A 57,553-nucleotide genomic window follows, 5' to 3' on the forward strand; every position below is an offset into this window, starting at 1 on the left:
GATCGAGGCGCAGGCGCTGCTCGCCACCTACGGGCAGAACCGGGACGCGGAACGGCCGCTGTGGCTGGGGTCCGTCAAATCGAACATGGGCCACACGCAGGCGGCCGCGGGGCTGGCCGGGGTGATCAAGATGGTGGAGGCGATGCGCCGCGGTGTACTGCCGGCGACCCTGCACGCCGAGGAGCCCAGCCCCGAAATCGATTGGGACGCCGGGGGTGTGCGGTTGCTGTCGTCTCGTCGTGACTGGCCGGCGGTGGGCCGCGCGCGGCGCGCGGCGCTGTCGTCGTTCGGGATCAGCGGCACCAACGCGCACGTCATCCTGGAACAGGCGCCGGAGCCGGCGGCCGTGCAGGATCGGCCGGTCGACGGTGGGGCGCTGCCGTGGGTGCTGTCGGCGCGCAGTGCCACGGCGTTGACCGCCCAGGCGATTCGCCTGCGAGAGTTCCTCGATCGGCATCCGGACGTGGACGCGCGGTCGGTGGCGGCGACGCTGGCACGGCGCACGGTGTTCGAGCATCGCGCGGTGGTCATCGGCGCCGATCGTGCCGAGCTTCGGACCCGGTTGCAGGCGTTGATCGCCGGTGAGCCGACACCCGGCGTGGTGGTCGGGCGTGCGGCCGGTGAAGGCAAGACGGCGTTCGTCTTCCCCGGTCAGGGCTCGCAGTGGCTCGGTATGGGCCGCGAACTCTACGACCGGTACCCGGTTTTCGCCGCCGCGTTCGACACCGCGGCCGGCGCACTCGCGGAATTCGTCGACTGGAGTCCCCATGACGTGCTGCGAACGGCTCCGACGGCGCCGAGCCTGGACGCGGTCGACGTCGTGCAACCGATGCTGTTCGCCGTATCGGTCGCGCTGGCCGAGGTCTGGCGCGCGGCCGGAGTACATCCCGACGCGGTGATGGGTCACTCCCAGGGGGAGATCACCGCCGCGGCCGTCGCCGGCGCGCTGCCGCTGGCCGAAGCCGCGCGCATCATCGTGCTGCGCAGCCGCTGCGTGGCAAAGCTTTCCGGGCGCGGCGGCATGGCCTCGGTGCAGTTGCCGGCCGAAGAACTGCTGCCCCGGCTGGGCACATGGACCGGCCGGCTCGACATCGCCGTCGTCAACAGCCCGCGGAAAACCGTTGTGTCCGGTGAGCATTCCGCGCTCGACGAACTGGTCGCCGAGTTGGACGCCCAAGGCATCGACGTCAAGCGGTTGCCGGTCGACTACGCCTCGCACTCGCGACAGATCGACGACATCGAAGACGACGTTCGCTCCGATCTCGGCGATGTCAGCCCGATCGACGGCGCCACGGCCGACTTCATCTCCGCCGTCCACGGCGGCAAGATCGACCCGGCGACCCTCGACGGTGACTACTGGTACTCGAACCTGCGCGAACCGGTGCGATTCGACAGGGCCGTGCGCGCGGCGATCCACGACGGCTGCCGGACCTTCATCGAAGTCAGCCCGCACCCCATCCTCACGGTGCCGGTCGAAGAGAACTACGACGACGCCGGCGTCGATGACACCGCGGTAGCCGTCGTCGAGACGTTGCGCCGCGACGATGGCGCCCTCGACCGGTTCACCCACTCCATGGCCCTGGTGTTCGTGTCGGGTGTCGGTGTGCGGTGGTCCGCGGTGGTCGGCGGGGGTGAGTTGGTGGATGTGCCACCGTACGCGTTCGAGCGAAAGCGGTACTGGCTCGACGCCGTATCCGGTGGTGACGTACGCGGTCTCGGCGTAAGTGGTTGTGACCACGCGGTTCTGGGTGCGGTGGTGGAGTCGCCGTCCTCGGGTGAGGTGGTGTTCACCGGCCGGGTCGGTGTGGGGACCCATGGCTGGGTGAAGGACCACGGGGTGGGCTCGGTGGTCCTCGTGCCCGGGGCGGCGTTGGCCGAATGGGCGTTGTTCGCCGGTGACCGCTTCGGGTGCGGAGTCGTGCGCGAGTTGATTCTGCAGGCGCCGCTGGTGGTTCCCGAACGAGGCGGGGTCGACATCCGGGTGGTCGTCGGAGCCTCGGGCGAGGAGGACGGTAGTCGCGGGGTGGAGGTGTTCTCCCGGCTCGAACATGGGCAGGGCGCGTGGACCTCGCACGCGGTGGGCGTGGTCGAACCGGATTCGGGTCCGGTCGGTGCGGGTGTGGGGATGTGGCCGCCGGCGGCTGCCGAGCGGGTTCCGGTCGACGACTTCTACGAGGTATGTGCCGAGCGGGGTTACCGGTACGGTCCGGTGTTCCGGGGGCTGCGGTCGGTATGGCGCAGTGCCGGTGCGGTTTTCGCCGAGGTGGCGTTGCCGGAGGCGGCGTCGGCGAGTGCCGACGAGTTCGTCGTGCATCCGGCGCTGCTCGATGCGGTGATGCAGGCGCTCGGTTTCCTCGATATCCCGGTGCCCGAGGGGCAGATCCTGTTGCCGTTCGCGTGGGAGCGGGTGCGGGTGCACGCGGTCGGTGCGCGCGGTGTGCGGGCGCGGTTGCGCGCGGCCGCTGATCACCGGGTGCAGATCGTGGTGGACGACAGTGCGGGGCGGCCGGTTCTCGAGGCCGTATTGAGCGTGCGCGGTGTGCGTCCGAGCGATCTGCACGGCGCCGGGACGGGCGACCCGCTCTACACCGTCGACTGGAAACCCCTGGACGTCGGCGCGATCGATCCGACGGTGCGTGCGGACGTGACCGTCCTGCGGGGCTCGGGCACCGGTGTGTGGGGCGTGGCGGAGCAATTGCAGGGATGGCTGGCCGAGGAGAACCAGGCGGGTGGCCGCTGCGTCGTGGTGACCTCGAATGCGGTGGCCGTCGACGGCTGCGATCCGCTGTCGGGCCTGGTCGATGCCGGCGTGTGGGGCCTGTTGCGGTCGGTGCAGAACGAATACCCCGACCGCGTCGTGCTCGTGGACACCGACGACCCGGACAACATCGAGTGGGCGGTAGCGGCGGTGCTCGCCGGTGCGGAGCCGCAGGCGGCGGTGCGCAGGGATGTGGTGCTGGTGCCGCGGCTCGTGAGCATGGAGGGGCCGTCCGGAATCGAGATCGGTTCCGGCGAATGGCGATTGCGCACGGCGGGTGCGGGAACGCTGACAGCCGACAATTTTGTCGCCGAACCGGTGGCCGTGGACGGGGAGCTCGGGGACACGCAGGTACGGATCGCCGTGCGCGCGGTCGGCGTGAATTTCCGGGACGTGCTGGTGGCGCTCGGAATGTACCCGGATCCCGACGCGATCATCGGCGGTGAAGGGGCCGGGGTCGTGGTCGCCCTGGGGGCCGGGGTCACGAACGTGGCCGTGGGGGACCGGGTGATGGGTGTGTTCGAGGGTGTGGGTTCGGTCGCGGTCGCGGATTGCCGTGTGGTGGCGCCGATTCCGGCGGACTGGTCGTTCGCCGCGGCCGCGGGTGTACCGGCGGTGTTCCTGACCGCCTACTACGCGCTGCGTGACCTGGCTCGCGTCCAGCGCGGACAGCGGGTGCTGATCCATGCCGGAACCGGCGGGGTCGGCATGGCCGCGATCGCGTTGGCCCGCCTGTGGGGTCTGGAGGTGTTCGCGACCGCGAGCCCGGCCAAATGGCCGGTGCTGCGGTCGATGGGAGTGGCGGCGGACCACATCGGGAGCTCGCGGTCCGCGGAGTTCGAGGAGCGGTTCTCCCGTCTCACCCGGGGTCTCGGCGTGGATGTCGTCGTGAATTCGTTGGCCGGGGAGCTCACCGACGCATCACTGCGGCTGATGCCCGGGGGTGGGAGCTTCATCGAGTTGGGGCGCACCGATGTTCGTGATCCGAGCGAGGTCGCCCGCGCTCATCCGGGGGTGAGCTATCAGCCCTTCGTGCTGTTCGAGGTCGGCCCCGACCGCCTGGGCGAGATGCTGCGGGAACTCATGGTGATGTTCGCCGGCGGGGACATCGCCCCGGTTCAGACATCCGCGTGGGACGTTCGCCGGCTTCCGGAGACCTACCGCTACCTCAGCCAGGCCCGGCACGTGGGCAAGACCGTCATCTCGGTTCCCCGCCGGCTCGATCCGGACGGCACCGTGCTGATCACCGGTGGTACCGGGGTGCTGGGAGCGGTGTTCGCCCGGCATCTGGTCCAGAAGTACGGGGTGCGGCGGCTGCTGCTGCTCAGCCGCAGCGGGGCCGCGGCGCCGGGTGCCCAGGACCTGGTCGATGAGCTCGGCGCCCTGGGCGCACATGCCGACGTGGTGGCCTGCGATGTCTCCGATCGAGACGCACTGGCCGAGGTGTTGTCGCAAGTGCCGCAACAGCATCCGCTGACCGGCGTGGTGCACACGGCGGGCGTGCTGCGCGACGGCGTGTTCGCGTCGTTGACCGCCGACAAGTGGGAACCGGTACTGGCGGCCAAGGCCGATGCCGCATGGCATCTGCACGAGCTGACCGCCGCCAGTGATCCAGCGTTGTTCGTGCTGTTCTCCTCCGCGGCAGGGATTCTCGGCTCCCCGGGTCAGGCCAACTACGCGGCGGCCAATACCTTTCTCGACGCCCTGGCTCACTACCGCCAGCGCAGTGGTTCGGCCGGTACGTCGTTGGCCTGGGGCTTCTGGGAGCAGAAGACCGGTCTCACCGGGCATCTGGGCGATCAGGACTCGGCCAGGATGGCGCGCAGCGGTTTCCTGCCGATGACCACCGAGCAAGGTCTGGCGATGTTCGACGCCGCGATCGAATCGGGTCAACCACTGGTGGTTCCCGCGCGGATCGACACCGCCGCACTCTCCGAATCGGGTGCGGTCCCCGCTATCGCCGGTCTGATCGCGAGATCCCGCCGCCGAGCCAGCAACGAGGACAGTACCCAGCAGTCCACGCTTTCCGCGCTCTTGCAGGGGCGCAGCGACACCGAACAGGATCGAATCACCCTGGAGTTCGTCCGTGATCAAGCGGCGGTCGTGCTGGGACATGACACCTCGCACATGATTCCCCCGGAAGAGCCGTTCAAGAGTCTGGGTTTCGACTCGCTCAGCGCGGTCGAGTTCCGCAACCGTCTGCAGACCGCGACCGGGTTGAAGATTCCCGCGACGATCGTCTTCGACCACCCCACCCCACGATCGCTCGCAACTCACCTCCGCACCCAGATCACCCCGCCGGCCACCGACAACCAGTCGACCGAACTCTCCGAATCGGATCTGCGGAATCTGTTGAACCGGTTGCCGATCGACATCATTCGCGCCTCCGGCATCGCCGAGATCGCCCGCGGACTGGCCGTCGGACATCCGGGTTCCGGGGCAATCGCGTCGCCCGGCGGCGAGTCCGGCAGATCCATCGAGGAACTCGACGCGAACGAATTGATCGACCTGGCCATGGGACATTGATCCCGCCATCGAGAGAGAACCTGAATCATGGCAATCTTCGGCTCGACAGAAGAGCTCTACGGCACTGCCACACCGTTTCTGGAACGGGTGATGGAGACCGGCCTCAAGGACAAATTGGTGCCGATCGGCAGTTTTCGCATCGTGTATTCGGACCCGGCCGGGTACTTCCTGCTCGACCCGACGATGGACGACGCCCTGCAGGTCACGGTCGGAGACACCGCCGCGGCCGGTGACGTCGACGTTCAGTTGACGATGTCGGCCGACGACGGCCACCGCCTCCTACTCGGAACGCTGAACATCAAGAAGTCGCTCGCGCTGCGCAAAGTCAAGGTTTCCGGTCCATTGATCAAGCTGCTGAGTCTGCTCCCGGCGTTCGAGCCCATCTACGCCGAGTACCGAAAGTATTTGACAGACATAGGTCGTCCGGAACTCCTGGACTACTGACCCGCGTGTGCGACGAGAAGAGTCACCATGACAACCCAGACGAAAGATCCGGTCTCCGGAACCAGAGCTGCGATCACACCGCGGACGGTTCCGGGTGAACCCGGGCTATGGCTGATCATCTTTGCTGAACTCGTTCTTTTCGGTGTGTATTTCGGGTGCATCACCTACTACCGCATCGAACATCCGGACATGTTCCGCGAGTCGAAGGAAATCCTGAATCCGGCGGTGGGCATCGCCTACACCGCCCTGCTCCTGACCGGATCGCTCTTCGTCGTTCTCGGGATCAACGCGGTGCAGCGGCTCGCGGCTCGCGATGCCACCCGCTGGTTCAGGTACGCATCCTGGACGGGCGTCGCCTTCTTCGTCGCGAAATGCGTGGAGTACGGCACGAAGGCGTCCGACGGTATCTTTCCGAACACCAACGACTTCTTCATGATGTATTTCGTCCTGACGGCACTTCACCTTTGCCATGTCATCGCGGCGACCATCCTGTTCCTGGTGATCGGCTACGGTCCCGACTCGGTTCGCCTCCGCCTGAATTTCATCGAAGGGTCCGGTAGTTACTGGCATTTCGTGGACGCGGTCTGGGTGTTCCTGTTCGCGCTTTTCTATCTGGTTTAGGAGGAGGATCTGTGGACGGCGGAAATGCCGGTGCAGCGCCGGTGCAAGCGTGGAAGGCGGATCGAGTAGCCGTGTACGCGTGGTCGATCCTCATGGTGATCACCGTGGTGTCGGTCATGACGAGTAGCTACACACGCGGCTGGAACTACGAGCCGGCGGTCGTTGTGTTGTTCGCCGGCATCAAATTCTGGATCATCGCATTCCAGTTCATGACCAATCGCGGGTCGGTTGCTTGGCTGCGCGCCGCGCTCGGTGTATACGCCGTGCTGCTCGTGGCCGGGCTCTCCGTACCGTATTTTGTCTAGATCATCGTGTGCCGTGCGTTCTCGGGCGGCGGGATCTTAATAGCGAAGAGGCATATTCATCGCGATGAGCACTCTCATTAGTTACAAGTATCAGAAACGTTTGGCCCTTACGTCTTTCGTCTTGTACGTCCTGTTCACGAGCGGGCTCTTCTGGGGGCGGTTGTTCACCGCGGAATGGAAGTCCCCTATCACCGACCCCAACTGGACGGCAGAGCAGGCTTCCGCCTTCTACACCGACCACCGCGGACTCATCCAACTGGGCGTCTTCTCCTACATGATCGGCACCTCGTTCCTCATCCCCCTGGCCGTGCTCGTGGCCGCCCGAACCAGGATGCTGGAGAAGCGCTTCGCGTTCTTCAGCATGGGGCAGCTCGTCGCGTTCACGGGCTGCTACATGGTCATCGTTCTCATGGGCATCATGTGGACGATGGCGGCGTTCCGGGCCGGCAGCGTGAGTCCCGAACTGACGCAGGCCTTCAACGATCTGGCCTGGCTCGTCACCATCTACGGCTGGCCGCCCTTCGCGGCCTGGATTCTGCTCATGGCACTGCCCGTCTTCCTGGCCCCGCCGGGATCTCCCACCTTGCCCCGGTGGTGGGGGTACTTCAGCATCCTCGAAACCATCGCGGGCGGCACCGTGATCAACGGACTGGTCGGGTTCTTCAAGACCGGGCCCTTCGCCTACAACGGGATCATCTCCACCTACCTGCCGCTGGGATTCTTCGCGGTGTATCTCGTAGTGACCTCGGTGATGCTGGCGTTCTTCGACCGCAATCATCCGGATTACCACGGTGATTCGGGCCGCGCCGCCGCGGTGGGCGACGCGGATCCGCACCCGGTCGTGTCCGAGTCGGACCGTCCGCTGGACGTCCCATTGCCCGAAAGGATCGGTTGAGTGACCGAGAGCAGAGATATGTCGCCCGAATACGACGTGGTGGTCATCGGCGCCGGTGTCGCCGGGCTGACGGCAGCCAGAGAACTCGTGGCAGCCGGCCACACCGTCACCGTCCTGGAAGCCAGAGATCGGGTCGGGGGTCGCCTGCACAACGGGATCCTGCCCGACGGCGCGCCCATCGAACTCGGTGGCCAGTGGGTGGGCCCCGGGCAAACCCATGTGCTGTCGCTCATCTCCGAGCTCGGGCTTTCGCTGTTCCCGACCTACGATTCGGGACGTCACGTCGTCGAACTCGACGGTAAGCGGGTCACATACAGCGGCCGCATTCCGCGAGCGAGTCCGGTGCTCCTTGCCGATCTCGCCTACGGACTCTGGCAACTGGACCACGGTGGCCAGCCGCTGCCGGCACCCGGAATCCCGCTGTCGGCCAAGGCCGCCGAGCTCGATCGGCAGACGTTCGCGGAATGGATCGGCAAGCATATGCGCACCGAGCGTGGGCGACGCTACATGCGGTATATCACCGGGGCGATCTTCGCCGCCGAACCCGAAGAGCTTTCCGCCCTCTGGGTGTCGGCGTTCCTGGCCGCCAATGGCGGAACGGACAAGCTCATCAGCACCAAAGGCGGCGCTCAGCAGGACCGGATCGTCGGTGGATCACAGCAGATCGCGCTGAAACTCGCGGAGCGACTAGGGGATCGAGTCCGGCTCAGCAGTCCCGTGAGCGGGATCGACTGGGACGAGCGGGGGGTTCGCGTCGAACTGGCGGATGCCTCGACCGTGACGGCCAGGCGAGCGATCGTGGCGATTCCCCCGGTGCTGTGCGGGCGACTTCGGTACACGCCCGATCTGCCCGGGGACCGTGTCCGGCTCACCGAGCAGATGCCGATGGGGCGCGTCATCAAGATCAACGTGGTCTACGGCGAACCCTTCTGGCGCACTACGGGACTCAGTGGTCAGGCCAACAGCACAACGCGAGCCGTCGGCACGGTGTTCGACAACACCCCGCCGGGCAGCGAACTGGGAGTGCTGCTCGGTTTCATCGACGGACGGCACGCGGATCAGGTCGCACGACTGTCCACGCGGGAACGGTACCGGCAGAACGTGGACGATCTGGTCGCCTACTTCGGCCCGGCCGCTGGCGACCCGATCAACTACATCGAAACCGACTGGGCCGCGGAGCAATACACCGGGGGTTGCTTCGGCGCCTTCACCGGACCGTCGACACTGACCCGATTCGGAACGGCACTGCGCACTCCGGTCGGACCGCTGCACTGGGCGGGCGCGGAGACCTCCCGGACCTCGGTCGGCTACATGGACGGCGCGATCGAATCCGGGCAGCGCGCTGCGCGCGAGGTATCCGAACTTCTCGCACGGATTCCCGTCGGGACGAACGACGGGGCGGCCTGAAGACAAGCCGGAGCACAGCCTGCTGTGTCGAAGCCGGATCTGGTGGATGAGGCGGCGCTTGCGCTCGTGGCGCCGGCAGGGTCCCGGCGTGGCTATTGCTCAGCCTGACCGATAGGCATGGTTCCCTTGTCGGTAGCAGGTCAGAAGAGTGCGCTGAAGCGGTTGTCGCTGGTCGAGTGTGTCGAGCGTTGTCGGCTCGGTTGAGCGAGTCGGATGGAATCGTCGAGGAGCTGCGAATGACGAATTCTTCGAATCATGACCCGCAGGGTCTGGATCGGTCGCGTCTGCCGATTCCGGATCCGCCGTTCCAGGGAACGATCGGCACGACGTACGAGGATTCCGTTCCGGATTGGCCGGATCCGCCGTCAGCTCCGGCCGGCGCTCCCAATGTGGTCATCATGATGCTCGACGATGTCGGCTTCGGGCAGGTCGGGACATTCGGTGGTCCGGTCCCGACCCCAGCTCTCGACAAGCTCGCCGGCGCGGGTCTGCGATACAACCGCTTTCACACGACGGCGATCTGCGGGCCTTCCAGGGCCGCGCTGTTGACCGGGCGCAACCACCACAACTGCGGCGCGGGTTTCCTCGCGGAATGGGCGACGGGATTTCCGAGCTACACCAGCCTGATCCCGAAGTCGACCGCGACGATCGGACGGACGCTTCGGGAGAACGGCTACAACACCGCCTGGTTCGGCAAGAACCACAACACGCCCGATTGGCTGACCAGCGTGGTCGGCCCGTTCGATCGCTGGCCCACCGGACTCGGTTTCGACTATTTCTTCGGTTTCAACGCGGGCGAGACGAACTCCTTCTACCCGGCGCTGTTCGAGAACACGCGCGCGGTGGAGCCCGATCGTGGGCCCGAGGAGGGCTACCACTTCATGACCGACATCACCGATCGGGCGATCGAGTGGCTGCGCTACGGCAAATCGGTGAACCCGGACAAGCCCGCTTTCCTCTACTTCGCCCCGGGAGCCATGCACGCTCCCCACCAGGTGACCCAGGAGTGGCGCGACCGATTCCGCGGTCAGTTCGACAAAGGCTGGGATGTCGTTCGTGAGGAGACCTTCCAGCGTCAACTCGCGCTCGGAGTGATCCCACCGGGGACGGTCAACACCCCGCGGCCGGACTGGGTGGACCCGTGGGATTCGCTCTCGGAGGACGAGAAACGTGTGTGCGCCCGCTTCATGGAGAACTATGCCGGGTATCTCGCGTTCGTCGACCAGGAGTGCGGGCGTCTGATCGACGCCGTCAACGGGCTTCCCGATGCGGACAACACGCTGCTCTGTTTCATCGTCGGCGACAACGGCGCCAGCTCCGAGGGTGGTCCGCGCGGGACCGTGAACGAGATCATGAACCTCAACGGCATTCAGTCCGACGTCAGCGAGATCCTCGCGCGCATCGACGATATCGGCACTCCGAACAGCGAGTCTCATTACCCGATGGGCTGGGCGTGGGCAGGCAATGCCCCCTTCCAATGGGTCAAACAGGTCGCCAGCCACCTCGGCGGCACCCGCAACCCCATGATCGTCACATGGCCCTCCCGCATCACCGAGGCCGGCGGCATCCGATCCCAATTCACCCATTTGATCGACATCGTCCCGACCATCCTCGACATCGCCGGAATCCCCGCGCCGGACACGGTCGACGGCATCGACCAGAAGCCGATGGACGGGGTATCGATCGCCTCGACCTTCGACTCGGCGGACGCACGCCCGACGCGATCGCGACAGTATTTCGAGGTCCTGGGCAACCGTGCGATCTATGACGACGGCTGGATCGCATGCGCCCAGCACACCTGCCCGTGGCGAATGGACATCGCACCCGGGAACTGGGACGCCGACCGTTGGGAGCTCTACAACCTCGACGAGGATTTCAGCGAGAGCCTCGACCTTGCCGACCAGCACCCCGCCAAACTCGCGGAACTGAAAGAGATCTTCGACCGCGAGTGCGTCGCCTACGGCGTCTACCCGCTCGATGATCGTGGCTCGGCGCGGCTCAGCGTCCCCAAGCCCGCCCCGGGGGGAGCAGACCCGAACCGCACGCGGTTCACCTACTACCCGGGTACGTTGCGGTTGCCCGAGACCGCCGCACCCAATACCAAAAACCGTTCTCACGCAATCGAGGTGACACTCGACGGAACGGGCGACGGCATTCTGGTCGCCGCGGGTGGATCCTCTGCGGGGTATGTGCTGTACGTGCACGACGGCCGACCTGTCTACCACTACAACTACTTCGGGTCCGAGCGCACGATCATCGAATCCGATCTGCCCTTGCCGGACGGCCCCTCGATCGTTCGCCTCGAGTTCGTCTATGACGGGGGCGGCTTGGGCAAAGGCGGCGAGGCAACGCTGTTCGTCAATGACCGAGTCGGTGCTCGCGACCGGATCGAGCACACCGTGCCCGGACGATTCGGGATCGATACCTTCAACATCGGCCGCGACACCGGTTCGCCCGTGAGCCCGCAGTACCCCATGCCGTTCGCCTTCACCGGAACGATCCGGCAGGTGGATATCGTCATCGCCGAGCCCGGAGTCAGCACGGACGAGGCACGGCTGCACGCCATGTTCGACGCGGGAAAAGACTACTGACAGCGACTGTCCGGCGACCCTGAGACGCTACTCCGAACCGTCACAGTGCGTTCGTCACACGCGCCAGGTGCCATACATCGCTGGGCCGGATCCCGCCCGGAAACGCGAGGTACTCGGGGGTCACCTGGTGCGGACGCCATTTGGATTTGAAGGCCAGCTGAGTTTCCGCGGGATACAGCGCCCGGCCGTGTTTGCGGACCTGAGCAGCGGCCAGCGTCAGCATACGGCTGGCGGCCCCGGGGATTTCATGCTCGGGCTCGATGCCGACGAAGGGCGTGAAGCCCAGATGAATCCAGCCGGCGTCGTCGGCGCGCAACGATTCCGCGGCAACCGCGAAAATATGCTCGACGACGCCGGGCGGTGCGCTGGGCACGCGACGCGTCAGGTCGTACAGCCATCCGTGCTGGGCGCCGTAGACCGGAGCGAACGACACGTAGGCGACCACACGCCCCGCGACCTCGGCCACGAAGAGCCTGCGCTCACGCTGCAGTGCGCCGCCGCGCTCCCCGATCATGAACCGAAGTTCCTTCACGTGGCGGCCCTTGCCGCGCAGCCAGGCCGAATCGATGGCATCCAGCTGCGTCATGCGGTCGGTGTCCGCCGCGCTGTTCGCCGAGACCTCGCTGACCACCACGCCTTCCCGCTTGGACCGCGAGATCATGTTCCGCGTCTTGACGAACTTCTGCCCGCGCAGCGTGAACGCGGAAAGGTCGATGCTGTAGGACGAGCCGAGCTGATTGACCACCCACCCGGCCTCGGCGGCGCGCTCGGCGTCGGGCCTGGACAACTGCACGGCGATCACGCGTTTGCCCTGCCCGGCCGCCGCGGCGAGGAAGGCGGCGTCGAGCTCGCGGCGTGCGTTCTCGTCCGCGCCGAAGGCGCCGGTGAACTGAATCCAGCAGCGACCCTGCGGGCGATAGGCGATCACGCCGTGCACGCCTGCGACGGTGAAGAATTCGTTGTCCGCGTTCAGCGCGAGAAATGCCGACGAGTGATGCCCCAGATCCGCCAGGATCGGCAACGCCTCGACATTGGAACACCTCTGCATCGTTCAGTCCCCCCGGGTCCCGCCGCGGAATCGCACCTCGGTGACAGCGAAGCGCAGGGCGTCCGGCAGGGCCGGATTATGGTAGGCGGCCTGGATGATGCGGCCCTGCAATCCACGTCCGGCGGGGGGCCGGATGTGCCGAGTCGACGCGACACCGGCCAGCTGCCGGGGAAACCGCCTGATCCTGGCCGGCGTCATTCCGAACGGCATCGGCGGGAACACGTAGCCTTCGGTGCCGACCGAGGATCCCGTCACCGCCGATCCGACGCCGAATGCCTTGTTGCGCCGTCCGGCCCACCAGGGTGGAACGCTGTCGAAGACGATTCGCCCGCCGGGGAAGCGGCGCGCGCAGTCCTCGATCAAACCGAGCGCGGCCTGCTCGTCGAGGTAGTACAGCAGCCCTTCCGCGGTGATCAGAACCGGCTCGTCCGGTGGTATGTGCTCTGCCCAGCCGAGATCGAGGGCCGAAGCACCGACCGACACGATGTTCGGCTCGGCTGGAAGAAGTTGGCTGCGGATCGAAACGATCTCGGGCAGATCCACACTGAGCCAGCGGCAATCGGCCGAGCCGAGTCGCCAGTAGCTGGTCTGCAATCCCTCGGCGAGGGCGACCACCGTGCCGTTCGGGTGTTCGGCGAGGAATTCGCGCACCACACCGTCGAAGGTCAGCGCACGAATCGCGTAGATCTGGTTCGGGTCACCGAATTTCCGGCGGAACGGGTAGTCGAGATCCTCCAGTAATCGAACCGCGTGCGGATCGGTGATGATCGCGTCCGGACGCGACGCTTCACTTCCGCGAAACCAGAGCGTGAACAGCGCTGTCTCGGCGACGCCTTCGAGGACCGCCGCATTCAACTTGACCAAGATTTCCTCGCTGCCGACTGTCGTACCTGCTGCGTTGACGCGGCGAGATTACGTTGACCTTTTGCGGGTGGGAAGTGTTGTGCTGCACGGGGTTAACGCTGTGCACGCCGCACGATTGACCGCGCGGGCCCGCGCGGTGATCATGAACCGGCGCACGGGCCAGGACGTTGTCATCGGGAGAGGGATGTGGCCGAAATGAATCCGTCGGCGGTCGAAGTCGAGCGGTGTGAGGTGTGCATCGTGGGCGCCGGAATGGCCGGGATCAATGCTCTCGCGGTCGCCACCGAGTACCTCGGCCGGCAGCAGAAGGTCGTTCTTCTCGACCGGCGACCTCGACCCGGTGGAATGTGGGTCGATACGTATCCGTATGTGCGCCTGCACCAACCGTACCGGTTCTTCACCGCCGGCAATCTCCGGTGGCAGCTCGATGCGGATCCCACATACCTCGCGAACCGAGCGGAAGTGCAGGACCACCTCGCCCACTGTCTGGACACGCTGAGCCGGCGTGTTCAGCTCGTGACGCGTTTCGGCGTCGAATTCGAAAGCTGCACCGAAGAGTCGGGGATCGTTCGAGTGGTCACTCGGTCGGCGGATGGGACAACCCGCGTCATCGAGGCCAAGAGATTGATCAAAGCCTATGGCTGCCAGATCGTTCCGAACGACCCCTTGCCGCTGTCGAGCACACGGATCAATTCCATATCACCCGATTACCACGACCTGCGACAGGGCGAGCTGAAGAACAGTTCCACGCCCGTCTGGGTCGTCGGTGGCGGCAAGACCGCCATGGATACCGTCCAGGTGCTCGTCTCGGAGTACCCCGATCGCGAGATCAACCTCGTCACGGGTTCCGGGACGTACTTCATGCGACGTGACGAGATGTTCCCCGAAGGAATGCGGAAATGGTGGTCCGGCTACGAGCCGATCAGCATGTTCTCGCGATTGGCCACACGGTTCGACGGGGTCAACGAGAAGGACATGGACGCCCTGTTCCGGGACGGCTACTGCACGCGCCTGACCCCCGACCCGGGTAACTTCTTGTTCGGCTACCTCTCCGACGCGGAAGCCGCGACGATTTCCGCGGGACTGACCTCGATCGTGCTGGAGCGTCTGGTCGATGCGGTCGATCGGGGCAGCGCAACGGAATTGGTGTTCCGAGACGGAACGACGAGAACGATTCCGCCCGGGAGCTGGGTGGTCAACTGCACCGGGTATCTGCTGGCGCGCGAGCATCCGTATGAGCCGTACACGTCCGAGAGCGGGTCGGTGCTGTCGATTCAGCAGCGTTCGGCGACCCTGCAACCGGTCACGGTGCAGTCGTATTTCATGACGCACCTGATGTTTCGCGATCGCCTGCGGGATGCGCCGCTGTACGAAATCGACGTCGAAGAACTCCGGCGCAAAGCGAGCAGGGTACTGCCCTACGCGTTGATCGCGCTCAACCAGCACAACTTCAGCGTTCTCGCCGACAACGTTCCGATCAAAACGTTCCTGGACTGCGGCGCCGATGTCAGCCGCTGGTACCCGATTCCGCGCCGCGTGCAGAGCGGCGCCCGGTTCCTGTGGACGCATCGCCGGGATCGTGACCACCACAGCAGGACATTGGAGACCGTGCGCGAACGGTTCGATGTTCGATGCGGCCGGCTGGGGGCGAGTTGAGCGACGGCGAACGAGGTAGCGGCGGAACCGATTCCGGCTACCGGCACTGCCAGTTCGGTGCGCGCTTCTCGACGAACGCGAGTGGCCCTTCCAGTGCGTCCTCGGTGCGGGTCACGCGTTCACGGAAGGATTCGGCCAGCATCTCCGCCTCGTGCATCGGCACGTCCAATCCCTTGATGATCGCCAGCCGGGTGCCTCGAACCGCTAGGGGCGCATTGGAATTGACGAGATCGGCGAGTTCGCGCGCGCGCTCGAGCAGCCGCTCGTGCGGCACCACTTCGGTGACCATGCCGAGCTCGTAGGCGCGCTGCGCGCTCATGCGCTCGTGTTTGCCGGTCAGTGCCATGCGCAGCGCGACCGATCGCGGCAGCACCCGTGCCACCCGGACGATCTCACGGCCGGAGACGAGCCCGATGCTCACGTGCGGATCGAAGAAGGTCGCCCGCTCCGACGCGATGACGATATCGCCGGTGGTGACCCAGTCCAGGCCCGCGCCACCGCACAACCCGTTGACCGCGACGATGATCGGTTTGGTCATCGAGCGAAACGGGGGCGTGCCTTCCTGCGGCGCTTCCCACTGCTCGTAGGTGGACAGGTACGGGCGCTCGTTCAGCACCTTGCCGTCACCGGGAATCTCCTTCACGTCCGCGCCGGTGCAGAACGCGCGACCGGTCGCGGTGACGATCAGCGTCCACACCTTGTCATCGCCCTCGGCCTCGGCGTAGGCCGCGCGCAACTCACCGATCATGTGCGGGCTGAGGGCATTCAGGGCCTGCGGGCGATTCATAACGATGGTGGCCGTGTGCCCCTCGACCGTGTATTCGATGGTGTCGAACGGCATGGTTGTCCTTTGCGAAGCGATCGATCGGAACGTTACTGTCAGCTATACAGTAGAGGCTACAGTCAGTTATCGCCGCACGGAAGAAGGAAGAGATGACCAGCTCCAGCGCCGCTGACGGCCGAGTCCTGTTCGAGGTGGACCCCGGTCGCAGAATCGCCACGATCACGCTGAACAATCCGCGGCGGCGAAATTCCTACGACGCGGCCATGCGCGACGAGCTGGCTCGTCACCTCGACACGGCCGCCGAGGACGACGACATCACCGTGGTGTTGCTGCGCGGCGCGGAAGGGGTGTTCAGCACCGGCGCGGATATGAACAACGCGTACGGCTGGTACGGCGAGAAATCGTCGAACGGGTCGCGATCCGCGCACGCGCGCCCGAGCCAGCGCCGCCGGCTCACGGTGGACCGCAAGAGCTTCGGCTTCTACCACAATTTCATGGGATACCCGAAGGTCACCGTGGGCGAGATCGGGGGCTACGCCCTCGGCGGCGGGTTCGAGATGGCCCTGATGACCGACATCTCGGTCATCGCCCGCGACACGAAGATCGGCATGCCCGCCACCAGGTTCCTGGGCCCGGCGCTGGGCAGCCTGCACATGTTCTTCCATCGGCTCGGCCCGGTGGTGGCTCGCCGGCTGCTGTTGACGGGGGACATCATCGAGGCGGGCGCGGTGGAACATCTGGGTGTGTTCACCGAGACGTGCGATCCCGCCGCGCTCACCGCCCGCGCCCGCTACTGGGCGGAGAAGGCGGCGCGGATGCCGGCCGACGGCGTGGTCATCGCGAAGGAGGCCTTCCGGCTGGTGGAGCAGAGCCAGGCCTATCAGGGCGAGGAAGTGGCGAGCTACATCTTCCACGCCTACGGGACCAACCTGCAGTTCGCGCCCGGTGAGTTCAACTTCGTCAAAACGCGGGCCGAGCACGGGACCAAGGAGGCATTTCGGTTGCGCGATCAGCACTTCGAGGTTCCCGAGCCGGACATCCGGTAGCGACGAAAGGGAGTCGGCCGCCCGGGGGGAGGGCCGACTCCGGTCATCGGCCGAACGATGCCGCCGGTGATGTGACGCTCAGGTCGTGACGATGGTCGCGCCGGCGGTTCCGGGCGCACCGTAGAGCAGTGCGAAGCCGGCCTTGGGACCGCCGGGAACCTGACGTTCTCCCGCGGCACCGCGCAATTGCAGCACGAGTTCGTGCAGCTGGCGCATGCCCGAGGCCCCGATCGGTTCGCCGTTGGCGATGAGCCCGCCGTCGGTGTTCACCGGCATCGAACCGGTGATCTCGGTAGCTCCCTCGGCGATCAGCTTCTCCTGGTCCCCATCGGCACAGAATCCGGCCTCGGCCATATGGATGACCTCGGCCGCGGCATCGGTGTCCTGCAACTGCAGCACGTCGATGTCCTTGGGTTCGATGCCCGCGGCCTCGAAGGCGGCCCGCGCGGCGAACACCGAGGGGGAGGCGACCTCCTCGACCGGCGCGTACGTCGTATTGACCTCGTACGCACCGTAGGTGCGGGTCCGCACCTCCACCGCACGCAGATAGATCGGGGTCTTCGTGTACCGGTGCGCGATGTCGGCACGGCACATGATCACGGCGGCCGCGCCCTCGTCCGGCGCGCAGAACATGTAGTGCGTCAGCGGATAGTTCAGCATCGGGGACGCGAGAATCGCCTCCTCCGAAACAGCCTTGCGCCGGAACGCGTTCGGGTTCGCGATCCCGTTGCGGTAGTTCTTGGCCGCGACCTTGGCCAGGGTCAGCGCCGAGATCCCGTGGTCGTGCAGATACCGGTTCGCCTTCATCCCGAAGAACTGGGTGGTCAGGTACTGGCCGTTCTCCCCGTACCACTTGGGCATGCCGACCAGGGTCGGATCCACGGTGAAGGCTCCGCGCGGATGCTTGTCCATGCCGATCGCGATGCCGATGTCGTACTTGCCCGTTCGAATGCCGTCGGCGCAGGCTTCGGTGACGCTGGCCGCTGTCGCGCAGGCGTTGAACACATTGGTGAACGGGATACCGGTGAGTCCCATCAGGCTCACGATCGCGTCGGGATTGGCGACCTCCCAGCTGCCGCCCACGGCGAATTGGATGTCCCGCCACCGCAATCCCGCGTCGGCGAGCGCGGCGCGAATGGCGTCGGTGCCCATCTGCATCGCGGTCTTGCCCTCGAATCGGCCGAAGGGGTGCATACCCACGCCGATGATCGCTACATCACTGCTCATGTGAAAATGCCTGTCCCTCAGACTGGTTGGAAGGCGAAGGTGAGGACCTCGTTGCCTTCGGGATCGGTGCCCAGCGGCACGGTCGTCAGCGTGACCTCCATCCCGAAGATCAGCTTGGCCGGGTCGTTCTCGGTGAGCCGGCCTTCGATCCGGATGAGGTCGCCCAGCTGGACGAGCCCGACGCCGAACGGAACGAAGGTCTCGGCCGTCTCATCGCCCAGGTAGGGCGCACCCGGCAGGAATCCCTGGGTCGTCCAGGCCACCAGGGTTCCGTTGCGCGGCAGGGTGATCGGCTCGACCTCGGGCAGGCTGCAGCGCGGGCAGAGGTCCTGGACGGGGAAGACGGTGGCGCCGCAGTCGCCGCACGAACCGCCGATCAGGCGCAGGTCCTCGTCCGGCCAGTTGGTGATCTCCGGGGCGATGATTCTCCGCATATTTCGTTCCTCCAGCTTGCTGATGTATATACAGTAAGCCATACCGGAAAGAGTGCCACAACCGTCGGAACACCGTACGATTGCGCTACGCAGGAGACATCGCATGACCCAGCCGACAGACGCGCCGATCTTCGACGCCGACTCACACATGTACGAGACCGCCGAAGCGCTGACCAGGTATCTTCCCGAGCGGTACCGGCAGGCGGTCCAATACGTTCGGATCGGCCGGCACACCCGGATCGCCATCAACGGCCGCATCACGGACTTCATCCCGAACCCGACCTTCGACCGGGTGGCCGCGCCGGGCGCGCACGAGAAGTTCTTCGCGGGGGAGAACACCGAGGGCCTGACCCTGCGCGAGATGCAGGGGCCCGCCATCGACGCTCCCGCCGCCACGCGCAATCCGGCGGACCGGCTCATCGAACTCGATCGCCAGGGCGTACGGGAAACGCTGAACTATCCGACGCTGGCCAGTCTCGTCGAACACTCCGCGGCCGACGATCCGGAGCTGACCCTGGCCATCATCCACGCGCTCAACCGGTGGATGCACGAGCACTGGACGTTCGCGTACGAGGATCGGATCTTCAGCACGCCGGTCATCAACTGCGCCGAAGTCGACGGGGCGCGACGGGAACTCGCGTATCTGCTCGATAACGGCGCGAAGGTGGCGCTGATCAAGCCGGCCCCCGTCAAGGGGCTGCACGGCTGGCGCTCACCGGCCCTGCCGGAGTTCGATCCGTTCTGGCGCGAGGTGGAGGCCGCCGGGCTGCCGATCGTGCTGCACGCCAGCCAGCCGCCACTGGACGAGTACGTCAACAAGTGGGAACCGCCCGCCACCAAGAACTTCATGGCGATGAGTTCGTTCCGATGGCTGGCGCTGGGGCATCGCGAAATCTCCGACATGATCGGCAGTCTCATCTGCCACGGGACGCTCACCCGATTCCCCGAGCTGCGCATCGCGAGTGTGGAGAACGGCAGTTCGTGGATTCATCCGCTCTTTCACGACCTGGAAGACCTGACCAGGAAGATGCCGCAGAACTTTCCCGAGGATCCGCTCGAGGTGTTCCGCCGCAATATCTGGGTCAGCCCGTTCTGGGAGGGGTCCGTCGCCGATGTCGTGACCACGGTCGGCTGGGACCGGGTGATGTTCGGTTCGGACTACCCGCACCCCGAGGGCCTGCCCGAACCCAGGGGCTACTGGAAGTACGCCGAAGGCATGGACGAGCGCCGGACCTGGGACTTCATGGGGGACAACGCGCGCCGGTTCATGGGCCTGCCGATCGCGAATCCGGATCCGGCGGCGAAGCTTCCACCGGTGTTCGAAGGCAGCCGCGGATGACGCGCCCCGAACCCGCGGTCACCCCCGAGACCGAATTCTTCTGGACCGCCGGTGCGGACGGCGTGCTGCGAGTGCGGGAATGCCTGTCGTGCACGGCGTTGATCCATCCACCCCAGCCGGTGTGCCGCTACTGCCACGGCGATCGGATGGGCACCCGGGAGGTCTCTGGATTCGCCACCCTCATCGGCTTCACCGTGAACCATCGCTTCCACGTTCCCGGGCTGCCGCCGGAGTACGTGGTGGCCCAGGTCGCGCTGGAGGAAGACACACGGGTTCGGCTGACCACCAACGCCGTTGCCTGCCGTCCCGAGCGGCTGACCCTCGGCATGCGCATGCGGGTGGAGTTCGAGCGGCTCGGCGACATCTGGTTGCCGCTGTTCCGGCCGGCCGACGACCAGCCGGAATCGCCGGCGGCCCTGCCCGCCGACGAATTCGACCCCGTCGCCATCGCGAGCCGGGTCCGGCCGATGGCGACGTCGGAGAAGTTCGAGGACAGGGTCGCGATCACCGGCATCGGGCGTTCGGAGCTGGGCCGCAGGCTCATGGCCGACCCGCTGGCGCTGACGGTGCGGGCCTGCCGCGCGGCCGTGGCCGACGCGGGCCTGACGCTGGAGGACATCGACGGACTGTCGACCTATCCGGGTCCGGGGGCACTCGGCCCCTTCACCGAAGGCGGCGTCACCGCGCTCGAATCGGCGCTCGGCATCCGGCCCACCTGGTACAACGGCGGCGTCGAGAGCTTCGGACCGGGCGGCTCGGTGATATCGGCGATGCTGGCCGTGGCGAGCGGGCTCGCGCGGCACGTGCTGTGCTTCCGCACGGTCTGGGAGTCCACGTACGCGGAATTGCTTCGGGCCGGACGGATTTCACCATCGGGCGGCATCACCGACAGCTGGCTCGCGCCGTTCGGCGCCGTCTCCGCGGCACACACCCTCGCGCAGACCGCCCAGCGCCATTTCCACCGCTACGGCACCGGCCGCGAGACCCTGGGCTGGATCGCGCTCAACCAGCGCGCCAACGCCGCCCTCGATCCCACCGCGATCTACCGCGACCCGCTCACCATGGACGACTACCTGTCCGCACGCCCGATCACCACGCCCTTCGGGTTGTACGACTGCGATGTGCCGTGCGACGGGTCCGTCGCGGTGATCGTGTCCGCGCGCGAGACCACGGCCGACCTGGCGCAGCCCCCGGTCCTGGTGGAAGCGGTGGGCACCCAGATCCTCGAACGCCTCGAATGGGACCAGAGCACCCTCACCCACGAACCGCAGGTACTCGGCCAGGCCGCACACCTGTGGTCCCGCACCGACCTAGGCCCCGCCGATGTGGATGTCGCCGAACTCTACGACGGGTTCACCTTCAACTGCCTGTCCTGGATCGAGGCGCTCGGCTTCTGCGGAATCGGTGAGGCCAAGGACTTTCTGGACGGCGGCAAGAACATCGCCCGGGACGGGCTGCTGCCGCTCAACACACACGGCGGGCAGCTCTCGCACGGCCGCACACACGGTATGGGGCTGATCCACGAGGCGGTGAGCCAATTGCGCGGCCGGGCCGGGCCGCGGCAGGTCGCCGACGCCCGGGTCGCGGTTGCCAGCAGCGGCGGACTGACCCCGAGCGGCGTGCTGTTGTTGCGGGCGGACCGATGAGCGCCCGGGACGGCGCGGGCGTCGTCGACAGCGCCGAAACGGTGATCGCGCGTACCGTCGACGTCGACGGCATTCCGATGTCGGCGCTCGTCGCCGAGGCGCCCGAACCCCGCGCGGTCCTGGTGGCCGTGCACGGCGGAGCCACCACCGCGCAATACTTCGATCTTCCGGACCGGCCGCGTCTCTCACTCCTGCGACTGGGCGCGAAACTGGGCTTCACCGTGCTGGCGCTGGATCGCCCCGGCTACGGCAGCTCCGCGCCCTGGGGCGAGCTGTACGAGAATCCCGGCTTCCGCGTCGCGGCAAGCTATTCCGCGATCGACGCCCTGCTGGAGTCGCGGCTGCGCGGGGCCGGGGTGTTCCTGCTCGGGCATTCGGCGGGCTGTGACCTGGCGGTTCGGATGGCAGCGGACGAACGCGGCGCGGACCTGCTCGGGCTGGAGATCGCCGGCATCGGGCTGCGCAAGCACGCGGTCGCGCTACGTCGCATCGAGGAGATGCGGCACTCGCGCACCGCGGCGGGAATTCGCGAATTGCTCTGGGATCCGGCACACCTGTATCCCGCGGAAGTGTATGGCGGGCAGTCGATCACCTCCCGTGCGCCCGGATACGAATCGGCGGTGGTGCGGGACTGGCCGGGAGAGTACCCGGGACTGGCGGGCCGAGTCCGGATACCGGTGCGTTCGACACACGGACAGTACGAACAGGTCTGGCGCACCGATCGCGAGGAATTGGCGCGCATCGAGGAGATCTTCGGCGGCACACCGCGATTCCTGACGAACACGCAGGCCGGGAGCGGGCACAACCTGAGCGTCGGATTCGGCGCCGCCGCCTACCACCTCGGTGTTCTGTCGTTCGCCGAGGAATGCGTACTGGATCGCACGAGGAGTACGGCCCGATGAGATACGTGCTCGAGTATCCGAGCGAACTGCCCGCCGCCTCGGCGGAATTCCTGGAGCCCGAGGTCGTGCGCGCGGTCGCCGAACAGGCCGAGGCGGCGGGCTTTTCGGCCGTGGCGCTGAGCGAGCATCCGGCGCCGTCGCTCAAATGGCGGCGCGGCGGCGGGCACAACACCCTCGACCCGATCGCGGCCCTGAGCTTCATGGCGGCGGCCACCAGCCGGATTCGGCTGCTCACCAACCTGTACGTGCTGCCCTTCCATAATCCCTACCTCGCCGCCAAAGCGCTGGGCAGCCTCGATCTGCTCTCGCGCGGACGACTGATCGCCGGCGTGGGCGCCGGGTACCTCAGGTCCGAGTTCTCCGCGGTCGGGGTCGCGCACGAGCGCCGGGCCGAGCTCTTCGACGAGGCACTCGCGGCCCTGCGCGGCATCTGGACCGAGCCCGAACAGCCGGTCACCGGCAAGGATTTCGGTGGGGTGAGCGCGATGTGGCTCCAGCGCCCGGTCCAGCGCCCGCACCCGCCCATCTGGATCGGCGGAAACGGCGCGGCCGCACGACGACGGGTGGTCGAGCACGGCAGCGGGTGGATGCCGATCATCGCCGACGCGACCATGGCCGCGGCCATGCGCACCACGGCCATCGAGACCCCCGAGGCGTTCGGCGCCGCGGTGCTCGCGCTGCGCCGGCGCACCGAGGCGGCCGGGCGCGATCCGGCCGCGATAGATATCCAGGTCGTCTGCCCGCCGATGGACTTCGCGGACCCCGGCACCGTGCGCGCGGCGCGCGAGTACCTGTCCGATCTGGAACAGCGCGGCGCGACCTGGGCGGTGGTGCACGCCGATGGCACCGGTCCCGCCGCCGCGAACGAATTCATCCGAACATTCGGCTCGACCGTCATCGCGAACCGATGACAGAGGCCCTCTGCCGAGGGTTGGAGGTGTGACGTGAAGGTTCCCTTCACCTGGAAAGTCACCGGCTGGTTCATGGTCGGTTGGTCGGCCGAGTACGAGATCGGTGATGTCAAGCCGCTCAGGTACTTCGGCGAAGATCTGGTCGCCTATCGCGACCACGCCGGGGACATGCACATCATGACCGGTCACTGCCGCCATCTCGGCGCGCACATCGGCCACGGCGGAAAGGTGGTGGGGGACTGCGTCGAATGCCCCTTCCACGGCTGGCGCTGGGGTCCGGACGGCCGCAATCGCAAGATCCCGGGGGAGGATCGGGTCAATCGTGGCCTGCGGCTGCAGGTGTACCCGGTCGTCGAGCGGAACGGGTGCGTGTTCATGTGGCACCATCCCGAAGGGGCTGCGCCGCAATGGGAAATGCCCGACATCCTCGGCATGTTCCCCGAGCTCGGCACCGACCCCGGGAACTTCTACCGGCCCTATCCCGAGTTCTCCCGCAAGACCGCGAACGAGCCGGTGCACCCCCAGGTCGTGCTCGAGAACGGGCCGGACAGCCTGCACTTCGAGTACGTGCACGGCGCGACCGTGACCCCGCGGATGCTCGACTACAGCGCGGTCGGGCACACCTGGAACTTCCTCACCGGCTGGCCCGACGCCCGCAGCGACGACCCGGACCGGATGGCGCTGAAGATCCACGCGCAGATGTTCGGGCTGGGCGGTTCGATCAGCGCGTTCGACGGCTCGTCCAAGCACCGGCTGATCTTCGCGACCACGCCGGTCGACGACGAGGTCTCGGATCTGTTCTACTCCATCTGGTGGCCGCGCGTCCCGGGGGATTCCTCCGACATACCGCCCCCGGAGGTGCGCGAACGCGTCGAACGGCAGTTCCTGGTCACCGTGTGGGAGGACCTGAGCATCTGGCGCTACCAGAAGTACGTCGATCACCCCCCGCTCTCGCCCAAGGATGCGAAACCCTATCTGTCCCTGCGACAGTGGGCCAAACAGTTCTACGATGTGCCGCCCGCCGACGCGAAAGCGCCCGCGTGAGCACACGGGGACTGAGCGAGCTGGTGGACCCCGGCCGCACCGTGCTGGTCACCCAGGAATGCCAGGGTGCGGTGGTGGGCCAGGACGCGGGATTGGCGGTGCTGGCGGACGAAGCGCGCCGCGAGGCGCTGCCGAACATCGCCAGACTGCTCCCCGCCGCCCGCGCCGCCGGAGTCCGGGTGGTGCACTGCCTCGTACAGCGCCGGGAGGACGGGCTGGGCTCGAATCACAACGCGAAGCTGTTCGCCGTGGGCCGGGGAGTTCGGCTCACCCCCGGCGGCGACGGCGTCCGGCTGCTGCCGGAGTTCGGCCCGGAGCCCTCGGATCTGGTGCTGTACCGGTGGCACGGGCTGGGGCCGATGGGCGGCACCGATCTCGACGCGGTGCTGCGCAATCTGGGCGTCACCAGCATCGTCGCGGCCGGGGTGTCGCTCAACGTCGCGATCCCGAATTTGGTGATGGACGCGGTCAACGCGGGCTACGACGTGGTGCTGCCCCGTGACGCCGTGGCCGGGGTGCCCCGGGAGTTCGGCGCGGCGATGATCGATCACTGCCTGGGCCTGCTCAGCACGGTGACGACGACCGACGAGCTGCTCGCCCACTGGGATCCGAAGTCCGCTGCCCGGCCGCCCGAGCAGCCTTCGGTGAACGGCTGACGCGATCGAGGCGGGACCGGACACGCACCGGTCCCGCCTCGATCCATGTCAGTCGCTGGACGGCAGTTGCTTGGCCTGCTTGAGCTGCAAAGGAATTCCGTTCACGGCCAGGGTTCCGGTACCCGACTTGGTCACGAGCACCTCCGCGCCGTCGTGCACGTACCGTTTGCCCAGCACGGCTCCGGCGGCGAACTCGGGGTCGGGGCTCAGCCCGGTGTCGGTCTTCGCGCCGAGCGGCACCATCGGCACACCGCCGCAGCGGAGTTCGTCCAGTGCCGCGCTGGTCCGCACGACGATGACCTGGGCCTCGCACACCTGGCTCTCGAGCCGGGATCCGGTCTTGATCACGATGCTTCCTCCGATACGGCGGGGGTGAGTTCGTCGACGAGCCTGCGGCGCAGCAGCTTTCCCGTCGGCGTGGTGGGCAGGTGGTCGCGGAACACGACGCGATCGGGCGTTCGTGAGCCGCGGAGCCGGGCGCGCACGAACGCGCGCAGCTCTTCGGCGTCCGGGGTGGGCCGCTGGAACGGCACAACCACCGCGACGATGATCTGGCCCCACTGCGGGTCCGGCACGCCGAGGACGGCGACCTCGCGCACCGCCGGATGTTCGACCAGGACATCCTCGAGCTCGGCGGGCGCGATGTTCTCCCCGCCCCGAATGATGGTGTCGTCCGACCGGCCGCCGATGAACAGGTAACCCTCGTGGTCCAGTAGCGCGAGATCCTTTGTGGGGAACCAGCCGTCGGCGTCGAGGACGGACCCGAGTTCGGAGTAGCGGCCCGATACCTGCGGTCCGCGCACGAACAACTCGCCGGTCTCGCCCGGGCCGGCGACGCGGCCGCCCGTGCGGATCTCGAGCTCGACGCCGGGAACCGCGCGGCCGACCGATCCCAGCCGCCGCGCGACGGCCGCGTCCGAACTCGCGAAGGCGATCCGGTGATCCTCGGGGCCGAGCACGGCCACCGTCGAACTGGTCTCGGTCAGACCGTAGGCATTGACGAGCCCGACCTCCGGCAGTAGGGCCAGGGCCGCACGGACCAGGGGGAGCGGCGCTTTCGAGCCACCGTAGGCCAGGGTCCGCAGCGTGGGCAGCGCGGTGGGACGGGCACGCAGGGCCGTCACTATGCGATCCAGCATGGTCGGCACCACCGTGGCGTTGGTGATGCGCTCGGCGTCCACCAGCCGCAGCCACTCGTCCGCGTCGAAGTGCCTCAGGTACACCATCTTTCGCCCGGCGTACAGATTCGACAGCGACGCTCCGACCCCGGCGATGTGATACGGCGGCACGCAGATCAGGGTGGCGTCGCCGGGCTCGGCCGAGGCGAAATCCACCGTGCCCATGACGTAACTGCTCAGATTGGCGTGCGTGAGTTCGACGGCCTTGGGGCGGGAGGTGGTGCCGGAGGTGAACAGCAGCACCGCCGGGTCGTCCGGATCGTTCTCCGCGGCCTCGAACTCGGCCGGGGTTTCCCGCGCGCCGGCGAGCAGCGCCGCGGAGTCCACGGTCCGCTTGCCCGCGGCGCCGACCACCGCGGCGTACTCGGTGTCCACGACCACCAGCGGCGCGGGCAGCCGGTCGATCAACTCCCGCAGGGCCGCACCGCCGAGCCGGTAGTTCACCGGTGTGAAGGCCACTCCCGCCCGCGCCGAGGCGAACAGCAGCAGCGGCAGCATGAGACCCCCGGTGCCGACGTAGGCGACATGGGCCGCTCCTGAATCGCGGATGGCCGCGGCGGTCGAATCGGCCAGCGCGTGCAACTGGGCGGCGCTCACGCGCGCACCGTCGGAAACGATCGCGACCCGGTCCGGATCGTTCGCGTGAACCATGTCGAGCAACAGTGCGACGCTCACCGCACCCACCTCATCGGGCTTTCCACCGCGCCGTCACCGGCGGCGGTACGTTCTCGGAATTCTCAGCCCGCGTTCTGCGCGCTGGCCGCCTTGATCTGCGACTGGAACGCCGCGAGCTTCTCCTGCGCCGTGCTGGTGTGGTGGGAGCGCGCCTTGATGCTGACGTCGTGGCCGGCCGCGGCCGCGCGCAGCGCCCCGACGGTCGCCTGCTCGCGCGGCACGTGCTGGAACGGCTCGAAGTTGTACCAGCGCATGGCATTGAGATGCGTCATCTTGTCGATCTCGTCGTCGGTGACCTGCTCGCGATCGAAGACCTCGGCGAGCACCTCGGGTGCGTCGGGCCACATGGAATCGCTGTGCGGGTAGTCCATCTCCCACGAGATGTTGTCGATGCCGATCTCGTGGCGCAGGCGCACGCCCATGGGATCGCTGATGAAGCAGGTCAGGAAGTGGTCGCGGAAGACCTCCGAGGGCAGCTTGCCGCCGAAATCCTGCATGGTCCAGGTGGAGTGCATCTCGAAGGTGCGATCCACGCGCTCGAGGAAGTAGGGAATCCAGCCCGTGCCGCCCTCGGACAGGGCGACCTTCAGATCCGGGTAGTCCTTGATCGGCTTGGACCACAGCAGATCCGCCGCGGCCTGCACGATGTTCATCGGCTGCAGGGTGATCATCACGTCCGGCGGCGAGTCCACCGCGGGCACCGACAGTTTGCCGGAGGATCCGATGTGCACGCTCATGACCGTGTCGGTCTCCACGAGCGCCTCCCACAGCGGATTCCAGTACGGGTCATGGAAACTCGGGTAGCCCAGTGCCGCGGGATTCTCGGTGAAGGTGAGCGAATGCACGCCCTTCTTCGCGCACCGCCGCACCTCGGCGGCGCACAGTTCGGCGTCCCAGATCACCGGCAGCGCCATCGGGATGAAGCGGCCGGGATAGGCGCCGCACCACTCGTCGATGTGCCAGTTGTTGTAGGCCTGGACCAGGGCCAGGGAGAAGTCGGAGTCTCCGGTGACGAACAGCCGGCCCGCGAAGCCCGGGAACGACGGGAAGTTCATCGAGGCCAGGATGCCGCCGGCGTTCATGTCCTTGACGCGCTCGTCCACGTTGTGACACCCCGGTCGGATCTCGTCGAGGCCCTCGGGTTCGAGGCCGTACTCCTCCTTCGGCCGCCCGGCCACCGCGTTCAGCGCCACATTGGGAATCACCTTGTCGCGGAACTGCCAGACGTCCGCACCGTCGTCGGTGTGCACCAGCCGGGGAGCGTCCGCGGCGTACTTCTTCGGGAGGTACTTGTCGAACATGTCCGGCGGTTCGATGATGTGGTCATCCACGCTGATCAGGATCATGTCGTTCTTGTCCACGACCGAACTCCTTTGGAAAGCTATACAGTAAGGCTTACAATATACCGCACGCGGCGGCGTCCGAGGCAGAGTCAGAAAGCCATGAAAAGTATTTGGTCACGGGTGTATTCGTGATCGGGATGCTGCTCGGCGAGATGGCGGCGCGCCCGATTCACCAGGTCGTCCTCGTCGGCGCCGGTCAGAAACTCTCCACACGGGCAGTGCAGTCGCCGCTTCACAGCACCGCTCCGGCTTCCTTGGCTGCGATGATCTCGTCCCAGTCGAGACCGAGCTCGAGCAGGATCTCCTCGGTGTGCTCGCCGTGCTCGGGAGCACGACTCGGCGGCGGGGGAGTCTCGTCGAATTGCACCGGGGCCGCGACGGTCCGGTACGACGCGCCCGCGTCGTCGGTGACCGTCAGCAGATACCCGTTCGCGATGACCTGTGGATCGTCCAGGACCTCCTGCGGGCTGGCGAGGGTGGCCCACACCCCCGGCTCGTCGGCCAGGGCCCGTTGCCAGTGCGCCAGATCGTGTTCGGCGAAGGTCTTGCGCAGCTCCGCGGTGGCGTCCTCCTGATTCAGGACCAGGTTCGCCAGGGGGACGAAGCGTTCGTCCGCGCCCAGGTCGGGACGGCCGATGCGCTCACAGAAGCCGGCCCAGTAGCGGTCGGTCTGCAGCAGCATCATCTGTACCCAGCGGTCGTCCCGGGTGCGGTAGCGATTGACCGCGGGATTGAGCGCGGTGCCCGCCGGGCCCGCCGGAATTCGGTCGATGCCATGGAAGTCCGCGGCCACGATGTCGGGAGCGACGGCCCACATGCCCTGGGCGAGCAGAGAACTGTCGACGATGGCGGCGTGACCCGTGCGCTCGCGATGGAACAGCGCCGCGGTGACGCCGCCGGCCAGGGTGATGCCGCCCTGGAGGTCGCCGAACGCCGGCCCCTGTGCCATCGGGAACTCGGCGTCGGGCGGGGTGAGGGCGTACGCGACGCCGGCTCGGGCGAGATAGCTGGCCCCGTCGAATCCGCCGCGGTCCCGATCCGGTCCCCGGGTGCCGTGCCCGCTGCCCCGCACGATGATCACGTTCGGGTTCATCTCGCGGATCTGCTCGACCGTGAGCCCCGCGCGTTCGAGCGGTCCGGGCAGCCAGTTGGTCAGGAACACGTCCGCGGCGGCGATGAGCTTGCGCAACACCTCGCGCCCCCGGTCGGTCTTGATGTCCACACCGATGCTGCGCTTGCCGTGGTTGCCGATCTCCATCATGAAATTGGCTCGGACCCTGGACTTCTCGGGGGTGAGACCCCCGACGGTGAGAAACCGGCAGGGATCGCCGGCCCGGGCGTCCTCGACCTTGATGACCTGCGCGCCCCAGTCCGCCAGCGCGGCGCCCGCACACGGAACGTAGGTCCACGAAGCCAGTTCAACCACCCGGACGCCACTGAGCAGACCAGACATCGATCTCCCTCTCGTATAGTTCAGCAACTGCGTGATGAACTATACGGTAAGTCTTACAGTTAAGCATCCAGGATGACCGGTCCAGGCGCTCTGATCTGGGACCGAGTGTGCCGCGATCACTTCGCGGAGAAGCGAGTGGTGTCCAGGATCAGAACGACGCGGTCGTAGACGTCCGCGGGCAGCCCGTTCTCGGGTTCGCCGTAGTGCTCGTTCAGCTCGCGATAGAACTCACCCTCCTCATCGCCCAGCACCGTGACCAGCCACCCCTGTGTCTCCAGCGAACGAGACGGCGCGTCCGGATCGGTGATGAGGAACGAATAGTTCGGGTTCGCCTGCAGACTGGTGAACTTGCGCCGCGGGATCGTGTGGCTCATGCGCAGATGCGCGCCATCCCATTTGAAGCGCATGGGCGTCTGGTCCGGGGCGCCGTGCGGGCTGACGGTGGCGAGGACGCCGACGATCGGCCGCTGGAGCAGATCCTCGAATCCGGCGGGTACTTTCGAGATCATGGCTGCCTCCATCGGGGGTTCGGAGTCGAATTGAACAGGGGCATCGCGCTATTCGGAGCCGGCGACCGGTCGCCGCACGTTCCAGTCACCGGTGAATTCGGCCGCGCGCTGCTGGGTGAAGGCCGCATAGGCCTCGGGGACGTCGGCGGTGGCGAAATTGACCGCCTGAGCCCGTGATTCGCTGGCCAGCGCCTCGTGCATGGTCCGGTCGACGCCTTCGTTGAGCAGCGCCTTGGTCTGCGCGACGGCGACCGGTGGCCCAGCCGCCAGGCGCTGTGCCAGCTCGCCGACGAACTCGTCGATCTGCTCGTCCGCCTTGATCCAGGTCACCAGTCCGAGCGCGTGCGCCTCCTCGGCGTCGATCATGTCGGCCAGCAGCGCCAGCCGCTTGGCCTGCTGTATCCCGACGAGCTTGGGCAGCAGCCACGAGCCACCGCAGTCCAGCGACAACCCGCGCCGGGCGAAGACCTGGGAGAACCGCGCGCCGGGTGTAGCCACCACGAGGTCACAGCCCAGCGCCAGATTCCAGCCCGCGCCCACCGCGACCCCTCGTACTTTCGCCACGGTGGGAACCGCCAGATCGTGCAGGCGCTGTGCGACTTCGGAGATCGCTCGCAGTTTGGGGAAGGGCGCGGCGTACGGATCGCTGTTCACCACGTCCGCACCCGCGCAGAAGGCGTCTCCCGCGCCGGTGAGGATCACCGCCCGCACGCCGGGATCGTGGGCGATCGCGTTCAGCCTCTCGCTCAGCGCGGTCCACAGGGCGAGGTCGATCGCGTTCTTGCGCCGGGGACGGTTCAGGGTCAGCGTGCACACGCCGCCGGCGCGCGTATCGAGCAGCGCGGGTGGTTCGGGTGTCGGCATTCGAGCTCCGTTGTCTGCGAAAGGTGAAGGCGGACCGGTGTTCACGGAGTCGGCTACAGGAACAGGTCCGGCGTGAGCGGTCCGTCGCCCGGAATCGCCCGGTACCGGTCCAGCTCGGTGATCCCGTGCGCGGCAAGCACTTCGTCGTCTAGATAGAAGTTCCCCGTGGCCTCCTGCGACGGTGTGGTGAACACCAGATAGGCGGCGTCGGCGCAGATGCCGGGCGTGCGGGCGGTCGCGGCTCGTTCCGCGCCGCCGGGCCGGTTCCGGATCGCCGCGGTGGCGATGATCGTCCGGGGCCAGAGCGAATCCACCGCGATGCCGTCGGCCCGCAGTTCCGCCGCAAGTCCCAGCGTGATCAGGGACATGCCGTACTTGGCAATGGTGTAGCCGAGCGCGTATCCGGCCCAGCGCGGATCCAGGTTCAGCGGCGGCGACATGGTCAGCACGTGCGGATCGCGCCCGGCCGCAGCCGATTTCCGCAGGGCCGGGATGCTGAACTTCGACAGTGCGAAGCTGCCGCGGCAGTTGATGTCCTGCATGAGGTCGTAGGTCTTCATGGGCAGCGAGTCGGTTGGCGACAGGTCGATCGCGGACGCGTTGTTCAGTACCAGATCGATGCCGCCGAAGCGGCGCACCGTCTCCTCGACCGCCCCGGCGACGACGTCATCGTTCCGGATATCGCCCACCACCTTCAGCACCGTGCCGCCCGCGCGTTCGATCTCCGCGGCGGCGGTGTGGATGGTGCCGGGCAACTTCGGGTGGGGCCGATCGGTTTTCGCGATCAGGGTGATGTTCGCGCCGTCGGCGGCCACCCGCTTCGCGATCTCCAGTCCGATGCCGCGACTGCCGCCCGACATGATCAACGTCTTGCCCGCGAGGGGCTGGCCGCGTTCCGGCACTGGCTGGCTCCGATCCGATTGTCTGGTCGAGATTACTGTAACTATGTCAGTATGAGAAGTGCGGGCCGATCCAGCCGGCGGGGTTCACCCGCGCCGCACACCGGTGGCGATCGGCCAGAGTCTACAGTAAGGCTTATAGTATCTTTTCCTGCAACAAGATCGGTGGAGGCAATCGGTGTCGGACGAACTGCTGTTGGAGCGCCGCGGGCGCACACTGGTGATCACCATCAACCGGCCCGGGGCGCGCAACGCGCTCAATCTCGCGGTCAGCCAGGGGCTGGCCGACGCGCTCGACGAGCTGGACGCGAGTCCGGACCTCTCGGTCGCGGTGCTGACCGGCAGCGGCGGGAACTTCAGCGCCGGAATGGATCTGAAGGCCTTCGCGGCGGGTGACTTTCCCTATATTCAGGGTCGCGGCCTCGGCTTCACCGAGAAGCCGCCCGCCAAACCGCTCATCGCGGCGGTGGAGGGCTACGCCCTGGCGGGCGGCACCGAACTGGTCCTGGCCACCGATCTGGTCGTAGCCGCCAGGACCGCGAAATTCGGTGTCCCCGAGGTCAAGCGCGGCCTGGTCGCGGGCGGCGGCGCGCTGTTGCGGCTGCAGCATCGCATTCCGTACCAGAAGGCGTTGGAGCTGGCGCTGACCGGCGACGAATTCACCGCCGAGGAAGCCTCGAACTGGGGGCTGGTCAACGTGCTCGCCGAGCCGGGAGAAGCGCTGGACCGTGCCCTGGAGCTGGCCGATCGCATCACCGTCAACGGGCCCATCGCCGTGGCCGTGACCAAGGAGGTCATGGTCAAGTCCGGCGAGTGGAGCGCCGCCGAGATGTGGCAGAAGCAGATGGAACTCATCGCTCCCGTCTTCGGCACCCGGGACGCCCAGGAAGGCGCTCGCGCCTTCGCCGAGAAGCGGGCCCCGAAATGGACCGGTCAGTGAGGCCGTACGCCGTGTCCCGGTCCGAAGCTCTTACCCACGATTAGGAGAAACAAATGTCTTTCGAAGGTGAAGTCGTCCTGGTGACCGGCGGTGCGGGCGGTCTGGGTGATGCGACGGTGCGCCGATTGCACGCCCAGGGCGCGGCCGTCGTCATCGCCGATGTCAACGACGAGAAGGGCAACGCCCTCGCCGAGGAACTCGGCAACAAGGCGGTCTACGTGCGCACCGATGTGCTGGACGACGCGACCATCGAGACCGCGTTCGCGAAGGCCGACGAACTGGGCACGCTGCGCTACGCGGTGATCGCCCACGGCGGCTTCGGCGTGCTCGAGAAGGTCGTAAACCGGGACGGAAGTCCGCACACCCTCAAAGGTTTCACCGACACCATCGCGCTGTATCTGAGCGGTACCTTCAACGTGCTCCGGCTGGCCGGCGCCAGGATCGCGAAGGTCGAGCCCAAGGCCAACGGTGAGCGCGGTGCGATCGTCATGACCAGTTCGATCGCCGGGTACGAAGGCCAGATCGGCCAGGCCGCCTATGCCGCCGCGAAGGGCGGGGTGATCTCGCTGACCCTGACCGGCGCGCGCGATCTCAGTGCCGTCGGCATCCGGGTGAACAGCATCGCCCCGGGCACGATGCACACCCCGCTGATGGATTTCCTCGGCGAGGAGAAGCTCGGCAACTTCGCGAAGGCGGTGCCTTTCCCGAAGCGCCTCGGCAAGCCCGACGAATACGCGGCGCTCGCACAGCATCTGCTCGAGAACTCCTACATGAACGGCGAAGTGGTCCGCATCGACGGCGCGCAACGCTTCCAGCCCAAGTGATGCGGATCGAAAGGACGAGAAATGACCACGCTGGACTACCTGGCAGTTGACGTCGACAACCACTATTACGAACCGCTGGACGCGTTCACGCGCCATCTGCCCAAGGAATTCAAGCGCCGGGGCGTGCAGATGGTCACCGAGGGCAAGCGCACGATCGCGGTCATGGGCGGGCAGGTCAACAACTTCGTGCCCAACCCGACCTTCGACCCCATCATCGAGCCCGGCTGCCTGGACCTGCTGTTCCGCGGGGAGATTCCCGAGGGCGTCGATCCGGCGTCGCTGATGAAGGTCGACCGGATGGCCGAGCACCCGGAATATCAAAACCGGGACGCGCGGGTGAAGGTCCTGGACCGGCAGAAGCTGGAGACGGTCTTCATGCTGCCGACCTTCGCCTGCGGTGTCGAAGAGGCGCTCAAGCACGACATCCCGGCCACGATGGCCTCGGTGCACGCGTTCAACCTGTGGCTCGACGAGGACTGGGGTTTCGATCGCCCCGACCACCGCATCGTGTCCGCGCCGATCATCTCGCTCGCGGACCCGGTGGCCGCGGTCGCGGAGGTCGAGTTCGTGCTGGCTCGCGGCGCCAAGCTGGTGCTGGTCCGGCCCGCTCCGGTGCCCGGCGAGGTGCGCCCTCGATCGCTGGGCGATCCCCTGCACGACCCGGTCTGGGCCCGGCTGGCCGAAGCCGGGGTGCCGGTGGGATTCCATCTGTCCGACAGCGGATATCTCGCCATCAACGCGCTCTGGGGTGGCAAGGCCACCTTCGAGGGCTTCGGGAAGAAGGATCCGCTCGACCAGATCCTGCTGGACGACCGGGCCATCCACGACACGATGGCATCGTTGATCGTGCACCAGGTCTTCACCCGCCACCCGACACTCAAGGTGGCGAGCATCGAGAACGGCTCGTATTTCGTCCACCGCCTGATCAAGCGCTTGAAGAAGGCCGCGAACACCGCGCCCTACCACTTCACCGAAGATCCGGTGGAGCAGCTGAAGAACAATGTGTGGATCGCGCCCTATTACGAGGACGACGTCAAGTTGCTCGCGGCGACCATCGGCGTGGACCGGATCCTGTTCGGCTCCGATTGGCCGCACGGTGAGGGTCTGGCCGATCCCACGACGTTCACCGCCGACATACCGCAGTTCCCGGAGTTCTCCTACGAGGACACTCGAAAGGTCATGCGCGACAACGCACTCGAGTTGCTCGGCTCGAGGGTTCCGCTCGAATCCCGATAGCCGATTCACATGGGTCCGGGCGGTATACCGCCCGGAGGACACCCACGGCGGTTCCGCTATGGTCCGAAGTGAAAGCGCATTCGAAGGAGTACGAACAATGGCATCAGCGCAGGAACTGACATTCGGCCAGAAGGCCCGGCTGGGACTTCAGGCGGCGGGCGCTTTCGCCCGGAATCCGAAGGCTCTGGTCGCGGTGGTGAAGTACCAGCTCGCGGAGCGGAAGAAGAACAAGGCTTCGGGTCCTGCCACCGGCGTGTGATCGCAGTTGGGTCTGGATAACAGGTGTTCGCGCGGCCGGTTGACAATGGTCAGCCGGCCGTTCGATGTAGCGCGGTTCTGAACTGGCGGTTGGTCTGAATAGCGTTGTATCACAATGGAATTGGGCTATTGCGGATGGCTATCGAGGAGTAGAATAGGGGTATGAATTCGGGAGGGGAATCCACCATCGCGCACCATGTCGAAGGACATGGTGTCGCAGTGGAGGGCCTGCTCGAATCGCCCTTGTTTTCCTCATCCGATGACCAGGTCATCGCGATGATGCACAAGCTCGAAGCGGACTACCGCAAACTCGAAGCGGTGAAGCAGCGCTTCGCTCTCGAATGCGCGGCACGGGGACTGCCCGCGCGGGCCGGGATAAAGAGCCCGATCGTGTTCCTGCAGCAAACGCTGCGGATCTCCCATTTCGAAGCCGCAGCTCGGGTACGGAACGCGGACCGGCTCTCCACGGTGTCCGAAGGCAGTTTCCAGCGGCCACCGGTGTTCCCGCACATCGCCGCCGCCCAGCGCGCCGGGGAGATTTCCGCCGATCATGTGCAGGCGATCGTGAAAGTCCTGGACCGGATCCCCGCCAGCGTGGAACCGACATTGAAGGAACTCGCCGAACGCTCCCTGACCGACTTCGCGCGCGTCGGTGACCCCAAAGGGGTGACCCAACTCGGGGTCCGGGTCCTGGCCTATGCCGACCCGGACGGGGTGTTGACCGCGGACAAGGACCGGCAGCGGATGCGTGGCATCGTCATCGGGCGCCAACGCGCTGACGGCATGTTCCCGATCACCGGTCTGCTCACCCCGGAACTCGGTGCGGTGTTCATGCCCATGTTCGCCAAGTTCGCGCGACCCGGCATGTGCAACCCCGATGATCCCGAGAGCCCGCACACCACCGCGGAACTCGGGATCGACACCGAGTCCGAAGCCGATGACAGTGACGCCGATGCTGCCACCGTCGCCGCTCGGAACGTGTTGCGGGCCGCTGCCAAGCGTGATCACCGCAGCGAGGCCCAGCGCAATCATGATGCGTTGCTGCGGTTCCTGCACCCGGATATGGGACCGACCAAGCTCGGGTATCACCGGGGGCTGCCGGTCTCGACCGTGGTCACCATGCGCCTGACCGACCTCGAGCAGCGCACCGGGCTCGCTACCACGAACACCGGGGGCACGCTCTCGATCACCGAAGCGATCAAGTTGGCTGCGCGGTCCACCCCGTACCTGGTGATCGTGGATGCCAACGGCCGCCCCCTGCACCTCTCACGCGGGCAACGCCTCGCCTCGGCAGACCAGCGCCTCGCACTCACCGCCGTCGAACGCGGATGCACCCGCCCCGGATGCGACGCCCCAGCCACCCGCTCAGCAGTCCACCACATCAAGGAATGGGCCGATGGCGGCGACACCGACATCGAGAACCTGACCTTCGCGTGCGATGCCTGCCACGCACAGATCAACACCGGTCCGAACGGCTGGAAAACGATAGTGATGCCCGATGATTCGGAGAATCCGGGCAAGACCGGGTGGATACCACCACCCCATATCGATCCCGCTCGCAGACCACGCGTGAATTTCCGTCATCACCCGCGTGTGCCGAGTCCTTCGGGTGTGCCGGGTATTCCGGCGCGGCGATTCTGCTAGAGCGCTGCCCTCCAGCTGGAACCCAAACCCCAAACCCCAAACCCCAAAGCCCAAGCCCAACCCTCAAGAGCGGCGTTGGTGTTCACTCCAGTGGCCGACGTAGCCGAGACCCACACGCACCCTTCATCTTCCGGCGGGGTTCGGGAGGACAAGCAAGAACAACGAGGCAGTGCTGGTTACCTCGCCTGCCGTACCCCACTTCGGCTCCCCGGTTGAGAGCGCTTTCGCCCTTCCAGCCTGGCTGGATGGCCGTGGGCACCTTCTCGAGACTACAGACACAAGATTCGTCATCGCTGAATGTCGGTACTGCCTCAGGTGGTGATTGTGGTGAGCGGTAGTCGATTCGAGGGTTGCTTGTACCCCCACCGGTGGCGGATCACGTTTATCGGCCAGGAAGGGCTGGTACCGCCGTCGAGGCTCCCAACCCGGCCACGCTGGTATTCCGTTATCCAGGCTGCTCTTTCTCCGGTAGGCCACCCAACCGCAGCCCGACCCGCTCAACAGCACCCCGCTGGTTCTCGTTATCTAGTCTGCTCTTCCCCGGCCGGGCTGGAACCGCAGCCCGACCCACTAGGCGCCGGAGATACCCATCTCGGCTGTAGAGCCCCATCTTGCAGCCCTTGACCAGCAGGCGGCGGCTCCCAAGGCGTTGACGTGGCTCATGCTTCCATCACGTAGGAGCGTTCCATCAGGTCTGTCATGGCCCGCTGAAAGTCACGGCGCTTCTTATCGCTCCAGCCTGTGGTCAGCTGAGCGAAGATGTCCTCCTGCCAAAGATGCGCTTGGTCCAGCATGGCCCTGCCCGCAGGGGAAAGTGATGCCTCGCGTCGTCGACCATCGGCCGAAGCCGCCACCGTAGCCAGATATCCGGCTGCGGTGGCGCTCTTGATCAACCGTGACGCGCCACTCTGGTCGATCCCGATCTCGTGCGCGATGGCGTTCACCGTTGCAGGCGTCCCGCGCCGGCCGAGCGCATGCACTGCCTCGCAAACCAGTACGAGTCGCCCCTGCTCGCCGCCTTCGTCCGCTCGACGTGCCCAGTGCCGAACGAACTGGAACAGAACCTGTCCCGGGTCCTGGTCGCTCATTCGGTCGCCGCCAGCTCGAGAGCGGCCCGCAGGTCCGGCAGCCGCAGCGCGGCCGTGATCTTGCCGCCGGATGCGCGGAAGACCGTCGCTACCGGCGTGGACTTCGTGCTCTCGGGCCAGGTGGCGTCCTCCTCCACCACCATCAGTCGCTCGCTGATCGGGTGCCATGATCGAGGGATCAGATTGATCCCGGAACGCTCCACCCAGTCGGCGAACTGCGCGGGCGTGATCGGGCCCGCTCCCTTCGGGCCGAGGACGACAATCGGATCACCGACCGCCCGCGCGGACCGCTGCCGATCGCCGGCATTGACGCTTGCGTGCCACTCGTTGATTGCCTGTTCAAGGCTTGAATCCATACACGGAAGTATATGCAATATGCATACATTCCCGCTCGGGTGGGCGCGGCATCAATCCTCTGCCCCGTAGCAACTCGGCAACTCGCGAATCAGCGCGAGAGTGCCGAGATGCCGGATCGCATTGCAGCCCCGCTCGATCATGGCCAGCATCATCTCGTCGCCGCGCTCGCTCGTACCGGCGAACGCGTATCCGAACGTGATGAGCAACGGTATCTGGAGCATGCCGACGCGGTAATCGGTCCAGCACTGCTCGGCGGTGTAACCGGTGACCCCGTGGGTGAGCAATCGCCGGTGATAGCTCTCGACCCACTCGCTCTCGCGCTGCTGCCGAAGTCCGGATTCCACGCTCGTTCCGAGGAAATAGGCCAGATCGCGAGCGGGGAGGCCGACCGTGAGTGTTTGCCAATCCACCACGGTTACAGAGTTTTCGGCGGCGTCGAACAGCAGGTTGTCGAGCCGGTAGTCGCCGTGCAACAGGCAGAATCGGTCGGCGGCGATGCCCAGCCAGCGTTCGATGAGGGCGACGGAGTCGGTGAGAACGGCGCGGTCTCCCGGGGAGATCCGTGTGCCCAGACCGTCGAGCGTTGTTGTCAGCGCTACCTGGGCGACCTGGCCCATGCCGCGGGCGAAGTCGGCGTCGGCCCTGGGCATGGCCGCGCCCTCGAACGAGAGCCACGCCGGATCGCACCAGCGCGGTCCGTGCAGGCCGGCCAGGGCTTCGACGGCGAGTTGTGCCTCGCTCGCCCGGCAGCCGCGGATCTGATCACCCTGTACCGCCGGTGCGAGATCGGCGACGAGCAGCACGAATTCTGTTCCACTGGCGGAGATATCGCAGTGGTAGAGCCGGGGGAGTGGCACCTCGACGGTCTCGGCGACACGGGTGTAGAAGGCGTGTTCGGCTCGGTATCCGAGTGCGACCCGTTCCGGCACACCCGGCTCCTGGGAGGACAGTTTCGCCACAAGGGAAGCCGGAGTCGTGCCGGGGTCACGGTAGGTCGGTGTCACGCGATAGGTGGCCCCGGTCTGCCCGGTGCCGATCGGTTCGATCCGGACCGCTTCGACTCGCGCACCCAGGACTTCGGTCAGCCATTCGGGCGTGATCTCCGATGGACCCCCGGGCACGATGGCCGGCGCGGCTGATCCGGTCGTATCGGATGGTGACGTGTTCATTCGAGTTTCCTTCGTCGGCGACGCCCGGCCGAGCCGGTCCGGCTACGTCGGCGGCCGGTGGCGCCCGCTGTTGCCGGGGTCGACTATGCTTGCCGATGGTAAGACTTACAGTAGCTCTTACTCTTGCTCCGGTGGCGCGGTGGAAGAGGTTTGGTGGGAACCTCGTTCGGACTGTCGCGAACCGGCCTCGCGCCCGTGCCGTGATGCACGGACTTCCAGCCGACATGCATCGGGTCTCCGCGGATCACCCATGTCCGGGCGCGGGCAGTGATCGCGCTCGAGGTGGATTCGGTGCGAATCACAGGGGATGACCATGGTCTTTTTCGATACGGGTAGCTCGGCTACGGCAACGGCGGATCTCCGGGTAAAGATGGGACCGGCTCGGCAACTGAGCTCACTCGATGTGCAGTTGCTCGATGCCGAGACACATAGCACGCCATTGCATATCGGCGGTGTGGTGCTACTCGAAGCGCAGGATGCACCGCTCTCGATCGAGACGCTGCGAGGGCTGTTCGCGCAGCGGCTGCACTTGGTCGCGCCTTTGCGCCGGCGGTTGCGCACCGTGCCGCTGGGCCTGGATCTGCCCTATTGGCAAGATAATTCGTCGATCGACCTGGACTATCACGTCCGGGAGGTGTCGCTGTCCGGCGCGGCGAACGAGCACGAACTGACCGACCTGCTCGCTCGATTGCACGCTGTGCCGCTGGATCGGGATCAGCCACTGTGGGAATGCCATCTCGTATCGGGGTTGCCCGGTGGCGGTCAGGCCGTCTACCTCAAGTCCCATCACGCGCTGATCGATGGCCTGTCGGTCGCCGAGATCCTGGCCGCGATCTGCGATGTCGAGCCGCGGCCCTCCGCGCCGTCCGGTCCCGCGGCGGAGATTCTGGTCGATCACACACCGGGTCTGGTCGAGATGCTCGGGCGCAGTGTGCCGAACAGTGCTGCGCGACAGGTGGAACGCATTCGGGCGCTGCTGAGTTCGGGTCCCGCGATGGTGCGCACTGCCGCGGATCTGCTGAAGAAGCACCCGGATGTGCCGTTCAATCGAGCCAATACCGCGAATCGCAGTATCGCGTTCGCCTCGGTCTCGCTCGACGATGTCAAAGCCGTCAAGCGGCGCATCGACGGTACCGTCAACGACGTGGTTATGGCCCTGTGCGCCACCGCGATACGACGGTGGCTGCTCGACCACGACGATCCGGTCGACAGGCCGATTCTGGTCGCGATACCGGTGTCGGTTCGTGATGCCGGGCGATGGGGTACGGCCGGCAATCAGTTCTCGATCATGCTGTGCGACATGCCCGTAGAGGAGTCCGATCCGCACGAGCGCCTCGAACTCCTGCGTGAGCGACTGGTCGCGGCGAAACAGAAGTTCAACTCCACGCCGCCCGCCATGCTGATCGAGGCCACCGCCCTGCTCACGCCGCTGCTGAACGGTGCTCCGACCCGGGTCGCGCTCCGCGCCGCAGCTCCGGTGCTGCCGTTCGCCAATGCCCTGATCTCCAATGTGCCCGGCCCGCAAATCCCGTTGTACGTCGCGGGAATTCGGGTCGTGGCCTGCCACCCCATCTCGATGCTCACCGACCTGGCGGGCGGCCTGAACATCACGGTGATGTCCTATAACGGCAAGCTCGACTTCGGGATTCTGGCCTGCCCGGATACGGTCCCGGACGCGAACGCCATCGCGGTCCACCTGTCCCAGGCGCTCGCCGAGCTCATGGAGACGCCGACGATCGTGTAACCGTCACTCCGGCAGTGGAGTTCGCTGCCGGAGTTCCTCTCGCAGTACGACAGCCGTGTGTTCGCCCAGCTCCGGTGCGGGGCGAGGGGGAACGCGCCGGCCGTTGACCGACATCGGTGTACCCGGGGTGGGGTGGGTGCCGACGCCGGGTTGCCGCAGCAGCGTGAACAGGGGGTTTCGGGTTACGCGTGCGTCGTGGACGAGGTCGTGGAAGGTTCGGTACCGCTCCCACAGAACCGAGGTGGCCGCCAGGGCGGTGCTGACCTGTTCCGTGGTGTGCTCGCGAAACCAGGGGGCGAACAGACCGGTCAGGAGTTCGCGATGGCGATAGCGGGTGCCTTCGTCGGAGAAGTCGGCGCCCAGGGCCGGGGCCAGTGCGGCGAGGGCCGCGCCGGTCCCCGTCACCGCTGCCAGATCGCGAAAATGCCTGGCGGTCAGCGTCACCACCATGAACTCGCCACCATCGGAGGCGGTGAAGTTCTGGCCGTACTGGCCGTAGAGCCCATTGCCCAGGCGCGGGCGACGATCGCCGTACAGCGCCGCCTCGGTGAGAAGGCCGAGGTTTCCCGCGGTCGCCAGGGCGACGTCTTCCAGGGGCAGGGTGATTCGACTGCCCTCGCCGGTCGCGTCCCGATGCCGGATGGCGGCGGTGATCGAGAGGGCCGCGTAGATCCCGCACAGTAGATCCCACGCCGGCAGTACATGATTGACCGGCTCGGCGTGCCCGGGCGGACCGGTCACCAGGGGAAAGCCGGTGGCGGCGTTGACCGTGTAGTCGACGGCGGCGGATCCGTCCGAGCGCCCGAGGACTTCGAGCCGGATCAGATCGGGTCGCAGACGGGCCAGGGTGTCGTGGTCGAGCCACGCACGACCGGCGGTGTTGGTGAGTAGGATTCCGCCCTCCGGCCCGCTCTCGCAGATCAATCGGGTGATCATCTCCTGACCGGCAGCCGAGCGCAGATCGGCTGTGACCGATCGCTTGCCCCTGTTGAAGCTCGCCCAGTAGATGCTCGTGCCGTCGTCCGTCAGCGGCCAGCGGTGGTAGTCCGCCGCACCCCCGATCGGATCCACGCGAATGACGTCGGCGCCCAACTGCGACAGCGTCATTCCGGCCAGTGGTGCGGCCACGAAGCTGGAGATTTCGACGATTCGCACCCCCGCCAGCGGCTGCTCGGGCGACCGCGTGCTCGCGCTCACCCGAGCTGCTCGGCGGGGGTCGTGACCTGTTCGCGAGCCCACCGGTAGTCGGCCTTGCCCGCCGGGCTGCGCACGATCGCCGGCCGGAACACGATCGCCTTGGGGAGTTTGTACCGCGCGAGGGATCGTCCGGCGTGCGTGATCAATTCGGATTCCGGCACACTGTCGGCCCCCTCGGCGAGCGCCACCACGGCGACCACTTCCTGCCCCCACAGTTCGCTGGGCCGTCCCGCGACCACCACGTCGGCGACGGCCGGATGCGAGGACAGGGCGAGTTCGACCTCCTCGGCGAAGATCTTCTCGCCACCGGAATTGATGGTGGCCGAATCGCGTCCGAGCAATTCGATGGTGCCGTCGGGCAAATGCCGGGCCCGATCACCGGGCAGCGAGTACCGGGATCCGTCGATCTCGAGGAAGGTCGCGGCGGTCTTGGCGGCATCGCCGCGATAGCCCAGCGGCACGAAACGAGCCTGTGCGAGCCATCCGATGCCGTCGTGGCCCGGTTCCAGCACCGAGCCGAAATCGGCTGCCACCACACAGGAATCGGGACCGCCGGTGAAGGTTCCGGTGGCCACCGCGCCCGAGGCGGAGGCGTGCTGCATCTGCGCACCGGTCTCGGACGAGCCGACGCCGTCCAGCACCACCAGGCCAGGCAGCGCCGTGATCAGCTGCTGTTTGACCTGCGGGCTCAGCACCGCGCCACCGTTGCCCACCGCTATGAGCGTGGGCAGCGCGCGCTCGGCGGACGCGCGGCTGATCTCCTCGATGGCGCCGAGTAGCGGCCGCGCGATGGCATCGCCGACCACCGTCACCACGGCGACCCCTTCGCGTTCGATGGTGCGGACCGTTTCCCGGGCGTCGAGCCGGTCGCCGACGGCCGAGAAGACGATCGTCTGCCCGGTGGCCAGGGCCGTCATCGCCGCCCACTGGGCCGCGCCGTGCATCAGCGGCGGCAGGATCAGCAGTTTGAGTCCCGGATTGCCGGCCGCGCGCGCGGCGATGGTCTCGTAGGAGTCGACGAGTTCACCGCTGTGCAGATTCCGGCCACCGCAGGCGGCCAGGTAGATGTCGTGCTGACGCCAGAGCACGCCCTTGGGCATGCCCGTGGTGCCGCCGGTGTACAGGACGTAGAGATCATCGGGCGTCGGCCGCACGGGCAGCGCGCCGGGATCGCTGCCCGCCAGTGCCGACTCGTAATCCACCGCGCCGTCCAGTAATTCGTGTCCCGACTCGTCGGCGATCTGTATCAGCACCCGTAGAGACGGAACCCGGGCGCGCACCGCCGCGACGGCGGGCGCGAATGCCGCGTGATAGAGCAGCGCGGTGGCTCCGGAATCGGCGAGCAGATGGGCGAGTTCATCGCCGGTGTAGCGGTAGTTGACGTTGAAGGGGGCCACGCGGGCCCGGAATGATCCGAACAGTCCCTCGATGTACTCGTTGCCGTTGTAGGCCAGAATGCCGAGCAGGTCCTGTCCGCTCTCGTGGCCGGCGAGCTCGGACCGCTCGGTGTGGCAGCCGAGGTCCCGCGCGTGCAGGTAGGCGGCCAGGCGGCGGGATCGCTCCGCGATCTGGGCGTGGCTGAATCGCCTGTCCCCGCGAATGATGAGGTCGCGGTCGGGGATGACGGCCGCTACGGCATCGGCGACCGCGGTGAGTGTGAATTCCATGGTGGCTGTGTCCTTCTCCGGATACGTGCGTCAGAGCGGCGTCATGCCGCTGACGAGCCAGCGGCCGTCGTGCAACTCGGCGGTGACGCTCACTCGGCTCGAACTGGTGGTGGGTGCGGGGACCGTGGTGCTGACGGTGATCTGGTCGATGAACATCAGCAGGGTGACCCGGTCTCGGGCGGCGCTCAGCACTCCGGCGGACACGATGCGCGCCTTGGTGCTGACGCCCTTCTCCTTGGCGACCGGAGCGATGGTCTCGGTCACCAGGCGGCGGTACTCGTCCTGGAATGAGCCGGTCAGGCCGTCGACCGCGGCGAGATCACGATCGATGGTGTCGGCGCTGTAGCTGAGCATCTCGGCCACGACGCGACCGGCCTCGGGCGGTGCGTCCCGGCGCGCGGCGGCAACGGCGGCATCGCGGTGGTTGTCCCACACCAGGAGTCCGCCGGTGACCGCGAGGGCGGCGATGACCGCGACGATCAGCGCAATCATGTTGCGCCGCAGCATGACAAGGATTCTCCGAGGGAGTACTGATCGATCGGTCACGGCACGAACTCCACGCTCGACATTTTCGGGACGCCGTCGACATCCTTGATCTTCACCGCGAATCGGTAGGTGCGCTGTTCCTGCTGCCGGCTCTGGGTGTTGGTGACCTGGGCGTCGGCGGCGACCAGCACGATGCGAACACCGTCCGCGACGACGGCGCCGGAGCCGTCGTCCGCGGCGAGCGCCGCGGCCACGACCTGGCCGGAGGACAGCACGTCCGCGTCGCGGATGGTCTGCAGGTAATTGCCCGACTGGCTGTGCAACTCGTCCGCGAACGGCGCGGTCGTGATTTCTGCCAGGCGGGCGAAGTCGGCGTCGGCGGTGTCCCGCTTGATGTTGATGAGGGCGGTGACACCCCGGCGTGCGGTATCGATGACGGCGGCGTCGCCGTCCGCGATTGCCTGGGTTCTGCGATGGTCACGCAGGGCGGTTCCCGTAACCGATGCCGCGCCGATGAATGCCGCTACCAGGAGCAGGGCGGCGCAGATGCGAACAATTCGGCGGTTCGAAGGCGTGGGCGCGGAGAGCCGCAGCTCCGGGAAAGTGAACCGGGCGGCCGGCTTTCTCTCTCCCGCCGAGTGCTCGGAATCCTGTTCCGTGGCAGTCGGTTCGGATTCGATGGTCAAGGTATCGGAACTGTCAGCAAGGACGTCCATGACGCTTCCTGGGTGGTGGATGAGTTCACTGCGGGCTTGATGTCTATGTGCCGGTAGGCGTTTCCGTCGGGGGTCACGTACATCGGACTGCCGGGCAGGAATCGGGTGATGCCCGCCGGGGCCGCGGCCGGGGCCAGTTCGTTCGGGCCGTTGTTCCCGGAGGGCGGCACCGCGCCGTTCCGGCACTGTTCGGGGGTCGCCGCTCGCACGCCCGGGTTCTCGAGGCAGGGCAGGTTGCGCGCACCGCGCACGGCGAAGGGTGAATCCTGCGGGACGTTGCAGTACGGATCGGACTCGGTCACCGGGCTTTCGGTATCGGTGGGGCTGCGCCGCTCGTCGGCGGAGATGTACCCCGTGGTGCACGCGGCCGGGTCCTGGAGCTGCACGGCGAACACGACGCTGGCGGCGCCGTCGGCCACACCCCGTGCACCGGCGTTGTTCTGGGCCGCGATCATCGGGGGCAGTAGCACCAGGAGCTGCTCGATGGCGGGGTTGTAGGTCAGCGCGACCTGCCCGACCGTGGTCAGATTCGCCAGCAGCAACGGCAGGGTCGGAGCGAGTTCCTGAAACAGCCGGTCGACCTCGCCGGTCGCGCCGGGTCCGCGTTGCATGATGCCGCGCAGCGCCGGGTCCGCGAGGCTCAGCTGCTCGGTGAGTTCCGTCAGATCGGCTGCCCAGCCGCGTATTTCGTCGCTGCTGACGACCTGGGTGTCCAGCAGGGGAGTGAGCTGCTGAACCAGCGTGACGAGCGCGTCGCCGTCGGCCGCCATGGCGTCGGCGAACGCGACGGTGGAATCGAGCAGTGTGGCCAGATCCTGTCCCGCGCCGCCGAATCCGCGACCGGACTCCTCGAGGACGGTCCGCAGGGTGTCCGGCGGTATCGAGGCCAGGATCTTGCGGGTCTGTTCCAGGATCGGGCCGATCTGGTCGGCGACGCGAACCCGGTCGACCGCGATCGTGTCACCGTCGCCGAGGAAGGGACCCGTGCTGACCCGGGGTTGCAGGTCGACGTACTGTTCGCCGACCGCGGACATGCTGCGGACGCGCGCGGTCAGGTCGCGCGGCACCGGCACCGAGTCGATGAGCGACAGCGTGGCGGTGACACCGGCCGGTGTCAGGTCGACCGAGCTGACGCGGCCGATCGTGTGACCAGCGAAGGTGACATTCGCGTTACCGTAAAGCCCTCCGGCCCTGGGCAATTCGACGGTGACCCGGTAGCGGCCGATGGACAGGGCGTCCGGAATTCGGAGGTAGTAGATGCCGGAGAAGGTCGTCGCCACGATCGCGATGATCGTGAAGACGATGAGCTGAATGCGTACCAGGCGTGAGATGGGTCCGCTGGTGATCTGCTCGCCGGCGGTCGAATCGAGTTGCGGGGCGGTCCGATTCATCGTCCGCCTCCGGTTTCCGCGGCGGGAGCGAACGGGGTGCCGAACAACAGGCCCTGTTGCAGGCGCGGGAGGGTGAGATCCGCTTCGGCCCACAGGTTCATGTAGTCGCCGCGAATGCCTTCGGAGACGGCGACCGGGGGAAACGGGAAGGTGGCGAGCTGATTGAGATTGGCGATGAGATCGTCGCCGGTCGCGGTGATCTGCCGCAGAACGGGGAACAGGGCGGCGAGGTTGCGTTCGAGATCGCCGTGTACCCGCTGGACCAGCGTGACTCCGGCGTCGCCGAAGCGGGTGAGCGCGGCGAAGGCGGACGTGAGTTCCTGCCGGTGCGCGTTCAGCACCCCGAGGGCGGGATCGATCGCGGCGATGGCCCGGCCGATGCTGTCTCCTTCCCGGGTGAGCTGGTCGGCGAGCCGGTCGACGTTGTCCAGCGTGGCGATGATCGCCGCTCGTTGTGAATCCAGCTCGCCCAGCAGGATGTCCATTCGATCGATCACCGCGCCCATCGAATCCGTATGCCCGGCCAGCGCCTTGTTCGTCTCGGTGACGATGGTCTGCAGGTGGCCCAGCCCACCGCCGTTGAGCACCATCGACAGTGCCGCGAGGGTCTGTTCGGTGGTCGGGTAGTCACCGGCGCGCGCGAGCGGGATCACCCCGCCCGCCGCCAGCACCCCCTGCGGGTCGGCGGGTGCGGCGAGCTCGATGTGCGTGGTGCCGAGCAGGCTGGTCTGACCGATCTTGGCGGTGGCGTTGGCGGGCAGCGCGACATCGTGCTCGAGGGTCACGGTGACCAGCGCGTGCCAATCCCGGGTGGTGATGGCGGTGATCGAGCCGACCTCGACGTCCTTGACCAGCACGGGGGCGTTCGGGGTGATGGTCGTGACATCGGGCATCTCGATGACGATCCGGTAGCTGCCCGGACCGTGGCCCTTCATACCCGGCAGCGGCAGCGAGTTCACTCCGGTCCATTGACAGCCGGATACGGTGGCGCACAGCGTGATTCCGCACAGTAGCGCCAGCGATCGATGCGGATGGCGAGGGCGGCTCACCGCGGTTGTCCCGGGAGCAGCAGGTTCTGGAGTTCCGGGGGGCTGTAGACGAGTTGACCGGGACCCGCCCCGGTGCCGATGGTGGGATTGACGCTGAGCTGCGGGTAGTTCATTCGCAACGTGTTCAGCAGTGGGCCGAGGTATTGCTCGCACAACCGTGCTCCTTCCTCCGACGTGGCGTTCTCGAGCGCGGCCACGCCACCGCAGAGAAAGTTGATCGGGTTGCCGAAGTTCTGCAGCCCGAAGATTCCGGTCAGCGCGCCCTGGGCGGGGTTGTAGGTGTTGTAGTAGTTCGCCAGTGCCGTCGGCGCGCGATGCAACGCGGTCTCGAGCCCGTCGCGCTGGGCGACAAGGACATTCGTGGCGTCGACGAGCTGTTGTAGCTGTGTGGTCAGCCCGTCGCGATTGGTGGTGACGAAGGCTTGGATGTCGCCGATCGCGGCGTCGAGGGTGGTGAGGGCCGTGGACAGGTCGCTGCTGTTTCCGGCGAGCACCTCGGTGACCGCGGCCAGTCGTCCCTGGAACACGACGATCTGCTGTTCGCTGCCGGCGAGCGCGGTGGTGAACGCCTGCAGATTCCGGACGGTGCCGAACAGGTCGGCACTTCCCGCGGACAACGTCGACATCGTGGCGGAGAGCTGGTCGATGCTCGCGCGGAGCGTGTCGCCGTTGCCGTCCAGGGCCGCGGCGGCCGAGCCGAGGAACCGTGCGCCCGGACCGGTCGGGTCGGCCTCGTCCGGGGCCAGGGCGCCGGTGATCCGGTTCAGCTGTTCCTCGACCTGATCCCATTCCACCGGGACCGCGGTGCGCTCGAGGGGAATGTCGAGCGAGTGCCCGGCCTCCGCGCCGCCGGTCCAGGCGGGGGTCAGTTGCACGAACCGGGCGGCGACCAAACCCTGTGCCATGACGACCGCCTGCACGCCGGGCGGAAGCCGCAGTGTCCGTGGCAGTCTCAGTCGCACCTCCAGCCCGGTGCCGCGGGGTTCGATGGACTCCACCCTGCCCACCGCGACCCCGACCACGCGGACCTCGTCGCCGATGTAGAGACCGTTGGTCGCGGCGAAGTGCGCGGTGATCGTGTAGTAGCGGGATCGCTCCAGGACCTGATATCCGGCCAGGGCCGTGGCCAGCGCCAGGGCGGCGGCGGCCAGCCGGATCGCCCATCGCCGGCGGGTGGACATGGCGCCGGACCGCCGGCGCAGAGCGCGGAAACTGCTTCGGGTGATCATTTGACCTGCGGTATCGGTAGCGGCGCCGGCGGCAGGCCGAACACGGAATTGAGCAGGGGCTGGGTGAAGTCGCCGGGCACCAGGTTCTGGAGATAGGCGTAGAAGTAGGGTCCGCTGGCAACCGAATCGCCCAGCGTGCCGATGTATTTGGCCAGACCGTTGATGCTCTGCGCGACGTTGTCGCGGTTGTCGTTCAGCACGGTCAGGACCTGGCCGAGTTTGGCCAGCGCCGGAGCCAGATCCGCGTTCGTGTCGTGCACCAGGCCCGAAAGCTGTTGCGAGAGCTGGTCGATGCCGGTGATCAGGCCGCCGAGCGCCTGACTGCGGGCCTGCAGCTCAGCGAGCAGCGAATTGCCCTCCAGCAGTAGTGAATTGACCTGCGGCGCGCGTTCGGACAGCGCGGCGGACACGTGCTCGGCGCCCGAGAGCAGGTCGCGCAGCGCGGTGTCGCGCCGGTTGACCGACTCGGCCAGGCGTTTCATCCCGTCCAGGGCGGGGCGGACCTGCGGCGCGGCGGCGGTCAGAACGTCGGAGACACTGTCGAACGCCCGGGTCAACTGGTCGAGATCGATGTCGCGCAGGGTGTCGGTCGCCTCGTTGAGGACGCTCGGCAGGGTGTACGCCGAGCGTGTGCGCTCGATGGGAATGACGTCCCCCGAACGCATCCGGCCCGCGCCGTCGGGCGTCAGCGCGATGGTGCGGCGACCCAGCAGCGACGTGGTCTTGATGGCCGCGCCGGTCGTGTCGCCGAGCGCGATTCGCGGGTCGGCGGTGAAGGTGACGCGGGCGCGGCCGGTGTCGACGGTGATCTCGGTGACCGTGCCCACCCGCACGCCCGCCGCGGTGACGTCGTCGCCGACGAGCAGCCCGCTCGCGTCCTCGAACAACGCGCCGTACCGCTGAGTGGGTCCGGACAGCAGTGGCACCCTGTCGAATTGCAGGGCGAGCAGGCAACTCGCGACGGTCAGCACGAGCCCGATGAGCCCGACGCGCCCGGCCTGGGCGGGGGACAGGCGCTTCATCTCGGCGCACACCTTCCGGTCTTCTGATCGGTCACGTCGATGACCACCGGATTGCCGTCCGAGCCGGTGAGTTTGAAGGACAGGCCGCACAGGTAGAAGTTGAAGAACGAGCCGTAGGCGCCCATCCGGATGAGCTTGCGGTAGTCGTCCGGTATCCGGTCCAGCGCCGCGTCCAGGGTGTCGAGCTGGTGCACGGCCGGTGTGAGGGCGGTGTTCAGCTCGGTGACCGTGGCGGCCACATCGGGTCGCACGTCGGTGAGCAGCCCGGTGAACGCGTCGGCGGCGGCCGCGAGGCTGTCGACCGTGCGGCCCACGATCTCCCGGTCCCGGGCCAGGCCCGACACCAGTTGCTGGAGATGATCGAGCGTGCTGCTGAATTGGTCTCCGCGCGCGGCTATCTGGTTCAGCACGTTGTCGAGGTTGGTGATCACCCGCCCGATGACCTCGTCGCGATCGGCGAGCGCGCCGGTGACCGACCCGATGCGCTGCAGCACCTGGCCGATGGTTCCGGCTCTGCCCTGAAAGATCTGCAGCAGGGCCAGCGACAGTTCGTTGACCTGTACGGGATCCAGCGCCCGCAGCAGCGGATGGAAGCCACCGAGCAGGGCATCCAGATCGAGTGCGGGTGCGGTGTTCGGCGGCCGAATGGTCGCTCCCGCGGGCAGCACGGTCGTATCCGCCCCGCGCTGCAGCTCGAGGTACCGGTTGCCGACGAGGTCCTCGTACCGGATCACCGCCCGCGTGGAGGAGGTCGGGCGGTCCGCGGTGTTGATCGAGAACTCGACGTGGGCGTTCCGGTCCGACTCGTACCGGACCGAATCCACCGACCCGACCGGAACCCCCGCGATGCGCACCTTGGATCCGGCGGAGATCCCCGACGCGTCGGTGAACACCGCGCGGTAGGTATCGGAGTCGCCGCCGTTCACCTGCGTGAACACCAGAATCATCGCGCCGTTGATCACCAGCATGACCGTGACGAAGATGCTCAGCTTCACCAGATTCGCACGTTTCATCGGCCGGTCCCCAGTCCGAACAGCAGGCTCAGCAGATCCGGGGTGCGAAGCCCGACGCCCTGCCGCGACGGGTCGAACGGATTCACCCCGATATCGGTGACCAGATACGGCACGTTGACCACCGGATCGGTGGCGGGCAGCCCCATGCAGTGCGGCCCACCGGTGGCGTTCACCTCCGGCAGGTCCGCCGGATACGAGTAGGGCGAGGCGCCCGGTATCAGTCCGGCGAGCATCTTGATGCCGGGCTGGGCCGAGTAGGCGGCCGGGTTGGTGCGGTTTCCGGCGGCGATTCCCTTGAAGACACAGGGGATCACCGGGGAGTACAGCGCGAGCATCGCCGTGGTCGGGGCGAGGTCACGAAGGACGTCGGCGAGGCTGGAAGCGTTGCGCTCCAGCACATCCGCGCCCGAGTTGGCCACCGCGGTGGTTCCGGCCAGCAACGGCGTGAGTTGGCCCTGCTGGTCGGTGACGGTGCCGCCGGTCGTGGTGAGCGCCTGGAGTGTGCGCAGCAGTTCGGGTGCGACGTCGGCGTACACGCCGCTGGCCGCGGCCGAGCTGACCAGGAGTTCGGCGATGCCGGGATCGGCCGAATTCACCTGCGCCAGTAGCTCGGAGACATGATCGAGCGTCGCGCCCAGCCGTTCGCCCCGGCCCTGCAGGGCGGTCGCCATCGCACCCAGCGTCGATTCGAGCAGCGCGGGGTCCACCACCGTGAGCAGGTCGGTCAGCTGCTCGAAGATCGTGTTCAGCTCCACCGTGACGCGTGAGATGTCGATCGTCGCACCGGGGGCCAGTCGCCGGGGACCGGATTCGGCAGGGGCGGTGAGGGCCACGACCTTGGCCCCGAAAACGGTGCTGGAGCTGATCTCTGCCCGCACATCGGCCGGAATCGATTCCAGCGCCGAACGGCGCACGCGCAGCGTCAGTTCGGCCACGCCGCCGGTGCGATACTCGATGCCGGTCACCTCACCGACGTCGATGCCGGTCATGGTCACCTTCGCGCCGTCGTCCATGACCAGGCCGGCGCGGTCGGCGATCACGGTCACCGGCACCCAGTCGTCGAAGCGCTGTTGATAGGAGCCGATCACCAGCCAGCCGGTGCCCACGATTCCCGCGACCAGGGCGAGGGCGACAATTTTCGGCGTCGCCTGCCGCAACGCCGGTTTGACCCGATTGAGCACGGGATTCCCCTAACCAGACAGATGAAAGTTGCCGGTGCCGCCGTAGAGCGCGAGCGACACCAGAAGTACGACGAGCACCACACCGATCAGCGACATGCGCACCCCGCGCCCGACGGCGGCGCCCACGCCGGCGGGTCCGCCCGTGGCGGTGAATCCGTAGTGGGTGTGGATGAGCATGACCAGCACGGCGATGGTGAGCGCCTGGACGAACGACCACGCCACGTCGACCGGGTTCAGAAAGGTGGAGAAGTAATGGTCGTAGAGCCCGGGGGATTGCCCGAAGACCACGACGGTCGTGAAGCGTCCCGCCAGAAAGGACGCCATGAGCGCCAGCGAGTACAGGGGAACGATGGTGATCATGCCCGCCGCGATCCGCGTGCTCACCACGTAGGGCACCGGGCGCACCGCCATGGATTCGAGGGCGTCGATCTCCTCGGCGATCCGCATGGCTCCGATCTGCGCGGTGGCCCCGCTGCCGAGCGTCGCCGACAGCGCGATGCCGGCGATGACCGGCGCGGCGATGCGCACATTGATGAAGGCCGAGAGGAACCCGGACAGGGCCTCGATTCCGATGTTGCCCAGTGAGCTGAATCCCTGGATGGCGATGGTGCTGCCGGTCGACATCGTCATGAAGGCGACGATCGCCGCCGTTCCGCCGATCATCGCCAATGCGCCACTGCCCATGCTGATTTCGGCGACCAGGCGCAGCGTTTCGCCGGGATGTCTGGTGACCGCGCCCGGTATCTCGGCAATTGCTTTGATATAGAACAGAATTCGATTGCCGACGTCATCGACGGCCCGTGAGAAGGCGGACAATTGCCGTCGGGTGCGGCCGAATTTCCCGATCTGCGCGAGTGTCATGCCTAGTTGCCCCCGAAGCGAATGCCGACCGCGGTCACGATGGTGTTGACCACGAACAGTGCGATGAACGCGTAGACGACGGTCTCGTTGACGGCCTGCCCGACGCCTTTCGGGCCGCCGCTCACCGACAGTCCGCGATAGCAGGCGACCAGGCCCGCGATCATCCCGAACAGCAGCGCCTTCACCGCGGAGATGGCGAGTTCGGTTGCTCCCGTCAGCAGGGTGATGCCACCGGCGAACGCGCCCGGATTCACCCCCTGCAACAGCACGGAGAACGCGAATCCGCCGCTGATGCCGATGGCGCACACCAGTCCGTTGAGCAGGACGGCAACCATCGTCGAGGCTACGACTCGCGGAATCACAAGCCGCACAACGGGATCGATGCCCAGCACTGCCATGGCGTCGATCTCCTCGCGGATGACCCGGGATCCCAGGTCCGCGCACATGGCGGTCGCCCCGGCGCCCGCGACGATGAGCACGGTGACCATCGGCCCGACCTGCGTCACCGCGCCGAAGGCCGCGCCCGCGCCACTGAGCGAGGCCGCGCCGATCTCGCGCAGCAGGATGTTGAGGGTGAAACTGACCAGGACGGTGAACGGCACCGCCACCAGGACGGTCGGGACCATGGATACCCGGGCGAGCATCCAGCTCTGTTCGACGAATTCGGCGGTGCGGAATCTGGTGGTGGCCAGCCCGCGCACGACATCGCCGATCATGGCGAAGAACTGGCCTACTTCCCGGACGGGTGTTTCGAGACGTTCGAGCTGCATCGATGCTCCAGTGAGCCACTCGGATTCCGCGGCATTCGCGGTGTCGGCCGAGCGAACAGAAATGTGGACTGTTGCTATTACAGTGGGATCGACAATACCTCAGCGCCGCCGGGTTCTGCAGTCGATTCGGTGACCGGAATCGGTGGTTTCCCGGGGTGGATCAGCGCGGCGGCTGCGGTCCGGAACCGGGTTCCGCGGCCCAGAAGAGGCCGCGGAGCCGGACTATGTCGATCTTGCCGGTGGCGCCGTAGGGAATGCGCTCGTCCGAGTCGAGCAGCAACCACACCGTGGGCACCTTGAACGCGCTGAGCACCTCGCGGGCGGCCGCGCGCAGACCCGCCTCGGTGGTCCGGGCGGTATCGCAGACGACGGCCGCGCCGACGCGGTCGCCGTGGTGGCCGGGCACATTGGTCACGAAGACCTGGTCTACCCCGGCGATGCCGCGCAGTGCCTTCTCGACCTCGCTCGGGTACACCGTGGCTCCGCTGACCTTGAACATGTCGTCGAACCTTCCGTGGTAGAACAGGAATCCGGAGCTGTCGAGGCGTCCGAGGTCTCCGGTGGAGTAGAAGCCGTCGGGGGTGAACAGGTCCTCGCGGGCGCGCCCGCACATGCCGCGCAATACATGTGGTCCCCGCAGCTGGATCACCCCGACGGACCCGACCGGCGTCGCACGCCCGTCGTCCGGATCGACGATCCGGAGCTGCATGCCGGGAAAGGGTTTGCCGCAGCTGCCCCAGGCCGCCGGCGGCATATCGGTGTCGGCGGGCCAGCCGCTGTACGGACCGAACGATTCGGTCATGCCGAACAGGTTGGCGCGCGCGCCGGGCCTGGCGCGCACGTCGGCCGGCAGCAGCGCGTCGAGGCTGCCGACCCGCAGGGTGTGCACCCGCACACCGAGCGATTCCGCATGGCGTGCCAGGGTTTCGGCTTGGTCGGGCCAGCCGCGGAACAGCGTGACACCCTCGCGGCGCAGCAGGTCCAGAGTCGATTCCGGGAGCGGGACGGCCTCGGTGACGAGCGTGCCGCCCGCCAGCAGCGCCGAGAGCACGCCCCCGCCGAATCCGCCCACCCAGAAGAACGGCATGGGCAGATAGAGGCGGGTGCCGGCGTCTATCCGGCGGGCGTCGAGTCCGGAGCGAACCGCCGCGAACGCGTTGCCGTGGGAATGGATCACCCCTTTGGGCAGCCCCCGGCTGCCCGAGGTGAACATGATGACCAGGGGGTCGGCGGCGGTGACGGTTTCGGCCACCGCGTCGACGATTCGACCAGCGGCGGCACTCGCTTCCGTGGTGACGAGCTGCTCCACGGTCCACACCCGGCGCAGTGCCGGTAGCGACGGGTCGGGGAGGACAGCTTCGCCCCCGGGCGTGCGGCCCAGCTCGTCGAGATAGCGACGCCCGCGGAACTCCTCGACGGTCACCAGGCACTGCACGGCCGCGACTTTCAGCTGTGCGCGCAGTTCCGGCGGGCGCAGCAGGGTGCTCAACGGCACCAGCACGGCGCCGATCCTGGTCAGCGCCAGCGCGATCTGCACCCATCGGGTGCCGTTGGGCAGCAGCACACCGACGCGGGTGCCCTTGCCGACCCCCGCGTCCAGCAGGGCGGCGGCCAGCTCGCCGGTGGTGGAATCGAGCCGGCCGTAGGTGACTCGCAGCTCCGGATCGATGACCGCCGTCGCGTCCGGTGTGCGCGTGGCGCGCTCACGCACCACCCGGTGCATGGTGTCCGGTGCGGAGACAACGGAGTCCGGCCGCGGTGGCCGTTCGCACCGGCCGAGGACGTAGACGAAATCATCCTCGTCCAGGCGAACCAGCTCACCGGTGTGGAACCAGCCGTCGGGGTCGAAACACTGCTCTCGGCCGTGCCCGTGGTAGCCCTGCATCACGCCGGGCCCGCGAACGCACAGTTCGCCCGCCGCCCCGGAGGGCGCCGCCGCGCCGGTCTCCGGGTCGGCGAGCTTGATCTCGAAGCCCGGGGCGATCCGGCCGAACGAGCCGCGCCGGCGCTCGGGCTGGTCGGACTCGTCGCCGCTGAGCAGCACCGCGCCGCCGGTTTCGGCCATGCCGAGCGTGTCGTGCCGCAATTGGGGGTCGGCCGGGCGGACGTCGCCGCGGATGATCGGGTAGAGCGTGCCGCGTCGGACCGATGACAGATCACGGTGGGGAAAGCTCGGGTGCCGGGCCAGGTGGGCGACGGCGGCGGCGGATCCCAGTGTCCGGTTCGGCTTTTCGGACTCGAGCAGGCCGAGCGTGGCGCTCGCGTCGGTTGTGCTCGAGCACAGCAGGGTGGCCCCGGCGACGAGCGTCGCCACCAGACCGGAGGCGAATCCGTCGATCGAGAAGAACGGCGACGTGGTGAAGGTGACGTCCTGCGCGGTCACGTCACGGACCCGATTCAGGGTGCGCTGATGGCCCAGCAGTGAGCCGTGGGTGTGCACCGCGCCCTTCGGCGCGCCGGTCGAGCCGGTCGTGTAGACCACGGCGAGCGGGTCGGCTTCCCGCACATCGGATTCGAAGGCCGCGAGCAGGTCCGGCGGCACCGTCCGAGCGAGCTGCTCGAGCTCGGCGATATCGCGCAGAAACCGTGATCGCACGGGAGCGCCGCGCAGCGCGACGTGGCGCAGCTGCGGGACCGTGGGGCAGAAGAGTTGTCCGCGCGCACCGATCTCGGTGCCGTCGAGGATGTCCCGGAGACGTTCGACGAAATCGTGCGCGCGATGGGATTTGGTCCCGAGCAGGATCCGCACGTCGCTGTGCGCCAACCGCTCTCGGAGTTCCGCCGTCGCGGCCGTCGTGGACAGCGGCACCACGACCGCGCCGATGCGGGCCGCTGCCAGGGCTCCGATGACGAATTCCGGGCCGTTCGGGTACAGGAGGCCGACGTGCGTGCCCTTGGCAGCGCCCAGGGCGATCAGCCCGCGCGCGAGCGTGGCCGACCGGCGCTCGGCTCCCCGGTAGGTCAGGCGGTCCGCATCGCAGATGAGCAGCGGGCGATCGGGGTGCACGCGGGTGGCCTCGCGCAGCACCGATCCGACGAGCGGCTCGAATCCGGTTCGGTCGTCGACGGTGCTCATCAGCGGATCCTCGGCGCGACGGTGGTCGATCCGTTGACGGGAGGTCGCGCGGCCAGTTGGGCCGTGCCCAGTGGGTTTCCCAGTCGCGTGTAGATGAGTCCCTGGTCGAGCGCGGCGCGGTAGGGCTTGTCCAGCGACTCCCAGATCGCTTTCACCGTGCCCTGGGTGGCGGCCGCGGGCTTGGCCGCGATGGTGACCGCGATGTCGTGCGCACGGGCCCAGAGCCGGTCGGCGGCGACCACTTCCGAGACGAGACCGATGCGCAGCGCGGTATCCGCACCCACCCGTTCGTCATTGCCCATCAACGCGATCCGCAGCGTCTCGGCCAACCCGATCCGGCGGCGCAGGCCGATCGGCTCCAGCGCCGACACCAGGCCGGTCGAGACATGGGAGTCGAAGAAGGTCGCGTCCGAGGAGCAGATCACCACATCGGCCTCGTTCACGAAATAGAACCCGCCCGCGGTGCACATCCCCTGCACCGCGCAGACCACGGGTTTCCACATCTTCTGCCATTTCGGGCTGAGCGCCTCACCGGGATCTTCGTGGTGCCAGACGCTCTCGGGCTGTCCGTAGGAGCTCTTGATGTCCAGACCGGCGCTGAAGGCACGGG

Annotated in this window: 51 protein-coding genes and 2 pseudogenes (2 of these 53 only partly in view); 23 read left to right on the forward strand and 30 right to left on the reverse strand. The window is 67.2% G+C overall.

Annotated features, from left to right (window positions below; translation table 11 throughout):
* From ACFVBH_RS25870 to ACFVBH_RS25910, 9 genes and pseudogenes are all read left to right on the forward strand, one after another.
* A pseudogene (locus ACFVBH_RS25870) lies at positions 1-1,540 on the forward strand (type I polyketide synthase); its annotated part reaches 1,090 nt to the left of the window's first position; the annotation flags it as partial.
* Positions 1,541-1,747: 207 nt separating this feature from the next.
* Positions 1,748-2,956, forward strand: a pseudogene (locus ACFVBH_RS25875) (polyketide synthase dehydratase domain-containing protein); the annotation flags it as partial.
* 21 nt (positions 2,957-2,977) lie between these two features.
* Positions 2,978-5,284, forward strand: coding sequence for a type I polyketide synthase (locus ACFVBH_RS25880; protein WP_379005890.1), 2,307 nt, complete (start codon positions 2,978-2,980; stop codon positions 5,282-5,284).
* A 27-nt stretch (positions 5,285-5,311) separates the two neighbouring features.
* Positions 5,312-5,728 (forward strand): SCP2 sterol-binding domain-containing protein, encoded by a 417-nt coding sequence (locus ACFVBH_RS25885; protein ID WP_379005277.1) that lies wholly within the window; start codon positions 5,312-5,314, stop codon positions 5,726-5,728.
* Positions 5,729-5,755: 27 nt separating this feature from the next.
* Positions 5,756-6,349 (forward strand): cytochrome c oxidase subunit 3, encoded by a 594-nt coding sequence (locus ACFVBH_RS25890; RefSeq protein ID WP_354984249.1) that lies wholly within the window; start codon positions 5,756-5,758, stop codon positions 6,347-6,349.
* 11 nt (positions 6,350-6,360) lie between these two features.
* Complete coding sequence (locus ACFVBH_RS25895; protein WP_379005280.1) at positions 6,361-6,654, forward strand: hypothetical protein; 294 nt, start codon at positions 6,361-6,363, stop codon at positions 6,652-6,654.
* Between the two features lie 64 nt (positions 6,655-6,718).
* Positions 6,719-7,549 carry a hypothetical protein gene (locus tag ACFVBH_RS25900; RefSeq protein WP_379005282.1) on the forward strand — a complete coding sequence of 277 codons (831 nt, stop codon included), beginning with the start codon at positions 6,719-6,721 and terminating at the stop codon, positions 7,547-7,549.
* On the forward strand, positions 7,550-8,956 hold the full coding sequence (locus ACFVBH_RS25905; protein WP_379005284.1) for a flavin monoamine oxidase family protein: 1,407 nt from the start codon (positions 7,550-7,552) through the stop codon (positions 8,954-8,956).
* Between the two features lie 236 nt (positions 8,957-9,192).
* Positions 9,193-11,547 (forward strand): arylsulfatase, encoded by a 2,355-nt coding sequence (locus tag ACFVBH_RS25910; protein ID WP_379005286.1) that lies wholly within the window; start codon positions 9,193-9,195, stop codon positions 11,545-11,547.
* Between the two features lie 40 nt (positions 11,548-11,587).
* Here ACFVBH_RS25910 and ACFVBH_RS25915 read toward each other — a convergent pair whose 3' ends face one another.
* Both ACFVBH_RS25915 and ACFVBH_RS25920 read right to left on the reverse strand, forming a co-directional pair.
* The gene (locus tag ACFVBH_RS25915; protein ID WP_379005288.1) at positions 11,588-12,595 is read right to left on the reverse strand and encodes a phosphatidylglycerol lysyltransferase domain-containing protein; all 1,008 of its coding nucleotides are present in this window, start codon (positions 12,593-12,595) and stop codon (positions 11,588-11,590) included.
* Between the two features lie 3 nt (positions 12,596-12,598).
* A complete protein-coding gene (locus ACFVBH_RS25920) occupies positions 12,599-13,459 on the reverse strand; it encodes a class I SAM-dependent methyltransferase (protein WP_379005290.1) in 861 nt (286 codons plus the stop codon).
* 195 nt (positions 13,460-13,654) lie between these two features.
* Between ACFVBH_RS25920 and ACFVBH_RS25925 the strand changes: the two genes are divergently transcribed.
* Positions 13,655-15,115 carry a SidA/IucD/PvdA family monooxygenase gene (locus ACFVBH_RS25925; RefSeq protein ID WP_379005892.1) on the forward strand — a complete coding sequence of 487 codons (1,461 nt, stop codon included), beginning with the start codon at positions 13,655-13,657 and terminating at the stop codon, positions 15,113-15,115.
* Between the two features lie 37 nt (positions 15,116-15,152).
* On the opposite strand, the gene ACFVBH_RS25930 is transcribed toward ACFVBH_RS25925, so the two are convergent.
* Complete coding sequence (locus ACFVBH_RS25930) at positions 15,153-15,956, reverse strand: enoyl-CoA hydratase/isomerase family protein (RefSeq protein WP_379005292.1); 804 nt, start codon at positions 15,954-15,956, stop codon at positions 15,153-15,155.
* Between the two features lie 92 nt (positions 15,957-16,048).
* Between ACFVBH_RS25930 and ACFVBH_RS25935 the strand changes: the two genes are divergently transcribed.
* Positions 16,049-16,945, forward strand: a complete 897-nt coding sequence (locus tag ACFVBH_RS25935) for an enoyl-CoA hydratase/isomerase family protein (protein ID WP_379005294.1) — start codon at positions 16,049-16,051, stop codon at positions 16,943-16,945.
* Positions 16,946-17,023: 78 nt separating this feature from the next.
* On the opposite strand, the gene ACFVBH_RS25940 is transcribed toward ACFVBH_RS25935, so the two are convergent.
* Positions 17,024-18,172, reverse strand: coding sequence for a thiolase family protein (locus ACFVBH_RS25940; protein WP_379005296.1), 1,149 nt, complete (start codon positions 18,170-18,172; stop codon positions 17,024-17,026).
* A gap of 17 nt (positions 18,173-18,189) precedes the next feature.
* Complete coding sequence (locus ACFVBH_RS25945) at positions 18,190-18,606, reverse strand: Zn-ribbon domain-containing OB-fold protein (protein ID WP_379005298.1); 417 nt, start codon at positions 18,604-18,606, stop codon at positions 18,190-18,192.
* Positions 18,607-18,709: 103 nt separating this feature from the next.
* Here ACFVBH_RS25945 and ACFVBH_RS25950 point away from each other — a divergent pair, with 103 nt between their 5' ends.
* Genes ACFVBH_RS25950 through ACFVBH_RS25975 form a run of 6 tightly spaced genes read left to right on the forward strand, consistent with a single transcriptional unit; the run spans position 18,710 to position 25,104 of the window.
* Complete coding sequence (locus ACFVBH_RS25950) at positions 18,710-19,945, forward strand: amidohydrolase family protein (protein WP_379005300.1); 1,236 nt, start codon at positions 18,710-18,712, stop codon at positions 19,943-19,945.
* On the forward strand, positions 19,942-21,591 hold the full coding sequence (locus ACFVBH_RS25955; RefSeq protein WP_379005302.1) for an OB-fold domain-containing protein: 1,650 nt from the start codon (positions 19,942-19,944) through the stop codon (positions 21,589-21,591). Before ACFVBH_RS25950 ends, ACFVBH_RS25955 begins: the two co-directional genes overlap by 4 nt.
* Positions 21,588-22,493, forward strand: coding sequence for an alpha/beta hydrolase (locus tag ACFVBH_RS25960; RefSeq protein ID WP_379005304.1), 906 nt, complete (start codon positions 21,588-21,590; stop codon positions 22,491-22,493). The genes ACFVBH_RS25955 and ACFVBH_RS25960 overlap by 4 nt, the downstream gene beginning before the upstream one ends.
* Positions 22,490-23,404, forward strand: coding sequence for a TIGR03619 family F420-dependent LLM class oxidoreductase (locus ACFVBH_RS25965; RefSeq protein ID WP_379005306.1), 915 nt, complete (start codon positions 22,490-22,492; stop codon positions 23,402-23,404). Before ACFVBH_RS25960 ends, ACFVBH_RS25965 begins: the two co-directional genes overlap by 4 nt.
* A gap of 33 nt (positions 23,405-23,437) precedes the next feature.
* Complete coding sequence (locus tag ACFVBH_RS25970) at positions 23,438-24,448, forward strand: aromatic ring-hydroxylating dioxygenase subunit alpha (RefSeq protein WP_379005308.1); 1,011 nt, start codon at positions 23,438-23,440, stop codon at positions 24,446-24,448.
* Positions 24,445-25,104, forward strand: coding sequence for a cysteine hydrolase (locus ACFVBH_RS25975; protein WP_379005310.1), 660 nt, complete (start codon positions 24,445-24,447; stop codon positions 25,102-25,104). Before ACFVBH_RS25970 ends, ACFVBH_RS25975 begins: the two co-directional genes overlap by 4 nt.
* 48 nt (positions 25,105-25,152) lie before the next feature.
* Here the strand turns inward: ACFVBH_RS25975 and ACFVBH_RS25980 are convergent, their stop codons facing one another.
* From ACFVBH_RS25980 to ACFVBH_RS26015, 8 genes are all read right to left on the reverse strand, one after another.
* Complete coding sequence (locus tag ACFVBH_RS25980) at positions 25,153-25,452, reverse strand: hypothetical protein (protein WP_379005312.1); 300 nt, start codon at positions 25,450-25,452, stop codon at positions 25,153-25,155.
* Complete coding sequence (locus ACFVBH_RS25985) at positions 25,449-26,957, reverse strand: class I adenylate-forming enzyme family protein (protein ID WP_379005314.1); 1,509 nt, start codon at positions 26,955-26,957, stop codon at positions 25,449-25,451. Before ACFVBH_RS25985 ends, ACFVBH_RS25980 begins: the two co-directional genes overlap by 4 nt.
* A 62-nt stretch (positions 26,958-27,019) precedes the next feature.
* Positions 27,020-28,318 (reverse strand): amidohydrolase family protein, encoded by a 1,299-nt coding sequence (locus tag ACFVBH_RS25990; protein ID WP_379005316.1) that lies wholly within the window; start codon positions 28,316-28,318, stop codon positions 27,020-27,022.
* 71 nt (positions 28,319-28,389) lie between these two features.
* A complete protein-coding gene (locus ACFVBH_RS25995; RefSeq protein WP_379005318.1) occupies positions 28,390-28,536 on the reverse strand; it encodes a DUF1059 domain-containing protein in 147 nt (48 codons plus the stop codon).
* On the reverse strand, positions 28,533-29,753 hold the full coding sequence (locus ACFVBH_RS26000; RefSeq protein WP_379005321.1) for a CaiB/BaiF CoA transferase family protein: 1,221 nt from the start codon (positions 29,751-29,753) through the stop codon (positions 28,533-28,535). The genes ACFVBH_RS25995 and ACFVBH_RS26000 overlap by 4 nt, the downstream gene beginning before the upstream one ends.
* A 116-nt stretch (positions 29,754-29,869) precedes the next feature.
* Positions 29,870-30,262, reverse strand: coding sequence for a pyridoxamine 5'-phosphate oxidase family protein (locus tag ACFVBH_RS26005; protein ID WP_379005323.1), 393 nt, complete (start codon positions 30,260-30,262; stop codon positions 29,870-29,872).
* 48 nt (positions 30,263-30,310) lie between these two features.
* Positions 30,311-31,126 carry an enoyl-CoA hydratase/isomerase family protein gene (locus ACFVBH_RS26010; RefSeq protein ID WP_379005325.1) on the reverse strand — a complete coding sequence of 272 codons (816 nt, stop codon included), beginning with the start codon at positions 31,124-31,126 and terminating at the stop codon, positions 30,311-30,313.
* A gap of 53 nt (positions 31,127-31,179) precedes the next feature.
* On the reverse strand, positions 31,180-32,028 hold the full coding sequence (locus ACFVBH_RS26015) for an SDR family oxidoreductase (protein WP_379005327.1): 849 nt from the start codon (positions 32,026-32,028) through the stop codon (positions 31,180-31,182).
* A 175-nt stretch (positions 32,029-32,203) separates the two neighbouring features.
* Here ACFVBH_RS26015 and ACFVBH_RS26020 point away from each other — a divergent pair, with 175 nt between their 5' ends.
* From ACFVBH_RS26020 to ACFVBH_RS26040, 5 genes are all read left to right on the forward strand, one after another.
* Positions 32,204-32,965 carry a crotonase/enoyl-CoA hydratase family protein gene (locus ACFVBH_RS26020; protein WP_379005329.1) on the forward strand — a complete coding sequence of 254 codons (762 nt, stop codon included), beginning with the start codon at positions 32,204-32,206 and terminating at the stop codon, positions 32,963-32,965.
* 53 nt (positions 32,966-33,018) lie between these two features.
* Complete coding sequence (locus ACFVBH_RS26025; protein WP_379005331.1) at positions 33,019-33,789, forward strand: SDR family oxidoreductase; 771 nt, start codon at positions 33,019-33,021, stop codon at positions 33,787-33,789.
* Between the two features lie 21 nt (positions 33,790-33,810).
* Positions 33,811-35,025, forward strand: a complete 1,215-nt coding sequence (locus tag ACFVBH_RS26030) for an amidohydrolase family protein (RefSeq protein ID WP_379005333.1) — start codon at positions 33,811-33,813, stop codon at positions 35,023-35,025.
* 97 nt (positions 35,026-35,122) lie between these two features.
* Complete coding sequence (locus tag ACFVBH_RS26035) at positions 35,123-35,284, forward strand: hypothetical protein (protein WP_379005335.1); 162 nt, start codon at positions 35,123-35,125, stop codon at positions 35,282-35,284.
* A gap of 161 nt (positions 35,285-35,445) precedes the next feature.
* Positions 35,446-36,927 (forward strand): DUF222 domain-containing protein, encoded by a 1,482-nt coding sequence (locus tag ACFVBH_RS26040; RefSeq protein WP_379005337.1) that lies wholly within the window; start codon positions 35,446-35,448, stop codon positions 36,925-36,927.
* 659 nt (positions 36,928-37,586) lie between these two features.
* On the opposite strand, the gene ACFVBH_RS26045 is transcribed toward ACFVBH_RS26040, so the two are convergent.
* Genes ACFVBH_RS26045 through ACFVBH_RS26055 form a run of 3 tightly spaced genes read right to left on the reverse strand, consistent with a single transcriptional unit; the run spans position 37,587 to position 39,541 of the window.
* Positions 37,587-38,015: a MarR family winged helix-turn-helix transcriptional regulator gene (locus tag ACFVBH_RS26045; RefSeq protein WP_379005339.1), complete on the reverse strand. Its 429-nt coding sequence runs from the start codon at positions 38,013-38,015 to the stop codon at positions 37,587-37,589.
* On the reverse strand, positions 38,012-38,371 hold the full coding sequence (locus ACFVBH_RS26050; protein ID WP_379005341.1) for a hypothetical protein: 360 nt from the start codon (positions 38,369-38,371) through the stop codon (positions 38,012-38,014). Before ACFVBH_RS26050 ends, ACFVBH_RS26045 begins: the two co-directional genes overlap by 4 nt.
* Before the next feature lie 51 nt (positions 38,372-38,422).
* On the reverse strand, positions 38,423-39,541 hold the full coding sequence (locus ACFVBH_RS26055; protein WP_379005343.1) for a phosphotransferase family protein: 1,119 nt from the start codon (positions 39,539-39,541) through the stop codon (positions 38,423-38,425).
* Between the two features lie 307 nt (positions 39,542-39,848).
* Here ACFVBH_RS26055 and ACFVBH_RS26060 point away from each other — a divergent pair, with 307 nt between their 5' ends.
* A complete protein-coding gene (locus ACFVBH_RS26060) occupies positions 39,849-41,285 on the forward strand; it encodes a wax ester/triacylglycerol synthase family O-acyltransferase (RefSeq protein WP_379005345.1) in 1,437 nt (478 codons plus the stop codon).
* Positions 41,286-41,288: 3 nt separating this feature from the next.
* Here the strand turns inward: ACFVBH_RS26060 and ACFVBH_RS26065 are convergent, their stop codons facing one another.
* From ACFVBH_RS26065 to ACFVBH_RS26130, 14 genes are all read right to left on the reverse strand, one after another.
* Positions 41,289-42,482, reverse strand: coding sequence for a CoA transferase (locus ACFVBH_RS26065; RefSeq protein WP_379005347.1), 1,194 nt, complete (start codon positions 42,480-42,482; stop codon positions 41,289-41,291).
* Positions 42,479-44,149, reverse strand: coding sequence for an acyl-CoA synthetase (locus ACFVBH_RS26070; RefSeq protein ID WP_379005349.1), 1,671 nt, complete (start codon positions 44,147-44,149; stop codon positions 42,479-42,481). Before ACFVBH_RS26070 ends, ACFVBH_RS26065 begins: the two co-directional genes overlap by 4 nt.
* Before the next feature lie 30 nt (positions 44,150-44,179).
* On the reverse strand, positions 44,180-44,656 hold the full coding sequence (locus ACFVBH_RS26075; protein WP_379005351.1) for a hypothetical protein: 477 nt from the start codon (positions 44,654-44,656) through the stop codon (positions 44,180-44,182).
* A 35-nt stretch (positions 44,657-44,691) separates the two neighbouring features.
* On the reverse strand, positions 44,692-45,351 hold the full coding sequence (locus tag ACFVBH_RS26080; protein ID WP_379005353.1) for a hypothetical protein: 660 nt from the start codon (positions 45,349-45,351) through the stop codon (positions 44,692-44,694).
* The gene (locus tag ACFVBH_RS26085; RefSeq protein WP_379005356.1) at positions 45,318-46,742 is read right to left on the reverse strand and encodes an MCE family protein; all 1,425 of its coding nucleotides are present in this window, start codon (positions 46,740-46,742) and stop codon (positions 45,318-45,320) included. The genes ACFVBH_RS26080 and ACFVBH_RS26085 overlap by 34 nt, the downstream gene beginning before the upstream one ends.
* The gene (locus tag ACFVBH_RS26090) at positions 46,739-47,791 is read right to left on the reverse strand and encodes an MCE family protein (protein WP_379005358.1); all 1,053 of its coding nucleotides are present in this window, start codon (positions 47,789-47,791) and stop codon (positions 46,739-46,741) included. The genes ACFVBH_RS26085 and ACFVBH_RS26090 overlap by 4 nt, the downstream gene beginning before the upstream one ends.
* The gene (locus ACFVBH_RS26095; protein WP_379005360.1) at positions 47,788-49,020 is read right to left on the reverse strand and encodes an MCE family protein; all 1,233 of its coding nucleotides are present in this window, start codon (positions 49,018-49,020) and stop codon (positions 47,788-47,790) included. Before ACFVBH_RS26095 ends, ACFVBH_RS26090 begins: the two co-directional genes overlap by 4 nt.
* Positions 49,017-50,042 carry an MCE family protein gene (locus ACFVBH_RS26100; protein ID WP_379005362.1) on the reverse strand — a complete coding sequence of 342 codons (1,026 nt, stop codon included), beginning with the start codon at positions 50,040-50,042 and terminating at the stop codon, positions 49,017-49,019. The genes ACFVBH_RS26095 and ACFVBH_RS26100 overlap by 4 nt, the downstream gene beginning before the upstream one ends.
* Complete coding sequence (locus tag ACFVBH_RS26105; RefSeq protein ID WP_379005364.1) at positions 50,039-51,055, reverse strand: MCE family protein; 1,017 nt, start codon at positions 51,053-51,055, stop codon at positions 50,039-50,041. Before ACFVBH_RS26105 ends, ACFVBH_RS26100 begins: the two co-directional genes overlap by 4 nt.
* Positions 51,052-52,236, reverse strand: coding sequence for an MCE family protein (locus tag ACFVBH_RS26110; RefSeq protein WP_379005366.1), 1,185 nt, complete (start codon positions 52,234-52,236; stop codon positions 51,052-51,054). Before ACFVBH_RS26110 ends, ACFVBH_RS26105 begins: the two co-directional genes overlap by 4 nt.
* Positions 52,237-52,245: 9 nt before the next feature.
* Positions 52,246-53,097, reverse strand: coding sequence for an ABC transporter permease (locus ACFVBH_RS26115; RefSeq protein ID WP_379005368.1), 852 nt, complete (start codon positions 53,095-53,097; stop codon positions 52,246-52,248).
* Positions 53,098-53,099: 2 nt separating this feature from the next.
* Positions 53,100-53,867 carry an MlaE family ABC transporter permease gene (locus ACFVBH_RS26120; RefSeq protein ID WP_379005370.1) on the reverse strand — a complete coding sequence of 256 codons (768 nt, stop codon included), beginning with the start codon at positions 53,865-53,867 and terminating at the stop codon, positions 53,100-53,102.
* A 160-nt stretch (positions 53,868-54,027) separates the two neighbouring features.
* Positions 54,028-56,943 carry an AMP-binding protein gene (locus tag ACFVBH_RS26125; RefSeq protein ID WP_379005372.1) on the reverse strand — a complete coding sequence of 972 codons (2,916 nt, stop codon included), beginning with the start codon at positions 56,941-56,943 and terminating at the stop codon, positions 54,028-54,030.
* Positions 56,943-57,553, reverse strand: the 3' portion of a protein-coding gene (locus ACFVBH_RS26130; protein ID WP_379005374.1) for an enoyl-CoA hydratase/isomerase family protein. The gene runs 187 nt beyond the window's last position; 611 of the gene's 798 nt are visible here — the last part of the coding sequence; the start codon falls outside the window, past its right edge; the stop codon is at positions 56,943-56,945. Before ACFVBH_RS26130 ends, ACFVBH_RS26125 begins: the two co-directional genes overlap by 1 nt.

Origin of the sequence: Nocardia sp. NPDC057668 (assembly GCF_042799795.1) — a bacterium.
GTDB lineage: Bacteria > Actinomycetota > Actinomycetes > Mycobacteriales > Mycobacteriaceae > Nocardia.

Excerpts from the sequence above, each read along its gene's own strand:
- ACFVBH_RS25880 (WP_379005890.1), top strand. The coding sequence starts at position 2,978 with ATGGAGGGGCCGTCCGGAATCGAGATCGGTTCCGGCGAATGGCGATTG.
- ACFVBH_RS25885 (WP_379005277.1), top strand. The coding sequence starts at position 5,312 with ATGGCAATCTTCGGCTCGACAGAAGAGCTCTACGGCACTGCCACACCG.
- ACFVBH_RS25890 (WP_354984249.1), top strand. The coding sequence starts at position 5,756 with ATGACAACCCAGACGAAAGATCCGGTCTCCGGAACCAGAGCTGCGATC.
- ACFVBH_RS25900 (WP_379005282.1), top strand. The coding sequence starts at position 6,719 with ATGAGCACTCTCATTAGTTACAAGTATCAGAAACGTTTGGCCCTTACG.
- ACFVBH_RS25910 (WP_379005286.1), top strand. The coding sequence starts at position 9,193 with ATGACGAATTCTTCGAATCATGACCCGCAGGGTCTGGATCGGTCGCGT.
- ACFVBH_RS25915 (WP_379005288.1), bottom strand. The coding sequence starts at position 12,595 with ATGCAGAGGTGTTCCAATGTCGAGGCGTTGCCGATCCTGGCGGATCTG.
- ACFVBH_RS25925 (WP_379005892.1), top strand. The coding sequence starts at position 13,655 with ATGAATCCGTCGGCGGTCGAAGTCGAGCGGTGTGAGGTGTGCATCGTG.
- ACFVBH_RS25930 (WP_379005292.1), bottom strand. The coding sequence starts at position 15,956 with ATGCCGTTCGACACCATCGAATACACGGTCGAGGGGCACACGGCCACC.
- ACFVBH_RS25935 (WP_379005294.1), top strand. The coding sequence starts at position 16,049 with ATGACCAGCTCCAGCGCCGCTGACGGCCGAGTCCTGTTCGAGGTGGAC.
- ACFVBH_RS25940 (WP_379005296.1), bottom strand. The coding sequence starts at position 18,172 with ATGAGCAGTGATGTAGCGATCATCGGCGTGGGTATGCACCCCTTCGGC.
- ACFVBH_RS25945 (WP_379005298.1), bottom strand. The coding sequence starts at position 18,606 with ATGCGGAGAATCATCGCCCCGGAGATCACCAACTGGCCGGACGAGGAC.
- ACFVBH_RS25950 (WP_379005300.1), top strand. The coding sequence starts at position 18,710 with ATGACCCAGCCGACAGACGCGCCGATCTTCGACGCCGACTCACACATG.
- ACFVBH_RS25955 (WP_379005302.1), top strand. The coding sequence starts at position 19,942 with ATGACGCGCCCCGAACCCGCGGTCACCCCCGAGACCGAATTCTTCTGG.
- ACFVBH_RS25960 (WP_379005304.1), top strand. The coding sequence starts at position 21,588 with ATGAGCGCCCGGGACGGCGCGGGCGTCGTCGACAGCGCCGAAACGGTG.
- ACFVBH_RS25965 (WP_379005306.1), top strand. The coding sequence starts at position 22,490 with ATGAGATACGTGCTCGAGTATCCGAGCGAACTGCCCGCCGCCTCGGCG.
- ACFVBH_RS26000 (WP_379005321.1), bottom strand. The coding sequence starts at position 29,753 with ATGTCTGGTCTGCTCAGTGGCGTCCGGGTGGTTGAACTGGCTTCGTGG.
- ACFVBH_RS26005 (WP_379005323.1), bottom strand. The coding sequence starts at position 30,262 with ATGATCTCGAAAGTACCCGCCGGATTCGAGGATCTGCTCCAGCGGCCG.
- ACFVBH_RS26010 (WP_379005325.1), bottom strand. The coding sequence starts at position 31,126 with ATGCCGACACCCGAACCACCCGCGCTGCTCGATACGCGCGCCGGCGGC.
- ACFVBH_RS26025 (WP_379005331.1), top strand. The coding sequence starts at position 33,019 with ATGTCTTTCGAAGGTGAAGTCGTCCTGGTGACCGGCGGTGCGGGCGGT.
- ACFVBH_RS26030 (WP_379005333.1), top strand. The coding sequence starts at position 33,811 with ATGACCACGCTGGACTACCTGGCAGTTGACGTCGACAACCACTATTAC.
- ACFVBH_RS26035 (WP_379005335.1), top strand. The coding sequence starts at position 35,123 with ATGGCATCAGCGCAGGAACTGACATTCGGCCAGAAGGCCCGGCTGGGA.
- ACFVBH_RS26040 (WP_379005337.1), top strand. The coding sequence starts at position 35,446 with ATGAATTCGGGAGGGGAATCCACCATCGCGCACCATGTCGAAGGACAT.
- ACFVBH_RS26045 (WP_379005339.1), bottom strand. The coding sequence starts at position 38,015 with ATGAGCGACCAGGACCCGGGACAGGTTCTGTTCCAGTTCGTTCGGCAC.
- ACFVBH_RS26050 (WP_379005341.1), bottom strand. The coding sequence starts at position 38,371 with ATGGATTCAAGCCTTGAACAGGCAATCAACGAGTGGCACGCAAGCGTC.
- ACFVBH_RS26055 (WP_379005343.1), bottom strand. The coding sequence starts at position 39,541 with ATGAACACGTCACCATCCGATACGACCGGATCAGCCGCGCCGGCCATC.
- ACFVBH_RS26060 (WP_379005345.1), top strand. The coding sequence starts at position 39,849 with ATGACCATGGTCTTTTTCGATACGGGTAGCTCGGCTACGGCAACGGCG.
- ACFVBH_RS26070 (WP_379005349.1), bottom strand. The coding sequence starts at position 44,149 with ATGGAATTCACACTCACCGCGGTCGCCGATGCCGTAGCGGCCGTCATC.
- ACFVBH_RS26075 (WP_379005351.1), bottom strand. The coding sequence starts at position 44,656 with ATGCTGCGGCGCAACATGATTGCGCTGATCGTCGCGGTCATCGCCGCC.
- ACFVBH_RS26080 (WP_379005353.1), bottom strand. The coding sequence starts at position 45,351 with ATGGACGTCCTTGCTGACAGTTCCGATACCTTGACCATCGAATCCGAA.
- ACFVBH_RS26085 (WP_379005356.1), bottom strand. The coding sequence starts at position 46,742 with ATGAATCGGACCGCCCCGCAACTCGATTCGACCGCCGGCGAGCAGATC.
- ACFVBH_RS26095 (WP_379005360.1), bottom strand. The coding sequence starts at position 49,020 with ATGATCACCCGAAGCAGTTTCCGCGCTCTGCGCCGGCGGTCCGGCGCC.
- ACFVBH_RS26100 (WP_379005362.1), bottom strand. The coding sequence starts at position 50,042 with ATGAAGCGCCTGTCCCCCGCCCAGGCCGGGCGCGTCGGGCTCATCGGG.
- ACFVBH_RS26105 (WP_379005364.1), bottom strand. The coding sequence starts at position 51,055 with ATGAAACGTGCGAATCTGGTGAAGCTGAGCATCTTCGTCACGGTCATG.
- ACFVBH_RS26115 (WP_379005368.1), bottom strand. The coding sequence starts at position 53,097 with ATGACACTCGCGCAGATCGGGAAATTCGGCCGCACCCGACGGCAATTG.
- ACFVBH_RS26120 (WP_379005370.1), bottom strand. The coding sequence starts at position 53,867 with ATGCAGCTCGAACGTCTCGAAACACCCGTCCGGGAAGTAGGCCAGTTC.
- ACFVBH_RS26125 (WP_379005372.1), bottom strand. The coding sequence starts at position 56,943 with ATGAGCACCGTCGACGACCGAACCGGATTCGAGCCGCTCGTCGGATCG.